Origin of the sequence: Nonomuraea basaltis, assembly GCF_005893125.1 — a bacterium.
Lineage (GTDB): Bacteria > Actinomycetota > Actinomycetes > Streptosporangiales > Streptosporangiaceae > Nonomuraea > Nonomuraea basaltis.
Genome location: NZ_VCJS01000062.1, coordinates 1 through 56,556, shown reverse-complemented (window position 1 = coordinate 56,556; position 56,556 = coordinate 1). Strand labels below are relative to the sequence as shown.

Here is a 56,556-nt window from a genome sequence, read left to right as displayed (position 1 = left end):
GTCCGTACCAGCTAGCGGACCCCGCCCTGGGGGATGGGCAACGCGCGAGGCGCGTTTGCGCCAGAGTAAGCCTGCGTTAAGGAAGCGGTCTATACCGGCTTGTCTCGATTTGGAAACAAACCTACAAGAAAGGCCTCACAACCGGTCTAGACCGGGCGTCAGAGAATCTTTCGCCGGACGTTCTCCCCGCCCTCGGGCGCGCCGATCCACGGTCCCTCGATGGACGGGTCGAGGATGCCCTCCTCGACGAAGCCGTAGCGGCCTTCGAGCACGTAGCCGGCCAGCCGCGCGTCGTGGGCGTCGCTGTTGTCCCAGAGGCGGTCGAACAGGGCGTCCACGCGGCGTCGTGCCTGCTGGCAGAACGTGTCGGCCAGCTCGTACGGCCGCCGCCCCAGGTCCTTGGCGTCCTCTTCGGCCTTGACGCAGACGGCGGTCATGGCGAACAGCTCGGCTCCGATGTCCACGATCCTGCCCAGGAAGGACTGCTTGTGCTCCAGCCTGCCCTGCCAGCGGGACATGCCGTAGAAGGTGGACCGGGCCAGTTTCCTGCTGATCCGCTCCACGAAGCGCAGGTGCGCGGAGAGCGGGCCGAAGTCGGCGTACGCGGTGGGCAGGTTGCCGGTGCCGGCCACCAGCGTGGGCAGCCACTTGGCGTAGAAGCGGCTGGCCCGCTTGAGCGCCTGGGTGCGCTCCTGGCGGGACGCCTCAGGGTTGACCAGCTCTCCGGCGGCCGACAAGTGCGCGTCCACCGCCTCCCTGGTGATCATCAGGCGCATGATCTCGGAGGAGCCCTCGAAGATGCGGTTGATCCGGGAGTCGCGCAGCATCTGCTCGGCGGGCACGCCGCGCTCGCCGCGGGCGGCCAGCGACTCGGCGGTCTCGTAGCCGCGTCCGCCCCTGATCTGGACCAGCTCGTCGAGCGCCTGGTACGACAGCTCCGTGGCGTACAGCTTGGCCAGCGCCGCCTCGATCCTGATGTCGTTGCGCTTGTCGTCGGCCAGGCGGCTGGTGAGCTCCATGACGGCCTCGAGCGCGTACGCGGTGGCCGCGATGAAGGCGATCTTCGTGGCCACGGCCTCGTGCTGCCCGACCTTGCGCCCCCACTGCACCCGGGCGTTGCCCCACTCGCGGGCGATCTTGAGTGCCCACTTGGCGTTGCCGGCGCACGTGGCCGGGAGCGACAGGCGGCCGGTGTTCAGCGTGGTGAGCGCGATCCGCAGCCCTTCCCCCTCGCGCCCGATCAGGTTCTTCGCCGGCACCCTGACCTGGGAGAACTCGGTCACGCCGTTCTCGATCCCGCGCAGCCCCATGAAGCCGTTGCGCCGCTTGACCGTGATGCCCGGCGAATCCGCCTCGACCACGAACGCGCTGATCTTCTTGCCGGTCCTCGCCATGACCACGAGCAGGTCGGCGACGACGCCGTTCGTCGTCCACAGCTTGACGCCGTCGATCACGTAGTCGTCGCCGTCGCGGACGGCGGTCGTGGCCAGCCGCGCCGGGTCCGAGCCCACGTCCGGCTCGGTCAGCAGGAACGCCGAGATCTCGCCCGCCGCGCACCGCGGCAGGAACTCCCGCTTCTGCTCCTCGGAGCCGAACAGCTTCAGCGGCTGCGGCACCCCGATCGACTGGTGCGCCGACAGCAGCGTCGCCAGCGCCGGGCAGTACGAGCCGACGAGCATCAGCGCGCGGCAGTAGTACAGGTACGGCAGGCCGAGCCCGCCGTACTCCTCGCCGATCGTGATCCCGAACGCGCCGAGCCCGGCCAGCCCCTTGACCACCTCGTCCGGTATCTGCCCGGTCCGCTCGATGAGCGCCGGGTCGACGTGCGTGTCGAGGTAGCGCCGCACCGCGCGGACGAACTCCTCCCCGCGCTTGGTCGCCTCATCGGGCAGCGCAGGCGCCGGATGCACCAGATCCAGCCGGAAGTCGCCCAGGAACAGCTGCTTGCCGAAGCTCGGCCGGGTCCACTCCTTCTCCCGTGCCTGCTCGCCGACTTCCCTGGACTCCGCGTACTTGGCGTGCTCGGTCATGGCATCTCCCGACGTTGCGCCGTCCCGTGCTACGAGTAGTGCCCGCCCGACGGCGCCCTTCGCCGTTTATATGCCCTTTTTATACGGACGGCGAGAGCCGGCCGAAAGCGCGGCCACCGCCACCAAAGCCAGCAAGGCCGGAACCACGAGGTAGACGCCGCAGAAGGCGAGCGCCGCGAACGACAGCCCGGCACCCACCAACGCCACATTCCGGTGCCGGCCCGCGGGCAGCATCCGCACCGCCGCCGCCACGCCCGCCGCCGTGACGGTGGCCAGGCACGCGGAGGTCGCCCGCATGAGCAGGTCCAGATCCACCGCCCACACCAGCACGGGCACGCACAGCACGGCCAGCAGCCCCAGGCTCCGGTACGGCGTCCGTCCGGGCTCCCCGCCCGCGGCGAACCAGCCGGGCAGAGCCCCATCCCTGGCCAGGGCCGCCCCGAGCCGCGCGGCCCCGGCGATGTAGGTGTTGACCGCCCCGAACGTCAGCAGCACGGCCACCACCCCGGTCACGGGCCGGGCGGCGCCGCCGAGGCCGATCTCCAGCATCGCGGTCAGCGGCACGCCGGTCATGTCCGCGCCGAGCACGCCGACGGAGGTGACGGACACTCCGACGTACAGGACAGAGATCACCACGAGGGTCACGATCGTGGACCTGAGCAGGCCGTTCGTCCTGTCGGCGAACTCGGCCGACAGGTGGCTGGCCGCCTCCCAGCCGACGAAGGCGAACATGAGCACGCCGGCCGCGCTCGCCACGCCCGCCAGGCCGTACGGTGCGAAGGGGGTGAAGTTGGCCGGGTCGGTGTGCGGGGCGGCGGTGACCACGGCGGCGGCCAGCAGCGCGACCAGCAGGACGACGAAGCCGATTTGCAGCCGCCCCGACGTGCGCAGGCCCGCGGCGTTGGCCGCGAAGGCGGCGATCATGATGAGCCAGGCGGCGAGGGTGCCGTCCACGCCGAGGCACGCTTCGACGTACTGGCCGCCCACGAGGGCACCGGCGACGGTGCCGATGGGGACGGCGCCGTAGAACCACCAGCCGGCCACGGCGGAGGCGTGCCGGCCGAACGCGAGCCCGACGAAGCCCGCCACTCCCCCGCCGCCCGGATAGCGGGCGCCGAGCGCGGCGAAGGTCAGCGCGACGGGGACGCTCAGCGCCAGCAGCCCCGCCCAGGCCAGTACGGAGGCGGGCCCGGCGGCGGAGGCGGCCAGGTGCGGCAGCACCAGCATCCCCGGCCCCAGCACCGCTCCGACGAGCAGCGCCGTGCCCTGTCCTGCGGTCATGCGGGCATACGTCTGTTGCGTCATGAGAGCGAAATTTACCCATATGAACGAAATTATCGATTCTCATCCGAACGTCTGGCTGGACGCATATGGAAATATCCGTACATGGATGAACTTGATTCGGCGATCGTGCGGTTGCTCCAAACGGATGCTCGGCAGTCCAACCGCGAGCTCGCACGACAGCTCGGCATCGCGCCCTCGACGTGCCTGGAGCGGGTCAGGGCGCTCACTCGCCGCGGCGTCATCCGCGGCTACCACGCCGACATCGACCCGGCCGCCCTCAACCGCACCGTCCAGGCCATGATCGCGGTCCAGGTACGGCCGCTCAGCCGGGCGGTGATCAACGCGTTCAAGTCGTCGGCCGCCGAGATGCCCGAGGTGCTCAGCGTGTTCGTGCTCGCGGGCGGGGACGACTTCCTGCTGCAGGTGGCCGTCCAGGACCTGGACCACCTGCACTCGTTCCTGCTGGACAAGCTGAGCAAGCGCAAGGAGATCGTCGGCTTCCGCACGTCGGTCGTCTACCAGCAGGTCCAGAAGGCCGTGCCGACGCGGCTGCCGGCCCCCGGCGAGACCTGACTTTCGTCAGGGGTCGTTCTGGACGGACGGCCGATCCGCGAGGGGGCCGGTTGTCTCTAGGTTTCTCGCGTGAAGCCAGTGAAGATCCTTCTGATCGGCCTTTTCGCCGCCATGACCCTCGCCGTGCCCGCCGGGGCGACGGCTCCGGCGATGACCCCCGCCGCCATCGACACCTACCTGCGCGACGCGCTGGAGTCCACCGGGTTGCCCGGCATGTCCGTGGTCGTGACGCACGGCGGCGAGGTCGTGCACGCCGCCGGGTACGGCCACGACTCCCAGGGCCGCGCGGTCACCGAGAACACGCCGATGCGGGTCGCCTCGGTCAGCAAGTCGTTCACCGCTATGGCGGTGATGACGCTCGTCGAGCGGGGCGAGATCAGGCTGGACGAGCCGGTGGCCGTCCAGCTTCCGGGCTTCAAGATGGACGACCCGCGCGCGGCCCGGATCACCGTGCGGCACCTGCTGAACCAGACCTCCGGCCTGTCGGACACCACGGTCGACGTCAGCGAGTTGGAGGGCGCCACGTCGCTCGCCGACTACACCGCCCGCCTGGCCGACGACGGCCTGCGTGCCGATCCTGGCACCCGCTGGGAGTACTGCAACGTCAACTACGACCTGGCCGCCCGGCTGGTCGAGGTGGCCGGCGGCCAGAACTTCGGCGACTACCTGCGCGACCGGGTGTTCGGGCCGCTCGGCATGAAGTCTAGCGCCGTCAGCGAAGAGGTCGTCAAACCGGCCGACGGCTACAACTCGGTCTTCGGCGCCTGGCTCGCGCGTCCCGAGTTGCCCGCCTTCCTCGACGGGAGCGGCTCGGGAGGGGTCATCACCACCGCCGCCGACATGGGCGAATGGCTGAACGCCCAGACGGGCGACGGCAGCCCGCTGATCAAGCGGCAGAGCCTGGAGACCATGCACGCGCCCACCGCGATCCGCGACTACGGCATGGGCTGGGGCGTGGACGGCGACACCGGACTGCTCACGCATTCGGGGAACCTGTTCACGTACAACGCCGTCGAGGCCATCTCCCCCAAGACCGGATACGGCTTCGCCGTCATGACCAACAGCGCGGCGCTGCAGGACGACACGTACGTCATCATGCTCGGGCTGGCGGCGATGAGCGAGGGCCGCACGCCCGAGCAGCCCGGCGGCGACCGGCAGCTGTTCGAGCTGGTGCTGGCCGTCATCGCGGTGGTCGCGGCCGTTCTGGGAGCCGTGGGCGTGCTGCGCGCCCGCCGCTGGGCCGCCAAGCGGGCGGGCAAGCCCCGGTGGCGGATCGGGCTGCGGCTGGTGCCCGTTCTCGCGCCTGCGGCGGTGCTGGCGGCGTACCCGGATCTGATCTCGTTCCTGATGAACGGGCGGACGGTCACGTGGGCGCAGCTCACCTACTTCGCCGCGCCGATGTCGATCACGCTGCTCGTGGCGGCGCTCGCGGGCGTGCTCGTGGCGGCGGTCCGGATCCTCCGGCTGTCCGGCGGACGAGTGCGAGAGCAACCGGAATCGCCACGTAGCTGATGATCGCGGCGGCCCGGATTAATTCGGTTGCGCGGGGTTTCGGGCCCCCCGTACTGTCATGGACATGCGCCTTTACCTGTAATTCACAGCCTCGGTCCGTCCATACAGACGCGGCAGCTGAGCATGTCGACCGGCCTTCGTGAGCCGCGTCGTGAGTTACGTAAAGGAGCCTCTTATGCGAGTTCGCGCAGCCAAGAAGGGCAAGAAGAACCCGGCACTCCCCGGGCGGGAGATGCCCGCGCCCAGGCAGCTGCCCAAGATGCCGCAGCGTCCGATCGCGCCGCCCAGGCGCATCCCGCCCAAGGGCCGCTGAGACAACTACCAGGATGGGTAGTTCGGAGCGCCGCCTCCCCTATTACGCCAGGAGGCGGCGCTCCACCTCTTACAGCCTCTCGATGATCGTGACGTTGGCCTGGCCGCCGCCCTCGCACATCGTCTGCAGCCCGTAGCGGCCGCCCGTGCGCTCCAGCTCGTGCAGGAGCTTGGTCATCAGGATCGCTCCCGTGCCGCCGAGCGGGTGACCGAGGGCGATGGCGCCGCCGTTGGGGTTGACCTTGGCGGGGTCGGCGCCGAGCTCCTGCATCCAGGCCAGCGGCACCGGCGCGAACGCCTCGTTGATCTCCACGACGTCGATGTCGTCCATCGACATGCCGGCCTTCTTGAGCGCCCGCTGCGTGGCGGGGATCGGCGCGGTCAGCATGTAGACGGGGTCGTCGCCCATGAGCGCGAGCTGGTGCACGCGGGCGCGCGGAGTCAGCCCGTGATCCCTGACGGCCTGCTCGGAGGCGATCAGCACCGCGCCGGAGCCGTCGGAGATCTGCGAGGACGTGGCGGCGGTGATCTGGCCGCCCTCCTTCAGGGTCTTCAGCCCGGCCATCTTCTCCAGCGTCGTGTCCGCGCGCGGCCCCTCGTCGTCCGTGACGCCGTTGATGGGCTCGATCTGGTCCTTGAAGTGGCCGTTCGCGATCGCCTTGGCGGCCCGCTGGTGGGACTCGAACGCGTACTGCTCCAGGACCTCGCGGGTGTAGCCCCACTTCTCGCACATCAGCTCCGCGCCGCGGAACTGCGAGATCTCCTGCTTGCCGTACCGCTCGACCCACTTGTCGCCGAACGGGAACGGCATGCCCTTCTCCAGGGCGGCCGTGATCGAGGAGCCCATGGGAACGACGCTCATCGACTCGACGCCGGCGGCCACGACCAGGTCCTGGGTGCCGGACAGGACGCCCTGGGCGGCGAAGTGGATGGACTGCTGGGAGGAGCCGCACTGCCGGTCGATCGTGACGCCGGCGGTGGTCTCCGGCAGTCCCGCCGACAGCCAGGCGTTGCGTGCGATGTCCATGCTCTGGGGGCCGAACTGCATGACGCACCCCATGATGACGTCCTCGACCGCCGCGGGGTCGACGCCGGTGCGGTCGATCAGCGCCTTCAGCGTGTGAGCGGCCAGGTCAGTGGGGTGGACGGTGGAAAGGCCGCCCTTCTTCTTGCCGACCGGGGACCGGACGGCCCCGACGATGTACGCCTCTGCCACAGTGCCTCCTGGAAACCGAGCATTATTCGGTTACTAGGGGCAGACTACAACAGAACGAGGTTCTGTGGCTGCTCACGGCAGGGCGTGTTCACCGGTCCACCGCAGGTAGCGGTCTGTGCACTACGCCGGGGGCAGCAGGTCCTCCGCCGCGTCCACCCTGAACCGCCATCGGTCCACGACCAGCCCGTTCAGCGCATCGGACAGCTCAAGAGCGAGCGTCCCCAGCTTGACCTGCTCGTCGCCGCGCAGCTCGATCGCGGTCAGCTCGGTGACGAAGGGCAGCAGCTCCTGTACGGCCGGGGGCTGGCCCTTCTCGGGGACCAGCGCGGCCCGGATGTCGCCGGCGGTGAAGGTGAACTCGTCGTCTTCCTGCGGCTGCAGCAGCGGCGCCAGCTCCTCGGAGGCCGGGCGTACCGGGAGGATGACCGCCGGGCCGCTGCCCTCCTCGTCGGCCGGATCGCTCACCTCGCCCCGGCAGACCGCGAGCCCCTTGAGCCGGAAGGCGATGCCCTCGGCGAGGTAGCGGTCGAAGAAGTCCAGCGGCAGCGGCCCTTCGGCGGTCACCCGGACCGCCCACACCTTCTCCAGCTCACCGCCCGTCAGCTCGGCGTCCGCCTCCACGGGCGCGCAGATCCTGACGTCGGTGGCCACGATGTCGTCGCCGTCCTGCCTGGCGCCGGGATCCGCGAGCCGGACGATGCGCAGCAGCTCGGCCGGATCAGGTTTGGCCGGCAGTGCCGCCGTCGGGCCGGTACGCAGTCTCCGCTTGGCCATCCAGCCCATGCCCGCCTCCGCGCTCAGCTTCGATAAGAGCTCGTCATCGTCGCGTAGACGATGATGTTGTCGGTGTAGTGCCCGGTACGCCGATCATAGGTCCCGCCACAGGTGATCAGGTGGAGCTGGGCGTTCTGCTGCGCACCGTACACGCGCTGCGTCGGGAACGTCTTCTTGCTCGCCTGCTCCACGCCGCCGACGGTGAAGACCGCCGTGGTGCCGTCCTGGCGCTTGACCTCGATCGTGTCGCCGTTCTTGATCTTGAACAACGGGTTGAACACGGCAGGGCGCGTCCTGGTGTCCTTGTGCCCCAGCAGCACGGCGGGACCGGCCTCGCCCGGGGTGGACATGTTCCGGTACCAGCCGACCAGGTTGGGGTCGTCCGCCGGGGGCACCTGGATGGTGCCGTCCTTGGCCAGCCCGACGGACTTGATCGGCGCGTTGATCCCCAACCGCTTGACCACGATCCGGACGGGGGTGGCCGGCAGCATCGGCGGGGCCGGGTTGATCTGCGGCAGTGGTGGCGGCACGTCGGGGGCGGCCTGGAACAGCGCCTGCTCCGGCCGGCCGGAGGCCTTGCCGTCCGGCTGCGCCTCCAGGGACAGGGCGTCCCTGTTCGACGCGAGGCCGTACTCGTCGGGGGATCTGAGCACGATCAGCAGCCCGGCCACCACCGTCACGACGCCGGCGATGGCGGCCACGATCAGCACGGTCCTGAGCGCCGTGCTCCCCTTGTCCTCGGGCGGCGGCGGTGCAGGCGGCGGGCCGCCGCCGTAGGGGTAGTACCCGGACATGGCGGTCAGCCCCGGGCGGCGTTACGTCGACGCATGACGAGCCCGCCCACGACGGCTGCGGCGATCAGCGCGCCGCCGGTGAGGATGAACATCCGCCCGTCGGGCCCCATCGTGCCGCCCGCACCCGTGTCGGCCCCGGCCTTGGGGGTCTTGGACTTCTTGGTGCTCTCGGGCGGGGTGACGGTGACCGTCGCGGTGCTGGTCGTGGTGGGCTTGGGGGTGCTCGATGTGTTGCTCGAACTGGGAGTAGGGCTAGAGCTAGGGCTGGTGCTGGCGTTGCCCACCGTGAAGGTGTACCCCTTGAGCCCGGTCGTCGGCGCCGTGCACTTGATCGCGGGCGAGGTCGAGGAGGTGCCGAAAGCGAGGTCGCCGGCGGTCAGGGTCACGGTGCCGGTGGTGGTGGGCTTGACCTTGATGGTCACGCTGGTAGGCAGCGTGATGTCCTGGCCGATCGTGACGCTGGTGAGAGCCGCTTCCCCGGTGGCGGTCGCCGGTGATCCGGCGCCGCTGGCCTTGATAGTGGCGAAGAGCTTACCGCCCGTGGTGGGGAAGCCTGTTGGAGCCTTCAGCGTGTCGCCGGTGGTCTGGATCGTGCCCGCCCACGTGATCGAGGCGTCCGCGTTGGCCGCGGCGCTGGTCGGCGGCGTCAGGACCACCTTGATGTCGACGTCCGCCGGATAGTTGGTGTCGGTGCTTGTGCTGGGCAGTGTGCAGTCGTACGCGACGATGTCGGTCCCGTCGCCGCCACCACCGGTCCCGATCGGGACGTCCAGGGCTTCGGTGGACGTTGTCGTGCAAGTCGACGTCGTGCCGCCCGCAGGCGCGGTGAGGCCCAGCTTCAGTTCGCCGGGCTTCACACTGACCTTGGTCGTCGTGCCGGCGGCAACCGCGATCTTGTATGTCACACTGCCGGCCGGCACAGCGGTCTGACCAGCTGTTACCGCCGCCCCCGCCTTCGCACCGGCATCGGAGACCGTGCCACCCGTCGGCGTCAGCGCCATGGTGGCCTGCACGGTGGTGGCCGACGTCGCAGCGGTTCCGAGCGTCAGCGCCGGGATGTTCACCGTCAAGTCGAAGCTCTGGCCCGCCGCCACGGTGTCAGGAGCGCTGAGACCGACAGTGATCGAGGTGTTGGTGAACGGTCCGCCAGTAGCACACGCGTAGGTGAACTGCTTCGTCACTGCGGCCGACGCCGCCGTCGGGGTCGAGACGATGAAGATCGAGCCAACGAAGAGGGCGAGCGTACCCACCAAACCCAAGGTGGATGTCTTATGGGCGAAGCGACGCCACGCCTGAGACATAAGCACGAGTCCATCTCCGTTTCAAAGCAGTGCCAACAGTCGTGCCAGAATTCCAGCCGTTGGTCACGGTTAGGTTGAGATCCTACGAACTGTCCCTGTCAACTTCCCGTAAACCGCCAAATCGGCCACAGCTTCCTCCTCAGCTCTTCTTCTTGGACAGCGTCGCGTACACGACGATGTTGTCCGTGTAGCTGTGCGCCGTCTTGTTGAAGACTCCACCACACGTGACGAGCCTCAACTGAGAGCTTTCCGTGTTCCCGTAGACCCGAGATGTCGGAAAGGAGGACTTGCTCACCTGCTCGATGCCACTCACCGTGAACCGGGTGACCTTGCCATCCGACCGGTACACGTAGATGTGGTCGCCCTTGGCCAGCTCTCGGAGCCGATCGAAAACGGCGGGTCCCTTGCGGGTGCTCACATGGCCGTTGATGATCGCGGGTCCGACCTCGCCCGGCAAAGGCGAGAAGCGGTACCAGCCTGTCTGGTTCGGCTTGCTCAGCGGCGGGGTGCCCAGCTTGCCCTTGATGTCGACGGTGACCGCTCCGATCGGGGAGTTGACCCTGATCTTGGGAATCTTGATCCGGATCGGCTTGGCCTTGGTCTTGGCAGCCTTGGTCTTGGTGGGCGGAATCGGCGCCACGACGGGCAGGGCTGGAAGCGGCGGCGGTGCATCCAGCCGGGCAGGCGTCAACGGCGCGTTCTTGCCGCCGGGACCGACCGTGGGAGGAAGGACAAACGCGCCCGCGTTCTCGATTTGGACCGTGGTCGGCTGATCCTGGGCCGCGGCGAGGGAGCCCGAGCCGTCGTCCACCGAGGGCGCCAGCGACAGCAGGCCCACCATGATCGCGCCGATGCTGCCCAGCGACCCGGCGATCAGCAGCCCGGGCATCGCCTTTTGCATTGGGGTCCTCTGCGTCGGGGTCTCGGCCATCACTTCACTCCTCCCGCGTGCGCGGCCCTGCGCCTACGCAGCAGCAGTCCGCTGCCGACGCTTCCCACCGTCAGTGCCATCCCGCTGGCCATGAGCCCGTACGGCTGGTCGCCGCCATCTGGCGCTTCACCACTGTCCACGCCGCCCTTGGGCGTCTTAGCCACCTGCGGCTTGTAGTACTTCGTCGCGGTCGGACCGGTGGTCTTGGGTGTGGCCGAGCTCGAATTGGACGCCTGAGGGACAACGATCACGTGGCCCTGGCCAATGGTGGTGGTATTGCCGTTCGGGGCCGTGGTGGTGGCGGTGGACGTCGAGGTCGGGTCCTCTGTCGGGTCGTCCGTCGGTGGGTCGTCCGTCGGGTCGTCCGTCGGTGTCGTGGTCGGGCCGGGAACAGTGATGTCGATGGCGCCAGGGTCGCCCTGGAGCGTGCAGACCGCCTGGTCGTGGGCCGGCGGCTCGGGCACGTCGCTAACAGTCACTCTGAACGCGTCAACGTAGGCATCTTTGGCCTCGACGCTGATGATCTCGACGGTGTGCGGTTCGTAGTCCAGTTGCGGCGACTCCCAAAGGACTTCCTGGCTCTGGGTGCCCGTCATGGCGTTACCGCTGCGGTCCTTGCTCGGCTCGATCAGACCTTCGGTGACGGTCTGCCCGTCGAGGATCACCCGGATCGGTCCGAGGTCCGGCGCGCGCCTGGCGATGTAGGCGACCTTCGTACCCTTGAATGCCAGCTTGGCGCGGGCGTCCAGCGCGCTGGACTTGTGCACGTCGTTGAGATGGTCGGCGTACTCTTCCTCGGTGTGCAGCCGGTCCCAGAGACCTGAGTAAGTGATGCTCGGCTTGTGGTTGTTGACCAACACCTCGCCTTCGGCGGGCGTGAATCTAACCGTCAACGCACTGGGCTTGAAGCGGATGGTTCCCGACCGCGTGAGAGATGCGCTGTCCGACAGTCCCTCGGGAAGCTCCAAGTAACTCCCCGGGAGCAGCTCACCCTGCTCCTCGCCGCCCCTAGGCCGGAGCTGGCCGATCCAGGCGCCGCTGATGTCCACGACGCCCTCCAGATTCAGCAAGGATCCCTCGGGGAAGAAGCCCGGCGAGCCGAACTTCTGCAAGCTCTCGTACGACATGTCCCAGCGAACGTTCATGGTGCCCGACTCGATCTGAGGGGTCATCCTCGCCTCGAGGTCCACGCCCGCGCCCGCGATGCCACCGATACACCGATAGTTGGCTACCAGCGAGGCCGCAGCCTGACCCGGGATTGAGGACGTCACGACGAACGCCGCAGACGCGGCCACGCCCACCGATGCGGCGATCAACGCCTTGCGCCACCGATTCACGGGAACTCCGATCAACACAAATAGACCGAGGGTAGATCCTAGGGTCGAAAACACCCGCAACATATGCCGAATGACGCATCTTCCGTCACTTGTGATGAAGCCGTGTCCCCAGCCGCCCGTCGCGCCAGAAAAGCGGGTATACCTGCAGGTAACAGAATCGTATTCTGTCGTGCACGACACCTGCTTGGAGGCGACCGATGGAGCGAGACCTCTTCGACGAAGAGCACCTTCTCTTCAGGGACACCGTGCGCGAGTTCATGGCACGCGAGGTCGTGCCGCACCACGCGCAGTGGGAGAAGGACGGCATCGTCCCGCGCGAGGTCTGGAAGAAGGCCGGAGAGCTGGGCATGTTCGGGTTCTCGGTCCCCGAGGAGTACGGCGGCGCGGGTGTCACGGACTTCAGGTACAACACGGTGATCGTCGAGGAGATCATCAGGCACGGCGCGTCCGGGCTCGGCTTCTCGCTGCACAACGACGTCATGGCGCCGTACATCGTGGATCTGACCAACGACGAGCAGAAGCAGCGGTGGCTGCCCGGCTTCGTCAGCGGCGAGTTGATCACCGCGATCGCGATGAGCGAGCCGGGCGCCGGGAGCGACCTGCAGGGGATCAGGACCACGGCCGTCCGCGAGGGCGACCACTACGTGGTCAACGGGCAGAAGACGTTCATCACCAACGGTATCAACGCCGACCTGGTGGTCGTGGTGGCCAAGACGGACCCGGAGGCGGGTGCCAGGGGTACGACGCTGATCGTCGTTGAGCGGGGCATGGAGGGGTTCGGCCGCGGGCGCAACCTCGAGAAGATCGGCATGAAGGCACAGGACACCGCCGAGCTGTTCTTCGAGAACGTACGCGTGCCCGTCGCCAACCGCCTCGGCCCGAACGACGGCGAGGGCTTCATCCAGCTCATGAACAACCTGCCGCAGGAACGCCTGTCGATCGCGGTGGGGGCGGTGGCCGCGGCGGAGACCGTGCTGGAGCAGACCGTCGAGTACTGCAAGACGCGCCAGGCGTTCGGGCGCAGCATCGGGTCGTTCCAGAACACCCGGTTCGTGCTGGCCGAGCTGGCCACCGAGACCGAGATCGCCCGCCACTACGTCGACAAGTGCATCCTGGCGCTCAACGCCGAGCAACTCACCGCGGTTGACGCGGCCAAGGCCAAGTGGTGGACGACCGAGCTGCAGACCAAGGTCATCGACCGCTGCCTCCAGCTCCACGGCGGGTACGGCTACATGATGGAGTACCCGGTCGCCAAGGCGTGGCTGGACAGCCGGGTCCAGACGATCTACGGCGGCACCACCGAGATCATGAAGGAGATCATCGGCCGGTCATTCGGGTTCTAACAGTACAGAGCTTGAAGGGCTGGCAATCAACCCGCTACGCATCGGTTTCGATGCGTTCGAAGATGTCGGCGTCGGTCTCTCGCTGCCATTGGGGGAGGTCGTCAAAGTCAGCTACGTACGACGGCTTGGGGTTGTCGATGTGCTTGTGGATTTGAGCGATCCAGCACAGGGCGACGAAGCGACCTTTTTGGTTGCGGGTCAGCTTGGCGGTGTTGCCTGCGCTGATCTCAACGAAGGCGCGTACCTGACTGTAGACGGCGGCAGCGGCCTGGCGTTCCCAGTCGGGGGTCTCCTCCCACGGCGTGACGTAGGACGGCTTCGGGTCGCCCGGATAGTGCTTGGTCACCCCGGCGATCCAGGCTTCACGGAAAGTACGGCCGTGCTCGTCCGTCGCAGTCTGCATCGTGGTCCTCTCAGTGTTGGGCGGTGGTCGACAGGTGGGCGATGCGGTCGTTCAACTGGACCACCCGATCGTCCGCCAGGAGGGGTTGGAGCTGCTTTTGGATGCCGTGGAGCTTCCGGCCGACGTAGCCGGCGGATTGAGTTTGCTCGGCCAGGTCCATGGCGTCGCCCGCGTAGTGCAGGAACTGGTCCACGTCGCGGCGTTGGATACCGAGGGCGGCCAGATCGGTGAGGAGGCTGCCGCGTCGCCGGAGCGAAGTGGCCTGAGTGAGTGCCGCGTTGAGTGATGCCTCGGCCAGGTCGGTCTGGCCGAGGGTGAGGTAGCAGGTGCCGCGTTCCTCAGCCAAGCGGGAGCCGTCGAAGCGAAGCCAACCTCCGGGGCTGACGGGGGCGGCGAGGTCGAGGACTTTGTCGGCGGTGTCGAGGGCTCGTTCGCATGCCTTCCTATCGCCTTCACGGGCGTGTGCCTCGGCCTGTACGGCGGCAACCCAGCACCGAGTCGAGAGCTGGCTGTCGCCCTGTGTGGCGATTCGGGCGGCCGCGGATAGGACCGAGGTGGCCTCGGGATATTCATGGTCGTACATGTTGACGAATGCCTGGCGGGTGAGGGCGCAGGCCCACCGGTCGTGGCAGCGAGCTTCGCGGCCGGCGTTCGCCGCCATGGTGTAGCAGTAGGTGGCGTCGGTGTAGCGGTCGCTGTCGAAGCAGATTTCTCCAGCGAGTTGGAAGAGATCACAGGCCAGAACGCAGAGCTGATGGCGCGCTCGTGCTGACCGGGCCTGGCCCATCTGCTTGACCAGGAGCCTGAGCTGGTCGTGGACCAGCGGGTAGACGAGGCGCTTCGACTTGGACAAGGCGAAGACCTGCCAGAGATGGCCGCTGAGCAACGCGTGCTGTTCGATGTCGTCGGCCTCGTCGAACTGGCCGGCCCAATCCTGGATCTGGGCGGAGGCCGGCTGGGGAAGCACCATGAGCGTGCCCGCGATGCTCATCAAGCGGAGGAGTTCACGACGGTACATGTCGTCTATTTCACCCGTTGGCGCGGGTTCAGGCACGATCCGGCCAGTGACGACCGGTGGCGAGGGAGAGGCGAGAGAAGTCGCGTCGGATTCGTGGCGAATGGTCAGCAGATCATCCAGTTCGTCTGCGGTGACCTGGAGCAGTTGGCAGAGCTTGGGCCGGATGTACAGGCAGGGCTCGGTCTCCCCTCGCTCCCACCGTCCTGCCGTGGTTCGGTCGATGCCGAGCTGATCAGCGAGGAACTCCTGGCTGTATCCAAGCGCCTTTCTCCGCTCGGCAAGGTGCTTCCGCTTGCCCGCCAAGGTGCACCTCCGCCCGCAGGGTTCGTCCAAGGGAAGCGTACGGGACGTGCCCGCTCAGCGGCTGTGATGCCGCAAAGGTGCCTCATAGATGCGTCGCTGACGCCGTGGCCTGGTCTTTCGCCGCGCGGTTGGCTTGGGGCGCTTGCTCGGACTTCGATCGAAGGAGATCAGGTGCTCATCGCACACGCCGAAAGTAACCGCCTGTCCCCGGACCTGTTCCCGGGATCACCGGGCATCGATTTCGAAGCGGCCGTACGAGCCGCCACCGCCCTCCTCACGGCCATCGGCGTGTCCGATGACAGCGAGGCCGCCGTGCGGACCCCGGCCCGGATGGTGGCGGGTCTGGCGGAATTGCTCAGCTGTCCGGCATGGGAGTTCACCACCTTCCCCAACCGGGAAGGGCAGCACGATCTGGTGCTGGCCCGCGATGTGCCGTTCACCTCGCTGTGTGCACACCATCTGCTTCCGTTCTCCGGGGTCGCTCACGTGGGGGTGCTTCCTGGACAGCGGATCGCCGGTCTGTCGAAGCTGGCGCGGACCGTGGAGGCGTTCGCGTCGCGGCTGCAGGTTCAAGAGGAGCTCGGGCAGCAGATCGCGAGTTTCCTGGAGGACCGACTGGAATGCCGTGGAGTCGGCGTCGTCCTGGCGGCCGAGCACCTGTGCATGACACGACGTGGCGTACGCGCACAGGGCGCCGACACGGTCACGATCGCATGCCGGGGCGAACTCCGGGATGATCCCGTCGTCCGCGCCGAGTTCCTACAGCTCGCCGCAGCTCAGGTGCGGAGAGGCGCATGAGTTTCAGGATCGGTAAGCGGTTCACCTTCGAAGCCGCTCACCAGTTGAGCGGTTTGCCCGAGGGGCACAAGTGCGGCCGTCTGCATGGCCACTCCTATGCCGTCGAGGTGGTGCTGAGCGCGACCGAGCTGTCCGAGCCCGGCTTCGTCGCCGACTTCGCCGACCTCGATCCGGTCAAGCGACATCTAGCCGAGCGCTACGACCACCAGGTGCTCAACGCAACCATCGACGTCGAGCCGACCAGCGAGAACATCGCTCGAGTCCTGTTCAAGTGGTGTGCCGAGAACGTCCCGTTGCCCGCCACCGCAGCCATCGAGGCGGTCCGGGTGAGTGAAACCCCTGCCACCTGGGCCGAATATGTCCCCGGCCCTGATTCTGCAAGGACCTGACTCAGACGCGTGATCCGTACCCCATCTTCCTGAGAGGACCTTCTATGTCCGCCAACCTGATGCTGCCGATCGCCGGCCCGACCGGACAGCGGCACGTCCCGATCGCCGAGTTGTTCTACTCCTTCCAGGGCGAGGGCGCGAATCTCGGCCGCCGTGCTCTCTTCGTACGATTCCAGGGCTGCAATCTGACCTGCGGCTACACCCAGGCGCCGACCATGGGCAACAGCTCGGCGCAGGGCCAGATGCTGTGCGACACGGAGTACACCTGGAACAGCGCCAAGTACGACCTCACCAAGGACGTACGGCATCTGACGCCGCAAGAAATCTGGGAAGAACTCATCAAACTCGACCCCACCATGGCCACCCCGTCCATCGCCCCGGTCGACCTGATCGTCGTCACCGGCGGGGAACCGTTCCTGCATAAGGACGCCGTACTCCATCTCGCCCACCAAGCCGCGCTGACCGGCCGGCGCATGGAGATTGAGACGAACGCCACCATCAAGCCGGGTCCGGAGTTGGCCTCCGCGGGCGTGGCCTTCAACGCCGGCCTAAAACTCGCCAGCTCAGCGGTGCCGCGAAAAAAGCGCATCAAACCAGAGGCCATCATGGAGATCGAGGCAAGCGGCCGGGCCAGGTGGAAGTTCGTCGTCTGCATTCCCGAAGACCTGATGGAGATCGCTCAACTTCAGGCAGAGTTCAGGCTCGCTGAGATCTGGCTGAGCCCAGAGGGCACCACCCCCACGCGCGTCCTGAACCAGATGCGCATGGCCGCGGCCCCCGCCCTTGAACACGGCTGGAACCTGACCACCCGTGAGCATGTTCTGATCTGGGGCGGCCAGCGTGCCAAATAGCATCAACGTCTCGGTCATCGCACCCGCCGCCCACCTGCGGGATTTCGCAGCCCAGATGCCTGCCACGGTCCACCATGTGGCGGCCCAGCGAGTCCTTCTCGATCCGGCCTACAAGGAGTTCTTCCTCGAAGAGGCAAGGCTGGGCGCCACGATCATCGTCGACAACGGCGTCTTCGACCTTGGCCGATCGCTCAGCCCCTGCGAACTCGTACGTGCCGCCCGGGCGGTGAACGCCGAAGAAATCATCCTTCCCGACGTCATCCATGACGCTCGCGCCACCATGCGCGCCAGCGACATCGCGGCCGCGCAGATCCTCGACATGAGCGACGAGTGCCGACTGTGCGCGGTCGTACATGCCGCCAACGATGAGGACTGGCGCCGCTGCTATGACCACTTCGCCACCTGCGACTACGTCGGCGCGATCGCGTTTCCAGCCTCCCGCGGCAAAGAGCCGAGCAAGGAGTTGTCGAAGAATCGCGTGGTCGCGACCGACTACCTCGAAGACCGCGGGTTGATCGATCCCGATCGGATCTATCGGCTCCTGGGCCTCGGCCGAATCGGCCATCTGGAGCTCTTCGATCAGCGCCAGCACGAGTGGATCAGCTCGGTCGACACCGCCGCACCGGTTCTCCTCGGTGCCATGGGCGTTCGGATACTGCCCGACGGGCCCTACGAGAAGATCCCGACCCCGCGTGTCGAGACATTGGAGCGAATCGAGCCGGAGCGGTTCTCGCTGATCAGGGACAACATCAGAGCCGTCCGGTACGCGGCCGACTGCCCCATCGAAATCCGGGTGCCGGTATGACGAGCACCCCGGTCACCGACAACGCGTTCGCGACGGAGTTGGGCCTGTTCGGGGCGTCCCCCATCGACCCCTACCGGCACACCATGAGCGTTTCGAGCCTGTTCCGCTACCTGAAGATCAAAGTTCATCACCTGATCCAGGACTACGACTGGGCACGCATCCGGGTCGTCGCCGACTACGACCGCTGCTGCGTGATCTCGGCCTATGAGAAGAACGACAAGCTGTTCAACTGGCAGCGCCCCACCGCAGAGATCCAGGGCAAGGATCTGGTCATCAAGTGCTTCCCCGGCGTGGACTACGTCCACCACTACGCGCTCATCATCGCGACGTACCTGAACATGGTCGGACGCTACCGCGGCCAGGTCGACTATGAGCTCCCCTCCGAACAGGCGTGTCAGGCGGCCGTCGATCGGCTGGACATCGACCCATCCACAGACGATCTCATTGTCCTCGGCTGGGGCCTCGGGCAGTTCACCAAGGGCATGACCTGGGCCCACGGCCCTGGCTACGCATGGCAGCGCGCCGAAGTGGAGGGACGGCGCGTGCTCTACCTGGGCTATCTGCACAGCATCTGGGGCGATGTCGCCGACCGGGTCGTGGCTCGTCTGGCCTTGCTGGGGGCGCGCCGGGTCGTCTACGTGGGCAAGGTCGGATCTCTCGACCCGCACATCGCCCCGAACACCTGCCTGGCCACCGGCAACAGCAGCGTCCTGTCCGACGGGCGGGTGACCTGGCCGGACTTCTTCGGCGACCTCGCCGCCGGTCAGCCGGACATTCGCTCCGGCATCCACGTGACATCGCCATCGATCCTGTTCGAAGACAGGAACTGGCTGGCCCGTCAGCGCGGAAACCGATTCGTCGACCCCGAGATCGGTCACATGGGACGCGCCGCCGACGCGGCCGGCATCGAGTTCGGGTTCCTCCACGTCATCTCCAACAACCTGGCCCGGCCCTATGCGGCCGACTTGTCCAACGAACGGCTCGAAACGGTTGTCGAACGGCGTGCTCAGCTACTCGACCGCATCCACGAAATCATCCGGCTCCGGTTGCGGAGCATCCCGAAGACGCAGACCAGCGGAGGAACGAACGCGTGAACATCATGGCAGGGGCACCCGGGAGGCTCATCACGGTGGCGGGCATCGACGGCGCCGGGAAGTCGACGCTGGCCACCTCTCTCCACGCCGCACTCAAGGACTCCAAGAACCGCGCGATCCTTGTGGGCAAACACACCACCGAGGTCGCGATGAGCGCAGACCTATCGGAGTACGTCGACAGCGTTAACGCGGTCGTCTACCGGCGCAAGCCGAGTGTGGGCGCCGCCTGCGGAAACCACTACTGGCTGTTCGCGCTCGCCGCCTGGTACACCCTCCAGGATCAGCTGATCATCAGGCCGGCACTGCGAGCCGGAGTGCACGTCATCCTCGACAACGCCCACCACAAGATCCTTGCCCGCTACGCCGTCTGCCCTAACATCCCCGCCGACCTGGCCCGCCACCTATTCGCTCACCTCACCACGCCTGACCTTGTCCTGTTCCTCCACGTCACCGCCGAGGAGGCCCTGCGACGTAAGGGCGGTTTCAGCGCATTGGAAGCCGGGGGCACGGGATCAACGGGCGAGGCGTTCATCTCCTACCAAACCCGAGTGACCGAGGAACTACGCCGGCAAGCGACCGGCGCGACATGGGCGTCCATCGATGTCACCAGCAAGGACGCAGCAGTCGTGCTGGCCGAAACGCTCACGCTGCTGTCCGATCGCCTCGACATCCAGATCCCTGAACACCTGGCGAAGACTGACAACGAAGGAGGGGTTGCGTGGAGCTCGTAACCGGCAGGCAGTACCTGTGGCACGGCATCACCTGGGCCACTGGCATTCCCACGCTGCTCCTGGCCGACACCACGACCGGGGTCCTTGACCAGGTCGAGGTGATAGGCCAGCGGCTCGGGCTGAAAGTGGTCGGTCCGGCCCGGTTCTGCACCGGCCGGTACGACTTCACCGAAACCTTCCGCGTTGAGCCGAGGCCGTGCCCGCAGCAGGCCGTCGCCGAACGTGGCGGCCAATGCGCAACCTGCCATGAACGGGATGAGTTTCGCTTCGCTCACCATTTCCACACGAGCGGCCACGCCTCACCAGCACTCACGGCCTACATGGCCCAACCCCACTGGCTCTACATCGCCACCTTCGCCAACGCGGCCAGCAAAGTCGGAACGGCGGCGGCATCCCGCCGCAAGTCACGGCTGGACGAGCAAGGGGCGATGCGCGCCACGTACATCGCCCAAGCACCGGACGGCCGTGCCATACGCCATCTTGAGGACGCCCTCAGCCGCGAACTCGGCCTCACCCAGGCGATCCGCGCCGCCGCGAAACTCGCTGCCCTGGTCTCTCTGGACCACGGCCACCTTGATGTCGCACACGAGGAGCTCGTCGACCAAGCGATCGCCACCTTGACCGCTCTGGGAGTACCCACCAGACGCGAGGCGTGGAAACCACCGGCCGAGGGTCATGCCCTCCGCACCCCGCAACGGCCGCAAGAACGTGCGATCTACCCGCATGACGTGCGCACCGACGAGCACGGATTCAGCATCGAATCCTGCTCCGGGACCCACGTCCTGGCCCGGCTGTCAGCCAACGTCGAGGACATCCACTACGTCCTGGACCTCAACACACTCAAAGGCCATCGCGTACTGACGGGGAACTACACCTCTCCCCCGGTGAGCCTCCAAGGATCACTCTTCTGAGGGCAGCTGCAGCTCACCGGCAACAGCAAACATCTATGGCGACCTGCGAAGACGAGGGAACAATGCAACACCCAGATGCGATCGTCGGCTGGGACGACGAACGAAACGCCGAACTCTATGACCGCTTCACCCGCGAACACCCGTTCTACGCCGACGCCAGCCGGGACCTGGCCTCTCGCGCCGACCTAGCCGACAAGCAGCTCGTCATCGATCTGTGCGGTGGGACAGGCGTCACCGCGGCCATCCTGCTGGACCACCTCCCACCACACGGCCGCGTGATATCCCTCGACAGCGCTCCCGCCATGCAGACGGTAGGGCAGCGCACTCGCGACGATCCCCGGATCACCTGGATCGTCGCCAAAGCCGAAAACATCGCCAACCACATCCCCGAGCCCGCCGACGCCGTGGTCTGCAACTCCGCGATCTGGAAGACCGACACCCCCACCGTCTTCACCGCAGTAAAACGCACGATCCGGCCGGGCGGACGGTTCGTGTTCAACATCGGCGGCGGATTCGCCGGCCTCACCAACCGCGAATCTCGAACCGCTGCCTCCCTCAACGACCTGATCATCGCCATCGCGGTAGCCGACTACGGCTACGTGCCGCACCAGGAGAGCCGCCGACCACCGCTGACACCCGCCATCGTCGAAGCACAGCTGGCAGCAGCCGGGTTCAGCACCATCACCTCGGACATCGTCACGCGCATCGGCACCGTAGACGAGAAACGTGCTTGGCTGTCGATCCCGCTCTTCGCCCGGCCACCCGGCCAGCTCACCCACACCCAGCGCATAGAAATCCTGCACAAGGCCTACGACCAGGTCGACAAGACACAAGAGACCACCACGCGCTGGCTCGTCGTCACCGCCCAAGCCTGAGAACAAGCCGTCGGGCGCGGGACTACGTCGCAGAACTCCTCTGGCCCTCGGGAGGATTCACTTCTCCCTGCACCCGGTGCTCTCGAACGAACGCCGACCTTCAAGGACCATTACTTCGCGCCGATCCTGCCCGTTGGGACAACTGTCTCGCGTACCTGCGGATCCTCGGCCGATCTTCGGGGAAGGCACCCTCCCACTCGTGCTCGAGGGGGGTCCACGCCACCGGCTGGTTGCTCTCCTCGGTCAGGTGCGGCGACCTGTTCAAGACGGTTCCGTAAGACAAGCCGAGCGTGGCGGACCAATCATGGCGGTAGGAGCGTACCGTCACCGCTGCCGGAACTTTCAGAAGATCGGCGGAAATGCCGGTCTCCTCAAGCAGTTCACGACGAGCCGCCTCCCGTGGGCTCTCGCCCGGCTCGACCCTTCCGCCAGGCGGTACCCATCCTCGCCATCGATGCTTCACCAGCAGAACATGCCCGAAGGTCTCATCGAACGCCCAAACCTCAGCCGCGAGCGGAGCCATCGGGCCCTTACTCGCCGTCTCCAGCCAAGCGCACGCGTCGTCGAACTCAGCTTCCGCCCTGCGGGCATCCGCCACGGCGGCCCGCAGGGTCGACTGGTCAGGACCGCGCTGATCCACCGGTCCAGGCTACCCGGGCGGGACCGCTCAGCGCGGAGGTACACCAACCCTCCAACTGCGGGCGCCATCCGCCAGGGCGGCATACACGCCGCCGGGGAATGGGAGGCGCGGATCCCGGGCCGCGGCGATCCGGACGCTCCGTGCTTCGTCATGGGTCAACCGCTCGATGACCTCTGCAGGGGTCTGCGGATCCAGTACGGCCAGGCGCCGCTCAGCCGGGTGAAGCAAGTCGGCCAAGCAAGCCAGGCCGGTATCGCGCGGGTAACCGCTCGACGCCGCATACTGGACAGCATGGACGGCGGCCTGATCCTCCTGGTCTTCCTGGCGCTGCTTGTCGCCTGGGGGCTCAATCGCGTGCGCCGGGCGTTCCGCCTGGGGCCCGTGGGCTATGCCGGCGTGATGATCGTGTTCATCATCGCCATGCTGCTCATCTGGGGCCAGACCAAGGTCTAGGGGCGCCGGAATCTAGGGAATCGCCTCGACGAAGCGGGTGAGCAGCCGGGCGAACTCCGCCCGCTCGGCCTCCGACCAGCCCTCCATCGCCACCGCGAACGCCGCCTGCCTGGCCTGATGGGCCTGCTCCAGCGCGGCCCGTCCAGCGTCGGTCAACACCAGGTGCGACCTGCGCCCGTCCGCCTGGTCGGCCTCGCGCCTGACCAGGCCCGCCGCCACGGCCGCGGCCACCAGCCGGCTCGCCCGCGGCTGGTCCACGCTCAGTGCCTCGGCGACGGCGGTCACGGTGACGGGCTCGTGCGCGCCCTCGATCACATCGAGCACGTCGTATTCCGGCCCGGCGCCCTGGGCCCGCGCGAGCGCGCGCCTGCTCTGCCTGCGCCTGATGGCGACCATCGCCTGCTCGATAGTGGCAATTTCCTTGTCTTTATACATATAGTTGCTACTGTACATGCATGGAGAAGAACATTGGCTACTGGCTGAAGAATCTGGACACACTACTGGAAAGCGCCATGGACGACGCGCTGCAGATGACCCGGCGAGAGTGGCAGGTCCTCAACACCACCGCGCATGACGCCCGGCCGGACGAGCTGGCGCCGTTCACCGGGATAGATGAGGCCGTGGAGCAGCTCACCGCCCGGGGGTGGCTGGCGGACGGCCGGATCACCGAGGCGGGCAGAGCCGCGCACGCGGGGATCGTCGAACGGGTCGCCGCGTTCAGGCAGCAGGTGAGCGAGGGCGTGACTCCCGAGGAGTACCGGGCGACTGTGGACGTGCTCCGCCGCATGGCCGCCAACCTCGACCCCGCCGCGGTCTAAACGGCTCCGTCCGGGCCGGAGGCCTCCAGGATGACGCGGGCCACGAGCTCCGGGTCGTCGCTCATGGGCACGTGCCCGCAGCCCTTCAGCAGTTTGACCCGCTGCCCCGACCACCGCGCCGCGCGCACTGCCTGGCGGCGCGGCAGCAGCCGGTCGTGCTCGCCCCAGGCGATCGTGATCGGCGCCTTGGGCGGCGCGGGCGGCATCACCCCGGAGAACGCCTCCAGCGTCTCGTCGAAGCCGCTCGATCCGGCCAGCGCCTGGGTGGCCGCGATCAGCGCGGTCGGCTCCAGCCTGGACGGGTGGGCGACCAGCAACCCGGCGGACACGGCGCGCAGGACCGGGTTCTCCGCGGTCCTGACGGCCTGCTCCGGCGGCAAGGACCGGGCCGTGGCCCGCAGCGCGCGCAGCACGGACTGGCAGTAGAGCAGCTCGGAGCGGGACCAGAAGCCGGCGGGCGACAGCGCGGTGGCCGTCCGTACGACGCCGCGCGAGGCCAGCTCCAGCGCTATGTAACCGCCGAGTGAGTTGCCCGCCACGTGCGGGTCGCGGATGCCGAGCAGCGCGCAGAAGGACTCGACCGCGTCCGCCAGCGACTCGGCCGTATATGGCGCGCCGACCGGCAACCCCGGCGAAACCCCGAAGCCGGGCAGATCAACCGCGATCACCGTACGGGAGACGGCAAGGCGATCCAGCACCGGCAACCAGGCCTGCCAGTGGTGGCCGATGCCGTGGATGAGGATCAGCGGCGCGCCGGTGCCCCGTCGTTCGAAGGCCAGCTCCATTGCGCCAGTGAATCATTCACCTGCCGCGGGTGGGAATCTCGAACCAGACGGCTTTGCCTTCCCTGGTGGGCCGCGAGCCCCAGCGCCTGGCCAGCTGGTCCACGAGGTAGAGGCCGCGCCCGCCCTCGTCGTTCTCCCCCGCGCTGCGGATCCGCGGCAGTCTCAGGTCCTGGTCGAACACCTCGACCCAGACCGACTCCTCGCCCCTGCGCAGCCGCAGCGTGAACTCCTTCTCGCCGACGACCTCGTCCTCCATGCCCGGTATGTCCCAGGACTCCTCGAACGGCAGCGGTGGCCCCTCCACGACCAGATCCCTGCGCGGCACGCTGGCGGCGGCGGCGTGCAGCACCACGTTCGTCACGACCTCGGAGACGAGCAGGCAGGCCAGCTCGGACCGCTCCTCCGGCACGTTCCAGCCCGCGAACGCCTCCGACGCCATGCGGCGCGCCTCGCCCACCATGATCGGCTGGGCGGGGAACGTACGCTCCTCGACGTCGAGGTCCACCTCGCTGGAGCGGACGACCAGGATCGCCATGTCGTCGTCGATCTCGCCGGGCACCGCCACCGTGGCGGCGTCGGCGACGCGCTCCACGTCGGCGTCGGACATCTTGGCGAGCTTGTCGCACAGCACGCCGAGCGTCTCTTCCTCGCTCGGCATCCTGCCGTCGCGGCCGGGGCGGCGGTCGACCAGGCCGTCGGTGTAGAGGAGCAGCGCCGCACCCGGCGGGAGGGTGCGCGTCTCCTCCTTGTAGACCAGGTCGGCGTGCATGCCCTTGGCGCGTACGCCGAGCGGCTGGCCGACCTCCTCGATGTCCATCTCGACGCACTGCCCGTCGATCAGCAGCAGCGGCGGCGCGTGGCCCGCGTTGGCGAAGGAGAGCTGGCGGGACCAGGCGTCGTAGACCAGGTATTGGCAGGTCACGATGGGCGGGATGCTGACGTCGGCGCCGTTGTCGTCCTGCTCGGGGGTGGCGATGATGCGGGTCCACTCGTCGAGCCTGGCCAGGATGTCGGCGGGCGACTTGTCGTCCTGCGCGAAGGCCCGCAGCGCGGCCCTGAGCTGGCCCATGATGGCCGCCGCCTTGGCGCCCCTGCCCTCGACGTCGCCGATCACGATGCCGACGCGGCCGGCGGACAGCGGGATCACGTCGTACCAGTCGCCGCCGACCTGGGTCTGGATGCCCTGCCCGTGGGAGGCGAGCGGGGCCGCCGGGTAGTAGCGCACCGCGATCTGCAGGCCGTCGAGCTGCGGCAACGCCCTGGGCAGCAGGTGCTTCTGGAACGACTCCGCCGTGTGCCGCTCCTCCTCGAACAGCAGCGCGTTGTCGATCGCCAGCGCGACCCTGGTGGCGATGGCACCCACGAAGTCGCGGTCGAAGGCGTCGTAGTGGGGGCTACGGCGGTCGGTGAGGTTGGACAGGGCGAGGTACATCAGCCCGAGCGTCTCGCCGCGCACCAGCAGGGGGGCGACGATGGCCGAGGTCATGCCGATCTCGCCGCACAACCGCGCGCTGTTGTCGTGGGGCGACGGGTAGCTGCTGGTGGAGAAGTCCTCGACGAGGATGGTCTCCTGGCGGCGGAGCGCCGTGTCCGCGTAGTGGCCGGAGGGATAGCGGATCTCCGCGCCCACCGGCTTCCATGTTCCCGACGGCGGTGTCCACCCCTGCACATGCTGTGAGACCCGGCGGACGAGCCGGTCGCCCTCGGTCAACTCGATGAAACAGTGGTCGGCGAACTGCGGGACCAGCATCTCGGCGACGCGCTTGAGCGTCTCCTCGACGTAGAGCGAGCCGGCCAGCCGCTCGCCGATGCGCTCGAGCAGCCCGAAACGGTCTTTCTCCCGCTCGTTGCTGCGCAGCGCCTCGCGGGCCAGGATGACGATGCCCGTCACCGAGCCCGACGAGTGGCGCAGCGGCACGGCCTGGGCGCGGACGTAGACGATGGTGCCGTCGCCGCGCCTGACGTCGAACGTGCCCTCCCAGACGCCGCCCTTGAGCACGTGCTTGGCCAACTCGATCGCGAGCGGGTGGTCCTTCTCCATGATCCCGAGGGACAGAACCGATGTTTCCCCCGTCGGGGTCAGGCCCTGACGGCCGAAGAGCTTCTCGGCGAACGGGTTCCAGTAGAGGAGGTTGCTGAAGCGGTCGGTGACGACCACCGCCATCTCTGCATGGTCCAGCACGGATTCGGCAGCAAGGTGATCAGCCGCGTCTTGTGACAGATCCCCCCAACGCGTCATCCGGAGACCACTCCTCGGGGTGGCGAGCATGCAAAGCGAACCACGAGCGCTCCTGCGACAGTCTTGGTCAGGGGAGAGTGGAGGGCCTCCCAGGAGGGATTCAACCAAGCCGCTGCGCGCGCGTCAGCGCTTGGAGACAAAAACGTGCGCAGCAACATCGCGCGGAAGCTCCGCGGGAGTGTCCTTCGCGTCACCGTCACCTGTCACCCGCACACCGTCGTCGCTCGCCGCGAGCGTGACCTCGCGTCCGGGTTGTATCCCAACTTGCTTGAGTTTAAGCATCACAGCAGGATCACTTTGCACTTGTTCGCTAATTCGTCGGACGACAACGGGTATATCCGTGGGTCCTGCCAGGTCACACATCGAGGCCAGCGCGTTGGCGCCGCCTTCGGCGGGCTCTCTGGCACCCAGCTCGGCGAGCCCGGGGATCGGGTTGCCGTGCGGGCAGACCGTGGGGTTGTCGAGCAGTGTCACCAGGCGCGACTCGACGGACTCCGACATGACGTGCTCCCAGCGGCACGCCTCGATGTGCACCTCTTCCCAGGGAAGTCCGATCACCTGGGTCAGCAGGCATTCGGCGAGCCGGTGCTTGCGCATCACGCGCGTGGCGAGCGTGCGGCCGAGCTCCGTCATCGACAGGTGCCGGTCGCCCTCGACGCGGACGAGGCCGTCGCGCTCCATGCGCGCGACCGTTTGGCTCACGGTGGGGCCGCTCTGCTGCAGGCGCTCGGCGATGCGGGCGCGAAGCGGGACGATGCCCTCCTCTTCGAGCTCGTAAATCGTGCGGAGATACATCTCCGTCGTGTCGATCAGGCCGTGTGCGGTCAAGACAGTCCTCCCAACTGAATGTTACGCCGGTCGTGGCGTGTGGGGTCCCTTCGGGACGCTGAGACTGAGCAGGTCCGCCTTGGGCACATTGGTCAGAGGAACCCTATTGGGAGAACGACCGACGATGGTTAAGGACGGCAACAACAGCGCGGCGGACTTCCTTCCCGACAAGCTCGACCTCGAGTCGCTACGCATCGCGGCGGCCTGCTGCGAGGGCTGCGGCCTCTACAGGAACGCCACGCAGACGGTGTTCGGCGAAGGTCCGGGCCACGCCAAATTCATGCTCGTGGGCGAGGTGCCCGGAGACCAGGAGGACCGCCAGGGGCATCCGTTCGTCGGCCCTGCGGGCCGCCTCCTGGATCGAGGGCTGGAGGAGGCGGGAATCCCGCGCGATGAGGTCTATGTGACGAACGCGGTCAAGCACTTCTCCTTCGTGCCGAGGGGGAAGAGGCGCATCCATCAGAAGCCGACGGCCGCCGAGATCGCCGCCTGCCGGCCGTGGCTGAATGCGGAGCTGGCCGTGGTGGAGCCGGAGGTGGTCGTGGTGCTCGGCGCGACGGCGGCCAGATCGCTGCTGGGACCCGCGTTCCGGGTGACGCGGCAGCGAGGCGTGCCGGTGCCGCTCGGGGAGCGGCTCGCCGTGGCCACCATCCACCCGTCGGCCGTGCTGCGCGCCCCCGACAGGGAGGTGATGTACGAGGGCTTCCTGGCCGACCTCCAGGTGGCGGCCCGCGCCGCCTAGAGCCTCCTCAGGAGTCCCGGGCCGGCTCATCCGCCTTCGCGGTCGCACCCGACCGGTAGTTCCTGAACCCGGCCACGGACAGGCCGACGACCAGCACCGTGACGGCGCACGCGATGCCGCCGCCCACCCACGCGCCGGTCAGCCCGAACGCCGTCGCGGTGGCCCCGGCCCGCAGGTCGCCCAGGCGCGGGCCGCCGGCCACGACGACCATGAACGTTCCCTGCAGCCGCCCCCGCATCTCGTCGGGCGCGTACAGCTGCAGGATCGACTGCCGCCACACCGACGAGACCACGTCCGCCACCCCGCCGACGGCCATGAACAGCACCACCAGCCACAGCTGGTTCGCGAGCCCGGCGGCGGCCACCGCCACGCCCCACACGGCGATGACGACGACCAGCGCCACTCCTTGCCGCGTGACTCGCCCCACCCACCCGGAGAACAGCGCGCCGGCGACGGCGCCGATGGCCATGGCCGAGGTCATCCAGCCGAGCGCGATCGGCGAGCCGCCGAACCTGTCGGCGGTGGCCTCCGGGAAGAGAGCCCGCGGCATGGCGAACACCATCGCGATGATGTCCACGACGAACGACATCAGCAGCACGGGGCTCCTGACGACGAAGCTGAGCCCCTCCAGCACGGCCGCGGCCCCCGGACGCCTCACCTCGCCCAGCGGGGGCAGTGAGGGCAGCCTGAGGGCCGCATAGAGGCCGGCGGTGAACAGCAGGGCGTCCACCGCGTACGCGGCCGCGTACCCGCCGTTCGTCAGCGCGACCGCCCCGATCATCGGCCCCGCGACGGCGCCGATGCTGTAGACCAGCGAGTTGAGCGCGTTGGCGGCGGGCACCAGCTCCGGCTCGAGGATCCTGGGGATGATCGCGCCCCGGGTCGGACCCGTGATCGCGAACCCGGTGGCGTTCAGCGCGACCGCGGCGAAGATCAGGTAGACGTTGCCCAGGCCGAGCAGCGCCTGCACGAGGATGAACAGGGTCGCCGTCCAGGCCACCAACGAGCCGGCGATCAGCAGCCTGCGCCGGTCCACGGCGTCGGCGACCGCCCCTCCCCACAGGCCGAACACGATCAGCGGGATCAGGTTGGCCAGGCCGAGCAGCCCGACGTAGAACGAGGAGTTGGTGAGCTCCCAGACCTGCTGGCCGACCGCGACGACCGTCACGCCGACGCCCACGTGCGAGACGGCCTGGCCCAGCCAGATCCGCCGGTACGCGGGCACCCCCAACGGCCGGGTGTCCACCAGATGACGTTTGACCAGCTCCCCGATTGCCACTTAAGGCAATTTAAGGTGCGAGCCTCTCCAAGACCCAGCCGGGTCGCGTCCGCCGGTAGCGAAGCCGGTCGTGCATCCGGTCGAGCTGCCCCTGCCAGAACTCCATCTCGATCGGGGCCACCCGGTAGCCGCCCCAGAAGTCGGGCACCGGCGGGTTCTCCGGCCAGCGCGCCGCCAGCTCCTCGTAGCGGTCGTCCAGCTCCTCCCTGGAGCGCACGACGGCCGACTGCCGCGAGGCCCAGGCCCCGATGCGGGAGCCGTACGGGCGGGAGTCGAAATATTCGGCCGACTCCTCATGGGGGATGCGGGTGACGGTGCCCTCGATGCGCACCTGACGGCGGATCGGATGCCAGGGGAACAGCAGCGACGCGCGGGGGTTCTCGGCCAGGTCGCGGCCCTTGCGCGACTCGTAGTTGGTGTAGAAGACGAATCCGCGTTCGTCATAGCCCTTGAGCAGGACCGTCCTGGCGCTGGGGCGGCCGCCGGCGGAGGCGGTGGCCAGGATCATGGCGTTGGGTTCTGGCAGGCCGGCTTCGAGCGCGTCCTGGAACCAGACGGTGAATTGCGCGATGGGGTCGGACGCGAGATCGGTTTCGAGCAGCGGCTCGCCCTCGTACGTACGGCGAAGCCCCGCCAGCACGGGCGGGCGCGGGGTGGCATCCACGAGACGGTATTCTTGCGCGCCCATGTGGTGATCCCATACACCGCTCCCCACCAGCGGGTTTGGCCTAACGGCGGGTCCCGAGGCCGAGCACGAGCTGGTAGGGGGTTAAATTGACCCGCCGGTATCTCGACATCAAGGCATTGCATTGCCGAAACATGGCAAGAAAGGGAGGCGGCCGAGCATGTCCGACTTCAAACCCGGCCTCGAAGGCGTCGTAGCTTTCGAGACCGAGATCGCGGAACCGGACAAAGAAGGGGGCGCCCTCCGGTATCGGGGCGTCGACATCGAAGAGCTGGTCGGCAGCGTCCCGTTCGGGGCCGTCTGGGGCTTGCTGGTCGACAACACGTTCCAGCCGGGCCTGCCCCCGGCGGAGCCGTACCCCATCCCTGTCCATTCCGGTGACATCCGCGTAGACGTGCAGAGCGCGCTGGCCATGCTGGCTCCGGCCTATGGCTTCAAGCCCCTGCACGACATCAGTGACAGCGAGGCCCGCGACCAGCTGGCGCGCGCCTCGGTGATGGCTTTGTCGTTCGTCGCGCAGTCCGCGCGCGGGCTCGGCCTGCCGATGGTGCCGCAGAGCCGGGTCGACGAGGCCAAGACCATCGTCGAACGTTTCATGATCCGCTGGCGCGGTGAGCCCGATCCCAAGCATGTCAAGGCCATCGACGCTTACTGGACCTCCGCGGCCGAGCACGGCATGAACGCCTCCACGTTCACCGCCCGCGTCATCGCCTCCACCGGCGCCGACGTGGCCGCCGCGCTCTCCGGCGCCGTCGGCGCCATGTCGGGCCCGCTGCACGGCGGCGCCCCGGCCCGCGTGCTGCACATGATCGAGGGTGTCGAGCAGCTCGGCGACGCCAAGAAGTACGTTCAGAGCGAGCTCGACAAGGGCAACCGGCTCATGGGCTTCGGGCACCGCGTCTACCGCGCCGAGGACCCGCGTGCCCGCGTGCTGCGCCGCACCGCCAAGGAGCTCGACGCGCCCCGGTACGAGGTCGCGGCGGCGCTGGAGCAGGCCGCTCTCGAGGAGCTGCACACGCGCAAGCCCGACCGGGTGCTGGCCACCAACGTGGAGTACTGGGCGGCGGTCGTGCTGGACTTCGCCGAGGTGCCCTCCCACATGTTCACCTCGATGTTCACGTGCGCCCGTACGGCCGGCTGGGCCGCGCACATCCTGGAGCAGAAGCGCACCAGCAGGCTGGTCCGCCCGAGCGCCAACTACATCGGCCCCGCCTCGCGCCCGCTCAGCGATGTGCCGGGCGCCGACGAGGTGGTCGGCAAGTACTGATCCATCACGGCTACCGCGCGGCAGGCGCCCGCGGTAGCCGTTTTCCTTTTCCCTGGAACGGTCCCTTTCCCGAGCGGCCGAACAGCACTAGGGATAGTGGTCCTTGACCGCCTCCTGGAGGGGGAACAGCGTCTGCGATTCTCTGCGTTTGCCAAAGTTTCACGGATCTCAGAATCCGGACCCAGTTCAGGCCAGTCCACGCCGCTCGGTAGGCTCGTTTACGTGGCTGACATCGTGATTCCTGCTGACATCAAGCCCGCCGACGGCCGATTCGGCTGCGGGCCCTCGAAGGTTCGCACCGAGCAACTGGCCGCGCTCGCCGCCTCCGGCGCGAGCCTCATGGGCACCTCGCACCGCCAGAAGCCGGTCAAGAGCCTGGTCGGCCGCGTCCGCTCCGGCCTCGCCGACCTGTTCTCGCTGCCCGAGGGCTATCAGGTCGTGCTGGGCAACGGCGGCACCACCGCGTTCTGGGACATCGCCGCCTTCGGGCTTGTCCGCGAGAGGTCGCAGCACCTGTCGTTCGGTGAGTTCTCCTCGAAGTTCGCCGCGGTCACCAAGAAGGCCCCGTGGCTGGCCGAGCCGAGCGTCATCAAGTCCGACCCCGGCACCCACCCCACGGCGGTGGCCGAGGACGGCGTGGACGTCTACGCGCTCACCCACAACGAGACCTCCACCGGCGTCGCCATGCCGATCAAGCGGGTCGGCTCCGACGACTCGCTGGTGCTCGTGGACGCCACCTCCGGCGCCGGCGGCCTGCCCGTCGACATCGCCGAGAGCGACGTCTACTACTTCGCGCCGCAGAAGAGCTTCGCCTCCGACGGCGGCCTGTGGATCGCGATCATGTCGCCGCGTGCCCTGGCCAGGGTCGAGGAGATCGCCGCGACCGGCCGCTACGTGCCGGAGTTCTTCAGCCTGCCGGTCGCGATCGACAACTCCGGCAAGGACCAGACGTACAACACCCCGGCAGTGGCGACGCTGTTCCTGCTGGCCGACCAGCTCGACTGGATGAACGGCAACGGCGGCCTGGCCTGGACCACCGCCCGCACGGCCGACTCCAGCACGCGCCTTTACACGTGGGCGGAGAAGACGTCGTACACCATGCCGTTCGCCGCGCCCGAGTTCCGCTCGCAGGTGGTCGGCACGATCGACTTCTCCGACGACGTGGACGCCGCGGCCGTGGCCAAGGTGCTGCGCGCCAACGGCATCGTCGACACCGAGCCCTACCGCAAGCTGGGCCGCAACCAGCTGCGCGTCGCGATGTTCCCGGCCATCGACCCGGCCGACATCGAGGCGCTGACGGTCTGCGTCGACTACGTGGTCGAGCGTCTCTGACGGCGTAACGGCTTGTCCATGAGGGCGAGCGCGTCCTCATCCCCAACGCTCCGCGCGAACCTCGCCGGGCACCGGCAGCCGGCCGGTGCCCGGCTGACAGCGCTTCCAGCATGAGGTCGCTGACGTGCTCGTCCCTTGACGTCGCCGTGGCGAATCTGAAGGCGTTGCGCTACGGCGTGCGCACGAGCAGGCCCTCAGTAGGCCGGTATTTCCTTCTTGCGGCGCAGCACCCAACCGGCCACCACGCCGCCGATGAGGCCGAACAGGTGCCCCTGCCAGGAGATGCCCTCCTGGTTGGGCAGCAGGCCGAGCAGGATCCCGTAGTAGGCGATGCCCACGCCCACGGCGATGACCATGTCGAGCAGCCGCCGGTCGAACACGCCCCTGGCCAGGATGTAGCCGAAGTAGCCGAAGACCAGGCCGCTCGCCCCGACCGTGTAGACCAGGGGGCTCGTCAGCCAGGTGCCCAGGCCGCCGATCAGGATGATGATCAGGCTGGCCCAGAGGAACTTGCGCACGTCGCGCAGGCCCGCCAGGAAGCCGAGGATGAGCAGCGGTAGCGAGTTGGCCATGAGATGGCCGAAGCCGCCGTGCAGGAAGGGCGCGAACAGGATGCCGACCAGCCCGTCGGCGTCCCAGCCATAGATGCCGAACTGGTCGAGCGCGCCGTTGAGGAAGTAGTCGACGCCCTCGACGACCCACATCACGGCGAGCATGGCGACCACGATGATGAGTGCGCTCAGCGCACCTGAGAGAAGGGCTCCGGCACCGCGCTTGGCGGACTCGAACCTGGGACCCGAATAGTCGCTCATGCGCTCTCCCGGTAGCTCGTCTTCTCTTCTTTACCGTACGCAGGAAGAGCTATGCGCGCGCAAAGGAGTCCCTCCCGTTCCGCGAGGGACGGGAGGGGACCGGTTACTCTCCCCTCCACTGGGGCGCGCGCTTCTCGGCGAAGGCGGCGGCACCTTCCATGGCGTCCTTGGAGCCGAACACCGGGTTGATGATCGCGCCTTGCTTCTCGAACATCTCCTCCAGCGGCCAGTCCTGCGACTCGATGATCACCTTCTTGGTGGCGGCGAGCGCCAGCGGGGCGTTGGCGGCGATCTTGCGGGCCAGCTCGATCGCCCCCTCCAGTGCCGCGCCCGGCTCGGTGATCCGGTTGACCAGGCCGAGCTCGTACAGGCGCGAGGCCGGGTAGTGGTCGCCGGTCAGGGCGATCTCCATGGCCACGTGGTACGGGATCCGGCGCGGCAGCCGCATGATGCCGCCCGCGCCCGCCACGAGCCCGCGCCTGGGCTCCGGCAGCCCGAACGTGGCCTCGGACGACGCCACGATGACGTCACACGCCAACGCCAGCTCGAACCCGCCCGCCAGCGCGTAGCCCTCCACGGCGGCCACCAGCGGCTTCTTGGGCGGCGCCTCGGTCAGCCCGCCGAACCCTCGCCCCTCGATCACCGGGAAGTCCCCGGACAGGAACCCCTTGAGATCCATCCCGGCGGAGAACGTGCCGCCGGCGCCGGTCAGGACATATGCCGAAATGTCGGGGCGGGCATCCAGGTCGTCCAGGACCCCGGCGATCCCCCGCGCCACCGCCCCGTTCACGGCGTTGCGCGCCTTCGGGCGGTTGATCGTGATGATCGCGACGTTGCCGGACTCCTCGACGAGCACTTCGTCAGACACGGAAACCCTCTCAGCTCGAGGCCCGCGGGGGTGTCCCCCGCGGGGCTTGATGGGGGATGCGGAGGGTTGCCCCCCGCACGGTTGCGGCCGAGGACAAGGGGCGTCCCCGCAGGCGCTTGATCGGGGAGTGCAGAGGGTCGTCCCCCGCAGGGATCGGGGGACGACCCCGCGGGTCACTTGGGCTGGAAGCGGATGCCGCCGTCGAAGCGGACGACTTCGGCGTTCATGTAGTCGTTCTCGATGAGCGAGCGCACCAGGTGCGCGAACTCGTCGGCCCGTCCCATGCGCTTGGGGAACACCACCGGCGCCACCAGCTTGGCCTTGAACTCGTCGGCGTTGTCCGAGAAGCCGTAGATCGGGGTGTCGATGATGCCGGGGCAGATCGTGTTCACCCGTACGCCGATCGCGGCAAGGTCGCGCGCCGCGGGCACCGTCATGCCCACGATGCCACCCTTGGAGGCCGAGTACGCGAGCTGCCCGGTCTGCCCTTCCAGTGCTGCCACCGAGGCCGTGTTGATTACCACGCCGCGCTGCCCGTCGGCGTCGGCCGGCTCGGTCTTGGCGATCGCGGCCGCGGCGATGCGCATGAGGTTGAACGTGCCGATCAGGTTGACCTCGATGACCTTGCGGTAGGTCGCCGGGTTGTGCGGCTGGCCGTCGCGGTTGACCGTGCGCTCGGCCCAGCCGATGCCGGCGCTGTTGACCACCACGCGCAGCGGCTTGCCGGTCGCCACGGCGGCGTCCACGGCCGCCTGCACCTGCTCGTCGTCCGACACGTCGGTCCTGGCGAAGACACCGCCGATCTCGTCGGCGACGGTCTTGCCGCGCTCCTCGTTGAGATCGGCGACCACCACGGTGGCGCCGGCGCGGGCCAACTCGCGGGCCGTGGCCTCGCCGAGTCCGCTGGCACCGCCGGAGATGATTGCTGCAGATCCGTTCACGTCCATATCCCGGACCCTAACCCGCCAACCGAATGAAGTTCTACTCAGGGGTGGTTAAATCTCGCCCACGGCGCTGTCGACGTCGGCATACACCTTGATCCGCCGGTCCAGGCCCGTGGTGCGGAGGATGCGGGCCACCGGCGCCTGCGGCGCCGCCAGCGACACGCCGCCACCCTCACCCGTCGCCAGCCGCCAGGCCTCGATCAGCACCGACAGCCCGCTGGAATCCATGAACGACAGCTGCTGCAGGTCGAGCACGAGCCTGGCGCCGTCCTGCTTGATGGCATCACGAACCTCGTCGCGGAGGAACGGTGCGGTGAACAGGTCGAGCTCTCCCTCAACGGCCACCACCACGGCGTCTCCCAGGGCATGTCGCGCAAGCCGCAGCTTCATTTGGCCCCTCCTCGATGAGCCACTGTACTTCGACATCCCCGGATAACGGGCATGCACAGACTACGAACACTCGGATAAAGCGGGCCAAGTTGGGTCTGAACGTCCTCACACCGCCGGGATGGCGAACCCGTACGGGAGCTCCAGGCGATGATCGGCCAGCAAATCGGCGTCCGCGAGCAGCTCGCGCGTGGGCCCGTCGGCGGCGATCACGCCGCCGGAGAGGATGAGCGAGCGCCCGCACAGCTCCAGCGCGTACGGGAGATCGTGCGTGACCATGAGCACGGTCACGTCCAGGGAGCGCAGGATCTCGGCCAGCTCCCTGCGGGCCGCCGGGTCCAGGTTGGACGAGGGCTCGTCGAGCACCAGGATCTCCGGCTCCATGGCCAGCACCGTCGCCACCGCCACCCTGCGCCGCTGGCCGAACGACAGGTGGTGCGGCGGCCGGTCGATGGCTTCCAGCATGCCGACCCGGCCCAGCGCGTCTTTGACCACCCGGTCCAGATCCTCGCCGCGCAGCCCCGCGTTGGCCGGGCCGAAGGCCACGTCGTCCCTGACCGTGGGCATGAAGAGCTGGTCGTCGGGGTCTTGGAAGACCAGGCCGACGCGCTGCCTGACCTCCTTGAGCGTGTCCTTGCGCACCGGGATGCCGGCGACCGTGACAGTGCCGTGCCCCGCGGTGAGTATCCCATTGAGATGCATGACGAGCGTGGTCTTGCCGGCGCCGTTCGGGCCGAGCAGGGCCACCCGCTCGCCCCTGGCGATCGACAGGTCCACGCCGAACAGCGCCTGCGTGCCGTCGGGGTAGGCGTAGGCGAGCTGCCGTACTTCGAGAGAGTTCACCACGAGAGTCCCAATACTGCGAGGGCCACGGCGGGCAGGGCGAGGGCTGTGCCCCATTGGGAGGATGATGCCGACATATCCTGAATTATTGGCATCTGGCCGGAGTAGCCGCGGCTGAGCATCGCCAGATGCACCCGCTCGCCCCGCTCGTACGAGCGGATGAACAGCGCCCCGGCGGACCGGGCGATCACGGGGATGTGCCGGAAGTTCCGGGCCTCGAACCCGCGGGACTCCCGCGCCACCCGCATCCGCCGCATCTCATCCATGATCACGTCCATGTACCTCAGCATGAACATGGCGATCTGCACCAGCAGGCCCGGCAGCCGGAGCCGCTGGGCCCCGATCAGGATGACCCGCGGCTCCGTGGTGGCCGCCAGCAGGATGGAGGCGGCCACTCCCAGCGTGGCCTTGGCCAGGATGTTCCAGGCCGCCCAGAGGCCCGGCACGCTCAGCGAGAGCCCCAGCACGGTGATCCGCTCCCCCAGCCCGATGACCGGGATGAGGAACGCGAACAGCACGAAGGGCACCTCGATCACCATCCGCCGCACGACGTACGTCGCCGGCACCCGCGCCGCCACCGCGACGCAGCCGAGCAGGACCGCGTAGGCCGCGAACGCCCAGAACCGCTCGCGCGGCGTGGCCACCACGACGATGGCGAACGCGAAGACCGCGAGCAGCTTGCACTGCGGCGGCAGCCGGTGCACGACCGAGCCGCCCGGCAGGTAGAGCTGGTGATGATGCCCGGCGCCCACGTATCACACCTTGATCTTTTTTTGGTCCATCTCGTCGCGGCTCCTGGCCGCGTAGGCAACAGCCCCGGCGATGAGCAGCACGAGCCCGACGCCGACGATCCCGGCCACACCGACCGGGATCCCGCCCACATCACCGTAGTCGGCCAGCGCCCACTCGCCGAACACGTGGTCGGTCGCCTGGCCGAGGAAGCCCTTGTTCTCGGCCACCGCCTCCAGCCCGTCGGGGTCCGAGGAGGCGAAGAACGACACGAGCCCGGCCAGCACCAGCGTCAGCCCGACCCCGCCGAACAGGAACGGCCTGACGGCCCGGCGGGCGGGGACCGGCTCGGGCTCGGGCACGGTCGTGGTCGTCCCCTCGGCGCCGCGCAGGACCAGCGGCTTGGCCAGGCCGCGGGCGCCGTACACGAGGTCGGGCCGCACGGCGAGCACCGCGCCGACGGTCATGGCCGTGATCGCGGCCTCGCCGATCCCGATCAGCAGATGCACGCCGCCCATCGCGGCCGCCACCGCGGACACCTCGATCGGCGCCGTCCCCCCGATCCAGAACAGCAGCGTGAACACCAGCGCGGAGGCCGGCACGGAGACCAGCGCGGCCAGGAACGCCGCCGGCGTGACCCCGCCCTTGCCCCTGGCCAGCCCGGTGACCAGCCGGAAGACCCCCCAGCCGACCAGCACGGTGACGAGGCCCATGATCGTGATGTTGACGCCGAGCGCGGTCAGGCCGCCGTCGGCGAAGAACACGCTCTGCACGAGGAGGACCACGGCCATGCAGAGCACCCCTGTATAGGGCCCGACGAGTATCGCCGCCAGCGCGCCGCCCAGCAGGTGACCGCTGGTGCCCGCGGCGACGGGGAAGTTGAGCATCTGGACGGCGAAGATGAAGGCCGCGACGAGCCCGGCCATGGGTGCTGTCCGGTCGTCGAGCTCGCGCCGCGCCCCGCGCAGGCAGACCGCGACCCCGGCGGCCGCCACCGCCCCGGCGGATATGGACGTCACTGCATCGAAGAAGCCATCGGGTACGTGCACGGCCAAGCCTCCCAAAACGGACGAACAACCGTCCCTACTTTAAGACATCGTCTTGCACCTGCACATAGATGGCAATTAGCGCACGATCCTCTTGAGGACCGTCCCGGGCGTCAGCCGCCGCACCACCGCGCTCAGCCGCCCCTGCCCCGACGTCGCGTACGGCCGCACGCTCCTGAACAGGGCGGCCCACCACCACCGGCGCGGCGCCACGACCGTCTCGGCGTCGGCCTCGATCCTGAAGCGCGCGGGCGGCCCGCCCAGATCGAGCTCCAGATGGGCGTCCCAGGTGCCGGGCGACAGCCTGCCCACCGCGGGACGGGCGGTGAAGCCGCCGCCGGGCAGCGCCACCACCGGATCGGTCCGCTCGCGTCCGGTGCGCCGCTCCCGCCAGACGATCTGCCTGATCGCCGTGGCGACCGGGGTGGTGCCGGCGACGGTGACCTCGCCGTCGACGAGCAGCCGCTGCCCGAGCGCCCACCTGGTCCTGATGAGCCTGGCCGTGCCGGGCACCGCGACCACGTGCCCGCCGACGTCGATGCTGAGGTTGCCGTTGTCCCTGGTGAAGTACGGCAGGACGGCCAGGTTGCCGATCAGCCTGGGCGGCGGCCGGGTGATGCCGCTGTCGCGCTCCGCGCCGAGCCGGCCGAAGCGCACCACACCCTCCAGCTCGACCGACACCCGCAGGTCCCAGATGCCGGAGTCGAGCGCGCTCGCGTCGACGCGGGCGGTGAACTCGCCGCCCTTGCGCTGCGCGGGGACGACCAGCTCGAGAGTGGGGTCGTACCGGGAGCGCAGCACCACGGCCACGCCGTCGTCCCTGCTGATGCCGTCGAGCCGGGCGGCGCCCGTCACCACCAGGCGGTCGCCGTCCCAGCGCAGCCCGGTCAGCCGGCGCCGCACGGTGGCGTTCTCGATGCGGGCCAGGCGCACCAGGCGATCGATGTCGTCGAGCGCGCCGGCCCGCTGCCGGTCGATGCTGTTGAGCCGCTCGTGCACGCCCGGCGTGTACCACTCGTCGCAGAGCGCGGCGACCTCCCGGGCGATGTCCTTGCGCCGGATGTCGCCGCTCTCCAGGAACACCGCCCCGAGCTGCGTGAACACGTCCAGCCTGAAGTGCCTGCGGAGCAGGTGGTCGCGCAGCGGGCCGGGCTCGATGTGCCGGGCCATGAGCCGGATCGGCTCGCGGATCATGGTGAGCCAGGCGATCGGGTCGCGGCTTTCCGGCTGCTGCATGATGCTGCTGCCGTCGGGCCTGGACACGAGGTGGTAGCAGTCGTGGTCGGCGACCACGGAGATCACGCGGGCGTGGCAGTAGGCGTGGACGGTGAAGATGATGTCCTCGCCGACGCGCATGCCCTCGCCGAACCTGATGCGGTGGCGTTCGAGCAGGTTCCTCCTGAACAGCTTGAAGCAGCTCAGACTGTTGTAGACGGTGCTGTCGCCGAGGGCGATCCGGTCGGCGCTGTGCTGGAACATCGACACCGGCGCCCGCCTGCCATGCCCCACGATCTTGCCCAGGACGATGTCGGAGCCGTTCCTGTCGCCCATGGCGACCATGCGCTCCAGCGCCTCGGGGCCGAGGTGGTCATCGGCGTCGCAGAAGAACACGTAGCGCCCGGTGGCGTGCTCGATGCCGACGTTGCGCGGCCGGCCGGCGCCTGCGCCGCGCTCGATGTGCACCACCCGGACGGTGTCCTTGTGGTAGGCGGCGTAGAGGTCGAGGAGGTCGGCGGTGCCGTCCGTGGAGCCGTCGTCGACCACGACGATCTCCTTCCTGACCCGCTGCACGAGCACGGACGTCAGGCAGCTGTCGAGGTAGTCGCGGCAGTTGTGTGCGGGGATGACGACGCTGACGTCCACCGCGTCGTCGTCGTTCCCTGTCGCCGGCATCGCCACCACTCCTGAACTACGTTGCGTTGTCGCTCCGTTTCAGTATGTGACCAAGGCCTGCCCCCAGGGGGCTGATCGGACGTCTTCATCCCGGGCCTTTGCTAACACCGGACATTCACCGCATTCTTCGAATAAGCCCCGTCACGCGCGCCAAATACCGCATTCGACCCACACCGAATGAGTTTCAGGAAAGAGGTTTTCCCTCCCGGAGGTAGAAACCTCTCCGGCGGGTGCACTGGGGTACTCCCAGGCTTCCCGAGTGATCCGCTCGCGGGGGTTGCGCGTCTACAGTTAGGCAACCTTGACCGGGAGGTGGCGGGAATGGGATCGGATCTCCGCAGGCGGACGGCCGACGGCTCGGCCGTGCACACTGCTGAGTTCATCGTCTCCTCGGCGCGACTGACGGAGCTGTACGAATGCTCTGCCCTGCTGCGCCGTACGAGGATGCGTGCCGAAGAGATCGTCGACGAGGCCCGCGCGCTCCTGGCCGAGGCCGAGCAGCGCGGCCACGCCGATCGCATCGCGAGCCTGCGCGTCCAGGTGGAGCAGGCGCGGCAGGCGTACTGCAAGGTGCTGAACGCGTACGTGACGATCTGCCGCAGGATCACCGAGGAGCGCCAGGCCATCCTGCAGGCGCAGATGGAGCGGGAGCGGCATTCAGGGTTGTCAGGCGTAGCCTGACGGTCTAGCGTCAGGCCATGCCTGACTGGAAGGACAAGGTCCGCTGCTCGTTCTGCCACAAGAAGAGCACGGGCGTTAACAAGCTCATCGCCGGTCCCGGTGTGCACATTTGCGACGAGTGCATTGGACTGTGCAAGGAAATCCTCGAAGAGGAGCGGCTTGTCTCCTCTACCGAACCCCGGCTGCCCCTGTGGGAGTCCATGACCGAAGAGCAGATACTCGACCATCTCCCGAAAATCGCCGCCGTGCAGGCCCAGGTGGACGACAACCTGCGCGATTGGGTGGCGCACCTGCGCGGCAGAGACGTCAGCTGGGAACGCATCGGCGCCTCGCTCGGCATGACGCGCCAGTCGGCGTGGGAACGTTTCAGGAGCGAAACGTAGGCGGTAAACCGCTGTGACCCATGGGGCGTCCTGTAGTCAGGGAGGCCCACCATGCGCGTCCTTGACCGTCTCGCGGCGCCGGACCTCGACGAGCTCCAACTGGAGCTGGTCCTCGTCCTCGCGCTGCACGAAGAGGCAGAACGGCTTGCCGCCGAATGAACGGGCTCCAGCTCCCCGGCCACGCGGCCGGGGAGCTGGAGCAGGGGGTTGGAGGCCGGCCTGGCGGCGCTGCGGCGGGCCGGACAGGACGCCGATCCGCCGCCTGGCGTGATCGGTCACTCGGCCTTGCTCCTGGCCCGGAAGGCGGCCGTCTTGACGCGGTTCTGGCAGGCCGTGGAGCAGAACCTGCGAATGCCGTTGCGGGACACGTCCACGTAGACGCGGTCGCAGTGCGGCGCCGTACAGACTCCCAGGCGGTCGCTGAACTCGCTGCCCAGCACGATCGCGAGGCCGGTCGCGCAGCCCGCCGCCCACTCGCCGCCCATGGTGCCGCCGGGGCCGTGGAAGTGCAGGTGCCATGGCTCGCCGTCGTGCTTCTGGAGCGTCGGTCTGGCGTGGCTCTCCTCCAGGAGCCGGTTGATCCGGGCGGCCGCGGCGTCGATCTCGTCCGCGGCGACGGCGGTGAAGACCGCCCGCAGGCGGGCGGCGACCTCGGCCAGCTCGGCACCCTCGGCCTCGGTGACCTCACGGTGGTCCGAGTAGACGGTACGCAGGCCCTCGGTGGCGGCGGCGCCCACGTGGGCGGGCGCGGGGAAGGCACGACCGCGCCTCTCGCCTGGGGTCAACGCGTTCACCAGAGCCACCGCGACCCTGACCACCCCATCGGTGTGACTGTTGTAGTCCAATTGACCGGTTACACCTTCGTGTTCTAAGTTGTGACTGTCCAAAGCATAAACGACAGTTACAAGGAGACGCTTGTGCTCACTCACGATGCCGCACTGGAGTGGATCGCGCGCTGGGACCGCCAGCAGGAGGGATATCTCCCCGACCGCGAGGAGCGGTTCACCGCCCTGATCGACGCCGTGGAGGCGCTGGGGCGACCCGATCCGCTGGTGATCGACCTGGGGTGCGGGCCGGGGTCGCTGTCCGCACGGCTGCTCGACCGGCTGCCGAAGGCAACCGTCGTGTCGGTGGACGCCGATCCGCTGCTGCTCGGGCTCGGGCGGGCCGCCTATCCCCAGCTCACGTTCGTGCCGGCGGACCTGCGTACCGGCGGGTGGACGGGGCTGCTCGGCCTGGACCGGCCCGCCGACGCCGCGATCAGCACGACGGCGCTGCACTGGATCTCCGGACCCGATCTGAAGCGCGTTTACGCCGAGCTGGCCACCGTGCTGCGGCCCGGCGGGCTGCTGCTCAACGGCGACCACATGGACACCGACGACACCACGCCGGCGCTGGCGCGGCTGGAGCGGGCGGTGCACGAGCGCGAGACCGAGCGGGCGTTCGGCGCGAACCGGCCCGAGAACTGGCGGGCCTGGTGGGACGCGATCGCGGCCGACCCGGCGTTCGCCGAGCTCAGCGAGGAGCGCACGACAGCCGGCGCCGATCATCACGGCTCCGAGTCGCACCTGCTGTCGCAGCACGTCGAGGCTCTCCGGGAGGCCGGTTTCTCCGAGATCGGCACGCTCTGGCAGCGCGGCAACAACCGGCTGCTGTGCGCCGTGCGGGACTGATCAGCGCATCCGGCCATCCGTGACCCGGGTCGCCCCTTCGCAGGGCTGCGCGTGCCGCGCTCACCGCACCGGCAGATCGCTGAAAGGCGGATGACAGACCAGGTGCCGACGCTGTCGTGTGATCACATCCGAACGACGGAAAGGCACGACGATGAACGTGGAGAAGGTCACGGAGTTCTTCATGAAGATCGCCGACGAGCGGGCGGGGGCCAGCGCGGTCCTGCTCACGTACCTCGGCGACAAGCTGGGCATCTGGTCGGCGATGGCGGGGGCGGGGCCGGTGGACAGCGCCGAGCTGGCGGCGCGTACCGGGCTGGCCGAGCGCTACCTGCGCGAGTGGCTGGCCGGGCAGGCCGTCGCCGGGCACGTCACCTATGACGCGGCGACCGGCCGGTTCGAGCTGCCCGCCGAGCACGCCGCGGTCCTGGCCGACGAGAGCTCCCTCGCCTTCCAGGGCGGCGGGCTGGAGGGGGCCGCCGCGCAATGGATGGCCGCCGACAAGATCGCGGACGCGTTCCGCACCGGCGCGGGCGTCGCCTGGCACGACCACGACCCCCGGATGTTCAGCGCCACGGCCCGGTTCTTCGGGCCGCTCTACCGCAGCTCGGTCGTGGACCAGTGGCTGCCCGCCCTGGACGGCGTCGTGGACCGGCTGCGCGACGGAGCACACGTGCTGGACGTCGGCTGCGGGCACGGCACGTCGACGATCCTGATGGCGCAGGCGTTCCCCCAGTGTCAATTCTTGGGCGTGGACTACCACGAGGAGTCGGTGCTGGCCGCGCGGGAGGCGGCGGCGAAGGCCGGGGTGGACGACCGGGTGGAGTTCGTGGTCGCCGAGGCGGACGCGTACCCGGCTGGGGAGTGGGACCTGATCTGCTTCTTCGACGCCCTGCACGACATGGGCGACCCCGTGGGCGCCGCGGCCGGCGCCAGGGCCTCGCTCGCCCCGGGCGGCGCGGTCATGCTGATCGAGCCGTTCGCCGCCGACCGGCTGGAGGACAGCATCGGCAGCCCGGTCGCGCTCGCGTACTACACCGCCTCGACCATGGTGTGCGTGCCCAACTCGCTCGCGCAGCACGGAACCGCGCTGGGTGCGCAGGCGGGCCCCGAGCAGCTGACCGAGGTGCTCAAGGCGGCCGGGTTCGGGACCGTCAGGCGGGCGCTCGAGACCGAGTACAACCTGGTGCTGGAGGCCCGCGCCTGAGGCAGTCCGTGGTTGGAACCGGCAAAATTCCACAGTACCGACAGGGCGGACGATGGGATCATGTCGTCATAATTCGAGCATGCCGCGGTGCGCGGTCTCGGAACGACGGCAGGACGCATCATGGCCCATCCGAAGGAACGCCCCGCGTACCGCGTCCTCGGGACCTTGGAGGTCGCGGGGACGACGGCGTCCGCGCTAGGGAGCGCCCGGCAGCGCGCGCTGCTCGCCTGCCTGCTGGCCCAGGACCGTCACTGGGCCTCGGCCGACGTGCTCGCCGACGTGCTGTGGGGGGACGCGCCGCCGCGACATCCGGCGGCCGCCCTGCACACCCAGGTGTCCCGGCTCCGGGAGGTCCTGCGCCGGGCCGGGCGTACCGACGAGGTGATGCCGGAGCAGCGGGGATACCGCCTCGTCGTGGACCGTTCCGACGTGGACGCGTGGCGGTTCGAGACGCTGCTGCGGCACGCCGGGTCGGTGCCCGTCGGGGAGCGGGCCGGGGCGTACGAGCGGGCGCTGTCTCTGTGGCGGGGCCGGGCCTTCGAAGAGATCGCCGACCATCCTGCGGTGCAATTGACGGCCACCCGCCTGGAGGAGCTCCGGCTGGCGGCGGTCGAGGACCGGGCGGCGGCGCTCATCTCCGCGGGTGACCTGGGCGGCGTGATCGCCGAGCTCACGGCGTTCGCCGCCGTGAATCCGCTGCGCGAGCGTGCGCTGGAGCTGCTGATGACGGCGCTCTATCGGTCGGGCAGGCAGAGCGACGCCCTGGCCGTCTTCGAGGACTACCGGGTCAAGATCGCCGAGGAGCTGGGGCTCGATCCCACCCCGCCCCTGCGGGCGCTGCAGCTGGACATCCTCAACCAGACGGTCCCGGCGGTACGCCAGACCGCCACGGTGTCCCGCCCTCCCGTGCCGTTGTCCAGGCTGATCGGGCGGGACAAGGACCTCCGGAGGCTGACGGAGCGCATCCGCGAGCACCGGCTGCTGACCGTCGTCGGCCCGGGCGGCGTGGGAAAGACGCGGCTGGTGACGCAGGCGCTGCCCGCCCTCGATGAGGAGTTCGCGGACGGCGTCTGGTGGTGCGACCTCTCGGTCATCACCTCGGGGGCCTTGCAGGCGGTGGCCTCGGTTCTCGGCGTCGTCGAGCGCAGCGACGTCCCGCTGGAGTGGCGGCTGCGGGAGTTCCTCGCCGGGCGCCGGTGCGTGGTGGTGCTGGACAACTGCGAGCATCTCGCCGTGGAGGCCGCGCACGTGGCCGAGCTGCTGGCCACCAGCAGCCCCGGAGTCCGTACGGTGGCCACCAGCCGGGAGGCGCTGGGGGTGGACGGGGAGCGGCTGTTCACGGTCGATCCCCTGGCGGTCGATGGCGAGTCCTCCGCGGTCGTGCTCTTCCTCGATCGGGCCCGAGCCCATGACGTGCCGCTCGCCGACGACCGGGCGACCAGGGACACCGTGGCGGCGATCTGCCGGCGGCTGGACGGCCTGCCGCTGGCCATCGAGCTGGCCGCCGCCCGTACCCGGTCGCTCAGCGTCGAGGAGATCCTCCAGCAGCTCCAGGTGGAGGGCTCGGCGTTCCTGTCCAATCCGCGCCGCACCGCCAGCGAGCGCCACCAGGACATGTTGAGCGTGGTCGACTGGTCGTACCGGCTACTGGGGCAGGGCGAGCGCACGCTGCTGCAGCGGCTGTCGGTCTTCGCCGGCTCCTTCGACCGGGTGGCGGCCAACGCCGTGGGTGCGGGCGGCGAGGTACGCCGGGAACGCCTCGACGCCGTGCTCGGCGGGCTGGTGGACAAGTCGCTGGTGGTCGTCGGGCGCGAGGCCGAGGCCACCCGCTACCGGCTGCTGGAGTCCGTACGCGAATACGGCGGCCGCCGGCTCGTCCCGTCCGGGGAGCGCCAGACGCGGGAGCGGCACGCCCGCCACTACATCGAGACCGTACGCCGGGCCGACCGGCTGCTGTGGGGGCCGGAGGAGCGGCAGGGACAGCGGGTGATCGACGGCGACCTCGCCGAGCTGCGCGCCGCGCACGGCTTCCTGCGCGACGCCGGCGACATCGAGAACCTGCTCGCCCTGAGCGCCCCTCTTATCTTTTTCCTGAGCCACCGGTCCAGATCGGAGATGTACCGCTGGGCCGAGACCGCGATCGGCTTCGACACGGCCGCGAGCCATCCGGACTTCGCGGCCGCGTGCGGGCAGGCCGCGTACGGGGCCTGGCAGCGCGGCGACCGGGCGCGGGCGGCGGAGCTGGTCGCGCGCGGCCTCCACGAGGGCTGCGGGAACGCCGGTCACCTGCACCGCCTGGCCAGCCAGCTGGCGCTGTTCGACGGGCGGATGGAGGACTGCGTACGCGACTGCGAGCTCGCCCACGACGCCTTCGCCGAGGACGGACAGCAGGGGTGGGCCGAGACGAGCCGGCTCGTGAGCGTGCTGGCCCACGCCTACCACGGCGACATGGCGGCCGAGGCGATGGCGCGGCGGCTCCGGGAGCGGATGGGGGCGTGGGGGGCGCCGTCGATGGTGGGCTGGAGCGAATTCGCGCTCGGCGAGGCGTTGCAGGCCCGTGATCTGGGTGAGGCTCTGGCGTGCTTCGACCGGGCCGTCGCCGCGGCCGCTTCCGTGGGGGCGAGCCTGATCGAGGGGGTGGCGCGGGTGGCGGCGCTGGGCGTGCACGTGCGGCATGGCTCGGCCGCGCAGGCGCTCACGATGATCCCGCCGCTCCTGGACCATTGGGCCCGTGGTGGGGTGTGGCACCAGCAGTGGCTGACGCTGCGGCTGCTCGTGGAGGCGTACGTCGCCACCGGAGAGGAGCACGCCGCGTGGCGCGCCGCGGCGCTCCTCGGCGCGCACGACGTCTCGCCGACGGCGGGGCCGGTCTATGGGGAGGACGTGGCGCGGCTGGACCGGGTGCGCGAGCGGTTACACGGCCTGCTCGGCGCCGAGCGGTACGCCAAGGCGCTCCGGCACGGGGCCGGCGTCGGCGACCAGGGCGCACTAACGCTCGCACGGTCCTTGCTGGCGACGTGAGCCGGGCGCGGAAAGATCCCTGACCAGAAGCATGCGGTACCTAGGTATGACGCGGTTTTCATACTCGAGTCGGATGGTCTTGTGGAGCAATCTGATCGACGATCGGGTACCCAACGATTGGATCCGCGATGCGAAGACCAGTCCTGATCGTCACCCTCTTGCTCGCTCTGGTCATCCCCTTAGTGCCCGTGGCTGCGGCCACCGCGGCGAGCGCGGGGGCCATCTCCTGGTCGCCCTGCCCGGAAGACCCCACGGCCGAGTGCGGCACGCTGACCGTGCCCATCGACTGGAACAAGCCGCGCGGCGAGACGTTCGACCTGGCGCTCGCCCGGCGCAAGGCCACCGATCCGGCCGCCAGGATCGGCTCGCTGGTGATCAACCCCGGCGGGCCGGGCGGATCCGGCGTGACCGCCGTGCTGCAGAACTGGCTCGGCTTCACGCCAGAGATCACGAGCCGCTTCGACGTGGTCGGCTTCGACCCGCGCGGCGTGGCCCGCAGCCACCCGATCCTGTGCTCGCTCGAACTGGCCGTGCAGGCGCCCGACCCCCTGTCGCTGAAGAGCCAGGCCGACTTCGACGCCCTGCTCGCCCACAACGAGCGCTACAGGCAGGACTGCCGGGCCCGTACCGGACCGCTGTTCGACCACGTGCACACCGGAAACGTCATCCGCGACCTCGACGCCCTGCGCGCGGCGCTCGGAGACGACAAGCTCACGTACTACGGCGTCTCCTACGGCACGCTCATCGGCCAGCTCTACGCCGAGCGCTTCCCGCGCCGGGTACGCGCCCTGGCGCTCGACAGCAACATGGACCACAGCCTCGGTACGAGAAGATTCCTGGACACCGAGTCGTGGACCTCCCAGGACTCCTTCAACGAGTTCGTCGCCTGGTGTGACCGGACCACGTCGTGCGCGCTGCACGGCAGGGACGTCCGCACCGTCTGGAGGGAGCTGCTGGCGCGGGCCGAGCGCGGCGAGTTGCACCTGCCCGGCGACCCCGAGGTCAAGCTGGGCAAGCTCGACCTCATCGGGCAGGCGTTCGGCGCGTTCTACGGCCCGCTCTACAAGGAACTGGCCGAGTTCCTGGTGGCGCTGGAGACCGGCGCCCAGCAGGCGAACGCGATCCTCACACCCCCGGCCGCGAAGAACGGCCAAGAGGTGATCAACGATGCCAGCCAGGTCTTCTGCCAGGACTACCTGCTGCCCATCCGCGACTACCGCGAATACGCGGCCCACCTGCGCCGGTCGGCGGCGATCGCGCCGGACATGCTGGTCAGCGCGGCGGCCCACCCGCTGACGGCCGCCTGCCTCGGCACGCCGGCCCCGAACCCGAACCCGCAGCACCGCCTGCGCGTCGACGGCACACCCACGCTCCTGCTGGGCAACGCCCTGCACGATCCGGCCACCGCCTACCCGTGGGCGGTCAACGCGGCGCTGCAGATCGGGCGCGAGGCCAGGCTGCTCACGTACGAGGGGTGGGGGCACGGGATCTACGGTCGCGGGGAGTGCCCGACGGTCGCGATCGACCGCTATCTGGCCTCCCTCAGCGTGCCGTCCAAGGGTGCCAGGTGCCCGGCCATTCCGCCGGCGGAGCTGACCGCCCAGCGCGCCCGTCCGCTCCCGGGTCCCGTCCCCGGTCTGCCCGGCTGGACGTACGCCGCCCCGTAGGGATCTCCCGCGACGGCTTCGCGGCCCTCCCGCGAAGCCGTCGCGCCCCGCGCCCGTGCGCGATGCGGGTCCGCTGCTCCCATGGCGATGCCCGCCTGCGTATGGAGCGAATTAGCCCCTTTCATGAGGACGAGGCCGGCAGCCGGGACCCGTCGCGTAGCGCGTCGAGGCGCGTCATGGCGGGGGTGGCGGTGACGCCGTGCAGCACCACCGAGGCCAGCACGGTGAAGGCGGTCACCGCCCACAGTTCCTCCGCCGGGACGCCGAAGTCGGCCCGGCCGAGCGCGTACGCCAGGTAGAACAGCGACCCGATGCCCCGGATGCCGAAGAACGAGATCACCAGCCGTTCCTTGGGCCCGGCCGGGCCGCGTATCTGCGACAGCCAGCCCACCAGCGGACGGATCACCAGCAGCAGCAGGACACCGACGGCGGCGCCGCGCCAGGTGAGCGCCGCCAGGCCACCCGCCGCCACGAAGCCGCCGAGCAGGAGCAGCAGCCAGGCGGTGAACAGCCGCTCGACCTGCTCCACGAAGCCGTGCAGGACGTTGTTGTAGCCGTGGCCGTGCTCGACCCGCCGGATGGTGCACGCGGTGACGAACACCGCGATGAAGCCGTAGCCGTTCGCGAGCTCCGTCACCCCGTACGCGAGGAAGGTGGCGGCGAGCGCGACGAAGCCGTCGCGGCGCTCCGACAGCCGCAGTTTCTCGGCGCGGCTGTGGAAGAAGAGCCGTCCCAGCAGTCTGCCGATCAGCAACCCGCAGCCCAGCCCCGCCACGATCCGGTAGACCACGTCAAGCAGCGCCCACTCACCCAGCCATCCCGCCCCGCCGACGGCGGCCACGGCGATGGCGGCGTACACGATGGGGAAGGCCAGCCCGTCGTTCAGCCCCGCCTCCGAGGTCAGCGCGAAGCGGACCTCGTCGTCGGCGGTCTCCGAGTCGGCGGGCTCACCCACGTTCACGTCGGAGGCGAGCACCGGGTCGGTGGGCGCGAGCACCGCGCCCAGCAGCAGCGCGGCCGCGAGGGGCCAGCCGAGCACGAGCATGGCCGCGGCGGCGACTCCGGCGACGGTCAGCGGCATCACCCAGCCCAGGAGCCGCCACGTCGTGGCCCAGCTGCGTAACCCGGCCCGCCGGTTGAGCGCCAGCCCCGCCCCCATGAGAGAGACGAGTACGCAGATCTCCGTGATGTGCTCCAGCGCCACCCGGTGGGAGATCGGATCGGGGTCGGGCAGGCGGAGCGGCGGCAGGTACAGCAGCATGCCGCCGAGCAGGTAGACCAGGGGCAGGGAGAGCGCCCGGCGGGCGAGCAGCCCGGGCAGCAGGGCGGCGAGCAACGCTGCGGCGCCGCCGAGGGCGAGGATGAGATCAGCGGTGGACATCCCCGGCCATCTGCCCCAAAGGTCACGACGCATCCCACTTGTGCCCGAGGCAACAGGGCCGCACGGGCCCGCGATGACGTCCCTCTCCCCGCCACATGGGCCGAGGCAGAGGTGATCGGCCCGGCTTGATGGCCGGGAGGACAAACGGCAGAGTGAAGATCGAATCAGCCCTAACATGGACAGGGTGCAGGAAATCGTGACATACGTCGAGATGACCGCTCCCTACCAGCTGAATCCTGGCAAGGTCGTGCCCGGCCTCGCTCTGGAGCCCTTGGCCCGCGACTCACCGCTGGTCATCGGCCTCCAGGCCAGGATCGGCGCGCCGTATGACTGGGCGAGTGCCCGGCGGAGCGGACAGGAGTGGGCCGCCTGGTTCGCCCAGCATCCCGCCCGCGTGTTCTGGCTGGTCTCCCTGAACGGCGAACCGATCGGGATGGCCGCCTACGACGTCCATCCCGGCGAGGAGGTCGAGATCGAGACCTTCGGACTGGTGCCGGAGTACACCGGCAAAGGCCTGGGTGGACACGCGCTGACGCTCGCCATCCAGCGCGCCTGGCGGTTGACCCCCTCCGTGAGACGGGTCTGGCTGCACACGTCGAGCCTGGATCACCCGCACGCGCTGCCGAACTACCATCGGCGCGGCTTCCACACGTACAAGACCGAAATCGGCGAACGCGGCTAGTCCACATGTTCTTGCTCGCCACGGCCGGGGTGGCCACGAGCGAGGCCGTCCACGTGGCCGTGGCGGCCGCCGGACTGGCCTCCCTCTTCGAGGCGCGATCCTCGGCGCCGTCACAAACCCGGCCGCTCCTGTCACAGGAACGCGCTGATCTCGACCGCGAACTCCTCCGGGCTGAGGACCCGGATCCCGAGGGTCTCGGCCTTGGCCCGTTTGGAGCCCGCCTTCTCCCCCGCCACCAGCAGGGACGTCTTGGCCGACACGCTGGAGGACGCCTTGCCGCCCGCTCGTTCGATCAGCTCGTTGACCTCGTTGCGCGACAGCTCCGCCAGCGGCCCGGTCATCGCGCCGGTGACCACCACCGACATCGAGGCCAGCGGCAGCTCGGCCACCGCGGCCGGTGCCCCCTCCTCGGGCGGAGTGGCGCCGGGCTCGATCATGTTCACCCCGGCCTTGACCAGCTTGTCGATGAGCGGAGCGAGCTCGATCAGCTCGGCCACCACGACGGGCGCCTTCTCCGGGCCGATGCCCTCCACCTGCTGGATCGCCTCGGAGTCGGCCGTCCGGATGTTGTCCATCGTGGCGAAGTGGCGGGCGATGCGGCGGCTCATGGACCGGCCGGTGCCGCGCACGCCCAGCGCGCAGAACACCCTGCTGAGCGACCGTGTCTTGGCCTGCTCGATGGCCGCCAGCAGGTTGTCGGTGCTGGTCTCGCCCATGCGCTCCAGGTCGAGCAGTTGCTCCCGGGTCAGGAAGAACAGGTCGGCGAAGTCGACGATCAGCCCGGCGTCCAGCAACTGCTGGACACGGTTTTCCGCCAGGCCCTCGATGTCGAGCTGATCGCGGCCGACCGCGTACGTGATGGACGCGATCGCCCGGCAGGCGCGGCCGCGCACGCATCGCCAGCGCTCCTGCGAGCTGTCGATCGCATCCCCGCACGATGGGCAGACCTGCGGGATCGCGATCGGCCGCTCGTCGCCGGTGCGCAGGTGCACGACCGGCGCCTCGACCCTGGGGATCACGTCGCCCGCCTTGTAGACGGTCACGCTGTCGCCGAGCATCAGGCCGCGGCGGGTGATGTCGGCGACGTTGTGCAGGGTGGCGTAGGTGACGATGCTGCCGTCGAGCTCGACCGGCTCCAGCACCGCGCGCGGGGCGATGATGCCGGTGCGGCCGGTGTTCCACTCCACGTCGATCAGCTTGGTGATCTTCTCGGTGGCGGGCAGCTTGTACGCGACGGCCCAGCGCGGCGCACGGGAGCTGAACCCGGCCTCCGCCTGGTCGGCCGCCAGGTCGCACTTGATCACGATGCCGTCGATGCCGAACGGCAGCTCGGCGCGGACCGCGGCGATCTCCCCGACGCGCTCCTGCACTCGCTCGAGGGTCTCGGCGACGATGCCGGCGACGGGTGTGGCGGCGGTGGTCTGCACGCCCTGCGCGGCGACCCAGCCCATGATCTCGCTGTGCGGCAGCTCCCGCAGGCGCACGGCCAGCTCGGAGTCGTCGCCGGGCGGCGGCAGGACACCGTAACCGAAGAACGTCAGCTCGCAGACGTAAGGACGGTCCTGCGCGCGCAGCGTGCCCGCGGCGGCGCTGCGCGGGTTGGCGAACGTGGTGCCGTCGTGCGCCTGGCGCTTGGCGCAGGCGTCCTCGAACTGCGAGGCGGTCATCATGACCTCGCCGCGCAGCTCCACCGTGACCGCGTCGGCCAGCCGGTCGGGCAGCCCCACGATGGTGCCGATGGCGTGCGAGACGTCCTCGCCCGCACTGCCGTCGCCGCGCGTGACCAGCTGGGCCAGCCGGCCGTGCCGGTAGCGGGCCGAGATCGCCAGCCCGTCGAGCTTGGGCTCCACGCTCCACTCCGTGACCGGACGGCCGAGCCTGCGCTCAAGCGAGGCCGCCCAGTCGGCGAGTTGCTCGGCGCCGAACACGTTGTCCAGGCTGAGCATGGGCACCGTGTGCGGCACGTCGCCCACCACGGCGCCACCGGCCACCTTGCCCGTGGGCGAGAGCGGCAGCACCGCCTCGGGGTGGGCCTCTTCGTACGCCTGGATGCCGCGGACCAGCCGGTCGTAGGCGTCGTCGTCGAGCGTGGAGGTGCCGTCGGCGTAGTAGGCCGCGGCGGAGTCCACGGCCAGCTGCACGGCCTCGGCGTAGGCCGTGTCGTCGGCCAGGACGGTGATCGGGGGCGCGTCGGTCATGGATTCATCATGCCGGGAACCACCGACAATTCCCGCGCCCGAACTGCGGTTCAGCCCGTGACTGAGAGGGCAGGGTCGGGGGCTTTCGTCCCCGTAATCCTCAGGCCTCAGGAATGCCGGATTCGCCACGATCGGCGTCGATCACGTCGCCGAGCAAGGTGACGGTGGCGGCGGCGAGGTCCCGCAAGGCGGCGTCGGGGTACGTCGGCACGCTCTCGAATGCCCGCCGGATGGTTTGCGCGAGCAGGTCCGCCCGCTGATCCCGGCCGTCGGCAGGGGCGTTGGCCTCAGCTCGCAGGAAGCCCTCGAAGGTCGCCTGGTAGGCGTAGCCGATCTCATCGACGTGCATGTCGTCGCGGAGCAGGCCGTGTTCGGCGAGCAGGTCGAGGTAGTCACGGGCCATGGCGCTGTGCCGATCGTCGCGGGCGGTGTCGGCTGAACCGCTCAGGTTGCCGAGCAGGTGAGGATCGGCCAGGAGGAAACCGCGCAGCAGCGGCCGGTTGGCGATGGCCAGGAAGTAGGTACGCGCGAAGCGGTGCAGCAGGCATGCCTCGGGGTCCTGCCCCAACGCCTGCCGCAACTCGTCCATCGCGGAGAGCACCTCGCGCGCGAAAACGGCGCCGAACAGTTGCTCGCGAGTCTTCCAGTGCAGGTAGACGGTGCCTTTGCCGATGCCCGCCCCGGCGGCCACATCGTCCATGGTCACTCGTCGGTAGCCGTAGCGCAGCAGCAGGTCGGCCGCCACATCGAGGATCCGCGTGGCCCGTTCGGCTCGCTGCTGTGGGTCGCGGAGCCGTTCGACGTGGGCGCTCATGCACGGAGCCTATGACTAAACGTGATTTTTAGTCAACTACTACTAGCTGTTGACGAAATTTCAAATTTCGTCATACAGTCACATCGAACCTCAGCGATCTCTGCGGCAGGAGCGAGTCATGCACACCAAGGCCAACCCGACAGTCCTGATCTCCGGAGCCGGAATCGGCGGGACCACGCTGGCGTACTGGCTGGCGCGCCACGGATTCCGGCCCACCATCGTGGAACGCGCGGCCGGCCTGCGCTCCAGCGGCAACCCGGTCGACGTCCGCGGTCCCGCCGTGCGAGTGGCCGAACGTATGGGCGTGATGCCGCGGCTGCGCCAGGCCGCCACCCAAGTGACGGCGATGAGCTTCGTCAACGGCTCCGGCCGCCAGGTGGGCCGGGTGAACATGCGGGCCCTGCAGCAGGCTTCCGGCAGCCGGGAGGTAGAGGTGACGCGCACCGACCTGGCGGCAATCCTGTACGAGGCGAGCCAAGACGCCGCCGAGATCATCTTCGGCGACACCATGACCGCGCTGAACCAGGACGACAACGGCGTGGACGTCACCTTCGAAAAGTCCCCGCCACGCCGGTTCGACCTTGTCGTCGGAGCCGATGGGCCCCACTCGACCACTCGGCGGCTGGCTTTCGGGCCAGAGTCGCGGTTCGTCCGCCACATGGGCCTCTACGTCGCGACCATGCCTCTCGACGGCCCGGCCGACAATCAGCAGGAGGTCGTCCTCCACAACGCCCCCGGCCGACTGGCCTCCATCCACCCCGTCCACGGCCGCGCCCTGGCGGCCTTCGTCTTCCGTCACCCGCCAATGGAAGGCTTCAACCCTCGCGATCTCGCCCAGCACAAGCAGATCCTGACCAACGCCTATGCCGGCGACGGATGGCGCGTGCCCGACCTGCTGGACCAGGCCCGCGCGGCCAAGGACCTCTGGTTCGACTCCGTCAGCCAGGTACGCCTCGGTTCCTGGGCCAACGACCGCGTCGCACTGGTGGGCGACGCCGCATCCTCGGTGTCGCTGTTCGGCGACGGCTCCACCCTGGCCATGGTGGGCGCCTACACCCTGGCCGAAGAACTGGCCGCCACCCCCGCCGACCCACACGCGGCCTTCGCCGATATGAGGCCGCACACCGCACCCTGGTCGAGCCCCGGCAGGGAAACGTTGCGACGGCCGCCGCACTCATGGTCCCCGCCACCCGGGCCGGCATCACCGCCCGCAACCTGGCAACCCGGCTCTGGCCGGCCGCAGCCACCGCCTCATGGATCCGCAACCGGATCACCCCGTCCCACAACCCCACACCAGCGACCGCCTGACAGCGCAGCATCTCCCACCGGCGCTGACCCGCCGCCTCACTCCGCCCCAGAACCGGCCTGCCGTCACCTACTGCTCCACGAGCTCACCAACGCATCCTGGCCGGTCAGCCACCCCTCATCTCATCGCGCGAAAGGCCGCACTCATGAGCGCCCCGATCGTCTCCCCCGCCGGCCCTCTCCCCAGGGAAGTCAACGTACGCCAATGGCTGCGTCTCCTGTCCCGCTGGTCACTGCTGACCGCCCTTTTCTACCTGGGGCTGATCGTCCTGTTCATTACCCTCGTCCTGCCCGCGAGCAGCGGTTCCCTGCCGGAGGAGTTCCTTGAGCTGGACGTCGCCGGCAGCGCACCCGCACGCTTCAGGCTGACCGTCGTGTTCGACGTCCTGGCGTGGCTGGGGATCGGCGGGCTCCTTCTCGCATGGGGAACCGTGCTGCGCCAGCGTGCCCCATTGCGAGCGACCTTCATAGTGGCATCCAGCGCCGCAACCCTCATCGGCTTCCTCGGCGCCTGCCTACGCCTGTCCGCCACCCCCGAACTGGCACACCGGTACCTGTCCACCCCGGCAGGTGATCGCGGAGCATCGCTGGAGGCGTACCGGGAACTGCTGAACCTGATCAACGTGACCTTCAGCGCCGGAGGTCTGGTAGCCAACGCGGGCCTGCTGCTGGTGGCGATCGTGACCTGGCACACCGTCCTGCCCCGCTGGGTCGGTGTCCTCCTCGGGCTCGGCAGCGGGCTGGGCATGGCCAAGGCCGCGCTCCTCCTGGTGACCGGCGTGGACCTCGGCCCGGTAGCGCTGCTCGGCGCGGCCCTGCTGACCATGGGCTTCGCCGGCACCGCGGCCTCTGTACCGAGATCGAATCTCGGCATTGCGGCGTGATCAAGGGCCACCACATCGACCTCAGCGATCCCAAGAACCGCCTCGCCCACGGCCTCGTCGCCCAAACCCTGCTCGCCGCACTCATGGTCGCCATCGCCAACGAGTTCATCCTGCTCGCCTGGCGGCAAACCCACGATCGCCCGAACCCCCGCCCGAGGACACCTCCGCATCCGATGGACAAAATCCGGACCTGGAACCGCCGGCAGGTTCGACAGGGAGGCCGTTGTAGCTGAAGATGACGGCCATCGCGGTCCCGCGGGCTGCTGACCGGCGCGCCCATCGGCGGGCTCGGCCATCACGGCGATCGCCTGGTGTGTGGGGATCACGATGATCGGCTACCTGCGGGCGCGCGACGTTCACCAAGCGAGCGTGATCTCGGCCAGCTCACGCCAATCCCGCCGCTCACCAGCACGGGTCGCCTCGGTGAACACGGTTTCACCGAGGCGACTGCGCGCGTCCGCGGCGATCCTGGAAGCATCCGGCTGTGA

General features: G+C 69.0%; 56 protein-coding genes. 27 read left to right on the top strand and 29 right to left on the bottom strand.

The features are described 5' to 3' along the window. Positions 1–158 precede the first annotated feature (158 nt). Together EJK15_RS27685 and EJK15_RS27680 are read right to left on the bottom strand one after the other, a co-directional pair. The gene (locus tag EJK15_RS27685) at positions 159–2,030 is read right to left on the bottom strand and encodes an acyl-CoA dehydrogenase family protein (RefSeq protein WP_138713395.1); all 1,872 of its coding nucleotides are present in this window, start codon (positions 2,028–2,030) and stop codon (positions 159–161) included. Positions 2,031–2,096: 66 nt separating this feature from the next. Next, positions 2,097–3,335 (bottom strand): APC family permease, encoded by a 1,239-nt coding sequence (locus EJK15_RS27680; protein ID WP_138713394.1) that lies wholly within the window; start codon positions 3,333–3,335, stop codon positions 2,097–2,099. A gap of 81 nt (positions 3,336–3,416) precedes the next feature. Here EJK15_RS27680 and EJK15_RS27675 point away from each other — a divergent pair, with 81 nt between their 5' ends. The 3 genes from EJK15_RS27675 (at position 3,417) to EJK15_RS70895 (ending at position 5,712) form a co-directional block, all read left to right on the top strand. Beyond that, complete coding sequence (locus EJK15_RS27675; protein ID WP_138713393.1) at positions 3,417–3,887, top strand: Lrp/AsnC family transcriptional regulator; 471 nt, start codon at positions 3,417–3,419, stop codon at positions 3,885–3,887. Between the two features lie 78 nt (positions 3,888–3,965). Then, a complete protein-coding gene (locus tag EJK15_RS27670) occupies positions 3,966–5,399 on the top strand; it encodes a serine hydrolase domain-containing protein (protein ID WP_240777250.1) in 1,434 nt (477 codons plus the stop codon). A 175-nt stretch (positions 5,400–5,574) separates the two neighbouring features. Then, positions 5,575–5,712 (top strand): hypothetical protein, encoded by a 138-nt coding sequence (locus tag EJK15_RS70895; protein ID WP_171074565.1) that lies wholly within the window; start codon positions 5,575–5,577, stop codon positions 5,710–5,712. A gap of 69 nt (positions 5,713–5,781) precedes the next feature. Here the strand turns inward: EJK15_RS70895 and EJK15_RS27665 are convergent, their stop codons facing one another. The 6 genes from EJK15_RS27665 to EJK15_RS27640 form a co-directional block, all read right to left on the bottom strand. Further along, positions 5,782–6,927, bottom strand: a complete 1,146-nt coding sequence (locus EJK15_RS27665) for an acetyl-CoA C-acetyltransferase (RefSeq protein WP_138713392.1) — start codon at positions 6,925–6,927, stop codon at positions 5,782–5,784. A 120-nt stretch (positions 6,928–7,047) separates the two neighbouring features. Further along, entirely contained in the window at positions 7,048–7,701 is a 654-nt protein-coding gene (locus EJK15_RS27660) for a hypothetical protein (RefSeq protein ID WP_138713391.1), read from the bottom strand. A gap of 23 nt (positions 7,702–7,724) precedes the next feature. Next, a complete protein-coding gene (locus EJK15_RS27655; RefSeq protein ID WP_138713390.1) occupies positions 7,725–8,495 on the bottom strand; it encodes a class F sortase in 771 nt (256 codons plus the stop codon). A 5-nt stretch (positions 8,496–8,500) separates the two neighbouring features. After that, positions 8,501–9,745, bottom strand: coding sequence for a hypothetical protein (locus tag EJK15_RS27650; protein ID WP_138713389.1), 1,245 nt, complete (start codon positions 9,743–9,745; stop codon positions 8,501–8,503). 190 nt (positions 9,746–9,935) lie between these two features. Next, the gene (locus EJK15_RS27645) at positions 9,936–10,727 is read right to left on the bottom strand and encodes a class F sortase (protein ID WP_138713388.1); all 792 of its coding nucleotides are present in this window, start codon (positions 10,725–10,727) and stop codon (positions 9,936–9,938) included. Further along, entirely contained in the window at positions 10,727–12,064 is a 1,338-nt protein-coding gene (locus tag EJK15_RS27640) for a hypothetical protein (protein ID WP_138713387.1), read from the bottom strand. Before EJK15_RS27640 ends, EJK15_RS27645 begins: the two co-directional genes overlap by 1 nt. A 197-nt stretch (positions 12,065–12,261) precedes the next feature. Between EJK15_RS27640 and EJK15_RS27635 the strand changes: the two genes are divergently transcribed. Further along, positions 12,262–13,407: an acyl-CoA dehydrogenase family protein gene (locus EJK15_RS27635; RefSeq protein ID WP_138713386.1), complete on the top strand. Its 1,146-nt coding sequence runs from the start codon at positions 12,262–12,264 to the stop codon at positions 13,405–13,407. Between the two features lie 34 nt (positions 13,408–13,441). On the opposite strand, the gene EJK15_RS27630 is transcribed toward EJK15_RS27635, so the two are convergent. Further along, a complete protein-coding gene (locus EJK15_RS27630; protein ID WP_138713385.1) occupies positions 13,442–13,810 on the bottom strand; it encodes a hypothetical protein in 369 nt (122 codons plus the stop codon). 10 nt (positions 13,811–13,820) lie between these two features. Beyond that, positions 13,821–15,131: a helix-turn-helix transcriptional regulator gene (locus tag EJK15_RS27625; RefSeq protein WP_138713384.1), complete on the bottom strand. Its 1,311-nt coding sequence runs from the start codon at positions 15,129–15,131 to the stop codon at positions 13,821–13,823. A 171-nt stretch (positions 15,132–15,302) separates the two neighbouring features. Between EJK15_RS27625 and folE the strand changes: the two genes are divergently transcribed. The 8 genes from folE to EJK15_RS27585 all read left to right on the top strand — a co-directional run bounded on the left by folE (position 15,303) and on the right by EJK15_RS27585 (position 21,585). Continuing rightward, a complete protein-coding gene (folE, locus tag EJK15_RS27620; RefSeq protein WP_338089893.1) occupies positions 15,303–15,929 on the top strand; it encodes a GTP cyclohydrolase I in 627 nt (208 codons plus the stop codon). Then, positions 15,926–16,318: a 6-carboxytetrahydropterin synthase QueD gene (queD, locus tag EJK15_RS27615; RefSeq protein ID WP_138713382.1), complete on the top strand. Its 393-nt coding sequence runs from the start codon at positions 15,926–15,928 to the stop codon at positions 16,316–16,318. The genes folE and queD overlap by 4 nt, the downstream gene beginning before the upstream one ends. Positions 16,319–16,362: 44 nt before the next feature. Further along, positions 16,363–17,169: a 7-carboxy-7-deazaguanine synthase QueE gene (locus tag EJK15_RS27610; RefSeq protein WP_138713381.1), complete on the top strand. Its 807-nt coding sequence runs from the start codon at positions 16,363–16,365 to the stop codon at positions 17,167–17,169. After that, positions 17,159–17,974 (top strand): hypothetical protein, encoded by an 816-nt coding sequence (locus EJK15_RS27605; protein ID WP_138713380.1) that lies wholly within the window; start codon positions 17,159–17,161, stop codon positions 17,972–17,974. The genes EJK15_RS27610 and EJK15_RS27605 overlap by 11 nt, the downstream gene beginning before the upstream one ends. Then, positions 17,971–19,068: a nucleoside phosphorylase-I family protein gene (locus EJK15_RS27600; RefSeq protein ID WP_206061135.1), complete on the top strand. Its 1,098-nt coding sequence runs from the start codon at positions 17,971–17,973 to the stop codon at positions 19,066–19,068. The genes EJK15_RS27605 and EJK15_RS27600 overlap by 4 nt, the downstream gene beginning before the upstream one ends. Positions 19,069–19,073: 5 nt before the next feature. Beyond that, positions 19,074–19,799: a dTMP kinase gene (locus tag EJK15_RS27595; protein WP_138713402.1), complete on the top strand. Its 726-nt coding sequence runs from the start codon at positions 19,074–19,076 to the stop codon at positions 19,797–19,799. Then, positions 19,787–20,710 (top strand): DUF2797 domain-containing protein, encoded by a 924-nt coding sequence (locus tag EJK15_RS27590; RefSeq protein WP_138713379.1) that lies wholly within the window; start codon positions 19,787–19,789, stop codon positions 20,708–20,710. The genes EJK15_RS27595 and EJK15_RS27590 overlap by 13 nt, the downstream gene beginning before the upstream one ends. A 62-nt stretch (positions 20,711–20,772) precedes the next feature. Then, positions 20,773–21,585, top strand: coding sequence for a class I SAM-dependent methyltransferase (locus EJK15_RS27585; RefSeq protein WP_138713378.1), 813 nt, complete (start codon positions 20,773–20,775; stop codon positions 21,583–21,585). A gap of 100 nt (positions 21,586–21,685) precedes the next feature. On the opposite strand, the gene EJK15_RS76430 is transcribed toward EJK15_RS27585, so the two are convergent. Further along, positions 21,686–22,108 (bottom strand): NUDIX domain-containing protein, encoded by a 423-nt coding sequence (locus EJK15_RS76430; RefSeq protein WP_138713401.1) that lies wholly within the window; start codon positions 22,106–22,108, stop codon positions 21,686–21,688. A 408-nt stretch (positions 22,109–22,516) separates the two neighbouring features. On the opposite strand from EJK15_RS76430, the gene EJK15_RS70890 reads away from it, so the two are divergent. Continuing rightward, positions 22,517–22,678 carry a hypothetical protein gene (locus EJK15_RS70890; protein WP_171074564.1) on the top strand — a complete coding sequence of 54 codons (162 nt, stop codon included), beginning with the start codon at positions 22,517–22,519 and terminating at the stop codon, positions 22,676–22,678. Positions 22,679–22,690: 12 nt separating this feature from the next. Here the strand turns inward: EJK15_RS70890 and EJK15_RS27575 are convergent, their stop codons facing one another. Continuing rightward, the gene (locus EJK15_RS27575; protein ID WP_138713377.1) at positions 22,691–23,113 is read right to left on the bottom strand and encodes a MarR family winged helix-turn-helix transcriptional regulator; all 423 of its coding nucleotides are present in this window, start codon (positions 23,111–23,113) and stop codon (positions 22,691–22,693) included. A gap of 20 nt (positions 23,114–23,133) precedes the next feature. Here EJK15_RS27575 and EJK15_RS27570 point away from each other — a divergent pair, with 20 nt between their 5' ends. Beyond that, on the top strand, positions 23,134–23,496 hold the full coding sequence (locus tag EJK15_RS27570; protein WP_138713376.1) for a MarR family winged helix-turn-helix transcriptional regulator: 363 nt from the start codon (positions 23,134–23,136) through the stop codon (positions 23,494–23,496). On the opposite strand, the gene EJK15_RS27565 is transcribed toward EJK15_RS27570, so the two are convergent. From EJK15_RS27565 to EJK15_RS27555, 3 genes are all read right to left on the bottom strand, one after another. Further along, positions 23,493–24,281, bottom strand: coding sequence for an alpha/beta fold hydrolase (locus tag EJK15_RS27565; protein WP_138713375.1), 789 nt, complete (start codon positions 24,279–24,281; stop codon positions 23,493–23,495). The genes EJK15_RS27570 and EJK15_RS27565 overlap by 4 nt on opposite strands. A gap of 16 nt (positions 24,282–24,297) precedes the next feature. Beyond that, the gene (locus EJK15_RS27560) at positions 24,298–26,520 is read right to left on the bottom strand and encodes an ATP-binding SpoIIE family protein phosphatase (protein ID WP_138713374.1); all 2,223 of its coding nucleotides are present in this window, start codon (positions 26,518–26,520) and stop codon (positions 24,298–24,300) included. 123 nt (positions 26,521–26,643) lie between these two features. Next, positions 26,644–27,348 (bottom strand): iron-dependent transcriptional repressor DtxR, encoded by a 705-nt coding sequence (locus tag EJK15_RS27555; protein WP_138713373.1) that lies wholly within the window; start codon positions 27,346–27,348, stop codon positions 26,644–26,646. Positions 27,349–27,472: 124 nt separating this feature from the next. On the opposite strand from EJK15_RS27555, the gene EJK15_RS27550 reads away from it, so the two are divergent. Next, complete coding sequence (locus EJK15_RS27550; RefSeq protein ID WP_138713372.1) at positions 27,473–28,090, top strand: UdgX family uracil-DNA binding protein; 618 nt, start codon at positions 27,473–27,475, stop codon at positions 28,088–28,090. Positions 28,091–28,097: 7 nt separating this feature from the next. Here the strand turns inward: EJK15_RS27550 and EJK15_RS27545 are convergent, their stop codons facing one another. Continuing rightward, complete coding sequence (locus tag EJK15_RS27545) at positions 28,098–29,369, bottom strand: MFS transporter (RefSeq protein WP_240777249.1); 1,272 nt, start codon at positions 29,367–29,369, stop codon at positions 28,098–28,100. Between the two features lie 10 nt (positions 29,370–29,379). After that, positions 29,380–30,057 carry a pyridoxamine 5'-phosphate oxidase gene (gene pdxH, locus EJK15_RS27540; RefSeq protein WP_138713371.1) on the bottom strand — a complete coding sequence of 226 codons (678 nt, stop codon included), beginning with the start codon at positions 30,055–30,057 and terminating at the stop codon, positions 29,380–29,382. Positions 30,058–30,214: 157 nt separating this feature from the next. On the opposite strand from pdxH, the gene EJK15_RS27535 reads away from it, so the two are divergent. Both EJK15_RS27535 and serC read left to right on the top strand, forming a co-directional pair. Beyond that, complete coding sequence (locus EJK15_RS27535; protein WP_138713370.1) at positions 30,215–31,321, top strand: citrate synthase 2; 1,107 nt, start codon at positions 30,215–30,217, stop codon at positions 31,319–31,321. 222 nt (positions 31,322–31,543) lie between these two features. Continuing rightward, entirely contained in the window at positions 31,544–32,653 is a 1,110-nt protein-coding gene (serC, locus tag EJK15_RS27530; RefSeq protein WP_138713369.1) for a phosphoserine transaminase, read from the top strand. A 194-nt stretch (positions 32,654–32,847) separates the two neighbouring features. Here the strand turns inward: serC and EJK15_RS27525 are convergent, their stop codons facing one another. From EJK15_RS27525 to EJK15_RS27490, 8 genes are all read right to left on the bottom strand, one after another. Continuing rightward, entirely contained in the window at positions 32,848–33,465 is a 618-nt protein-coding gene (locus EJK15_RS27525) for a rhomboid family intramembrane serine protease (RefSeq protein WP_138713368.1), read from the bottom strand. Between the two features lie 103 nt (positions 33,466–33,568). After that, positions 33,569–34,333, bottom strand: coding sequence for a crotonase/enoyl-CoA hydratase family protein (locus EJK15_RS27520; RefSeq protein ID WP_138713367.1), 765 nt, complete (start codon positions 34,331–34,333; stop codon positions 33,569–33,571). Positions 34,334–34,506: 173 nt separating this feature from the next. Next, positions 34,507–35,280 (bottom strand): SDR family NAD(P)-dependent oxidoreductase, encoded by a 774-nt coding sequence (locus tag EJK15_RS27515; RefSeq protein WP_138713366.1) that lies wholly within the window; start codon positions 35,278–35,280, stop codon positions 34,507–34,509. A 48-nt stretch (positions 35,281–35,328) separates the two neighbouring features. Then, positions 35,329–35,667 carry an STAS domain-containing protein gene (locus EJK15_RS27510; RefSeq protein WP_132512863.1) on the bottom strand — a complete coding sequence of 113 codons (339 nt, stop codon included), beginning with the start codon at positions 35,665–35,667 and terminating at the stop codon, positions 35,329–35,331. Positions 35,668–35,772: 105 nt separating this feature from the next. After that, positions 35,773–36,510: an energy-coupling factor ABC transporter ATP-binding protein gene (locus EJK15_RS27505; RefSeq protein ID WP_420847092.1), complete on the bottom strand. Its 738-nt coding sequence runs from the start codon at positions 36,508–36,510 to the stop codon at positions 35,773–35,775. Next, positions 36,504–37,259: a cobalt ECF transporter T component CbiQ gene (cbiQ, locus tag EJK15_RS27500; protein ID WP_138713364.1), complete on the bottom strand. Its 756-nt coding sequence runs from the start codon at positions 37,257–37,259 to the stop codon at positions 36,504–36,506. The genes EJK15_RS27505 and cbiQ overlap by 7 nt, the downstream gene beginning before the upstream one ends. A gap of 3 nt (positions 37,260–37,262) precedes the next feature. After that, positions 37,263–38,285 carry an energy-coupling factor ABC transporter permease gene (locus tag EJK15_RS27495; protein ID WP_138713363.1) on the bottom strand — a complete coding sequence of 341 codons (1,023 nt, stop codon included), beginning with the start codon at positions 38,283–38,285 and terminating at the stop codon, positions 37,263–37,265. A gap of 75 nt (positions 38,286–38,360) precedes the next feature. After that, positions 38,361–40,175 (bottom strand): glycosyltransferase family 2 protein, encoded by a 1,815-nt coding sequence (locus EJK15_RS27490; protein ID WP_138713362.1) that lies wholly within the window; start codon positions 40,173–40,175, stop codon positions 38,361–38,363. A gap of 321 nt (positions 40,176–40,496) precedes the next feature. Here EJK15_RS27490 and EJK15_RS27485 point away from each other — a divergent pair, with 321 nt between their 5' ends. Together EJK15_RS27485 and EJK15_RS78460 are read left to right on the top strand one after the other, a co-directional pair. Continuing rightward, positions 40,497–40,856 carry a hypothetical protein gene (locus tag EJK15_RS27485; RefSeq protein WP_138713361.1) on the top strand — a complete coding sequence of 120 codons (360 nt, stop codon included), beginning with the start codon at positions 40,497–40,499 and terminating at the stop codon, positions 40,854–40,856. 17 nt (positions 40,857–40,873) lie between these two features. Next, positions 40,874–41,239, top strand: a complete 366-nt coding sequence (locus EJK15_RS78460; RefSeq protein WP_138713360.1) for a ClpX C4-type zinc finger protein — start codon at positions 40,874–40,876, stop codon at positions 41,237–41,239. 275 nt (positions 41,240–41,514) lie between these two features. Here EJK15_RS78460 and EJK15_RS27475 read toward each other — a convergent pair whose 3' ends face one another. Continuing rightward, complete coding sequence (locus EJK15_RS27475) at positions 41,515–42,084, bottom strand: CGNR zinc finger domain-containing protein (protein WP_138713359.1); 570 nt, start codon at positions 42,082–42,084, stop codon at positions 41,515–41,517. 72 nt (positions 42,085–42,156) lie between these two features. Here EJK15_RS27475 and EJK15_RS27470 point away from each other — a divergent pair, with 72 nt between their 5' ends. From EJK15_RS27470 to EJK15_RS27455, 4 genes are all read left to right on the top strand, one after another. Then, entirely contained in the window at positions 42,157–42,912 is a 756-nt protein-coding gene (locus EJK15_RS27470; protein ID WP_138713358.1) for a class I SAM-dependent methyltransferase, read from the top strand. A gap of 151 nt (positions 42,913–43,063) precedes the next feature. Further along, positions 43,064–44,116 carry a class I SAM-dependent methyltransferase gene (locus EJK15_RS27465; RefSeq protein ID WP_138713357.1) on the top strand — a complete coding sequence of 351 codons (1,053 nt, stop codon included), beginning with the start codon at positions 43,064–43,066 and terminating at the stop codon, positions 44,114–44,116. A 120-nt stretch (positions 44,117–44,236) separates the two neighbouring features. Then, positions 44,237–47,137, top strand: a complete 2,901-nt coding sequence (locus EJK15_RS27460) for an AfsR/SARP family transcriptional regulator (RefSeq protein ID WP_138713356.1) — start codon at positions 44,237–44,239, stop codon at positions 47,135–47,137. A 128-nt stretch (positions 47,138–47,265) separates the two neighbouring features. Then, positions 47,266–48,804, top strand: a complete 1,539-nt coding sequence (locus EJK15_RS27455) for an alpha/beta fold hydrolase (protein ID WP_138713355.1) — start codon at positions 47,266–47,268, stop codon at positions 48,802–48,804. 121 nt (positions 48,805–48,925) lie between these two features. On the opposite strand, the gene EJK15_RS27450 is transcribed toward EJK15_RS27455, so the two are convergent. Then, positions 48,926–50,185 (bottom strand): cation:proton antiporter, encoded by a 1,260-nt coding sequence (locus EJK15_RS27450; protein ID WP_138713354.1) that lies wholly within the window; start codon positions 50,183–50,185, stop codon positions 48,926–48,928. 184 nt (positions 50,186–50,369) lie between these two features. Here EJK15_RS27450 and EJK15_RS27445 point away from each other — a divergent pair, with 184 nt between their 5' ends. Further along, positions 50,370–50,867, top strand: a complete 498-nt coding sequence (locus EJK15_RS27445; RefSeq protein WP_138713353.1) for a GNAT family N-acetyltransferase — start codon at positions 50,370–50,372, stop codon at positions 50,865–50,867. Between the two features lie 131 nt (positions 50,868–50,998). On the opposite strand, the gene ligA is transcribed toward EJK15_RS27445, so the two are convergent. Beyond that, positions 50,999–53,065 (bottom strand): NAD-dependent DNA ligase LigA, encoded by a 2,067-nt coding sequence (ligA, locus tag EJK15_RS27435; protein WP_138713352.1) that lies wholly within the window; start codon positions 53,063–53,065, stop codon positions 50,999–51,001. A gap of 100 nt (positions 53,066–53,165) precedes the next feature. Next, the gene (locus EJK15_RS27430) at positions 53,166–53,879 is read right to left on the bottom strand and encodes a TetR/AcrR family transcriptional regulator (protein ID WP_138713351.1); all 714 of its coding nucleotides are present in this window, start codon (positions 53,877–53,879) and stop codon (positions 53,166–53,168) included. A 118-nt stretch (positions 53,880–53,997) separates the two neighbouring features. Here EJK15_RS27430 and EJK15_RS27425 point away from each other — a divergent pair, with 118 nt between their 5' ends. Genes EJK15_RS27425 through EJK15_RS27415 form a run of 3 tightly spaced genes read left to right on the top strand, consistent with a single transcriptional unit; the run spans position 53,998 to position 56,301 of the window. Further along, entirely contained in the window at positions 53,998–55,512 is a 1,515-nt protein-coding gene (locus EJK15_RS27425; RefSeq protein ID WP_206061132.1) for an FAD-dependent monooxygenase, read from the top strand. 46 nt (positions 55,513–55,558) lie between these two features. Then, the gene (locus tag EJK15_RS70885) at positions 55,559–56,068 is read left to right on the top strand and encodes a hypothetical protein (RefSeq protein ID WP_206061131.1); all 510 of its coding nucleotides are present in this window, start codon (positions 55,559–55,561) and stop codon (positions 56,066–56,068) included. Then, on the top strand, positions 56,065–56,301 hold the full coding sequence (locus EJK15_RS27415) for a hypothetical protein (protein ID WP_138713350.1): 237 nt from the start codon (positions 56,065–56,067) through the stop codon (positions 56,299–56,301). The genes EJK15_RS70885 and EJK15_RS27415 overlap by 4 nt, the downstream gene beginning before the upstream one ends. Positions 56,302–56,556: the final 255 nt, after the last annotated feature.

Coding starts and splice junctions, on each gene's coding strand:
- EJK15_RS27685 (WP_138713395.1), bottom strand. CDS start 2,030: ATGACCGAGCACGCCAAGTACGCGGAGTCCAGGGAAGTCGGCGAGCAG.
- EJK15_RS27680 (WP_138713394.1), bottom strand. CDS start 3,335: ATGACGCAACAGACGTATGCCCGCATGACCGCAGGACAGGGCACGGCG.
- EJK15_RS27675 (WP_138713393.1), top strand. CDS start 3,417: ATGGATGAACTTGATTCGGCGATCGTGCGGTTGCTCCAAACGGATGCT.
- EJK15_RS70895 (WP_171074565.1), top strand. CDS start 5,575: ATGCGAGTTCGCGCAGCCAAGAAGGGCAAGAAGAACCCGGCACTCCCC.
- EJK15_RS27660 (WP_138713391.1), bottom strand. CDS start 7,701: ATGGCCAAGCGGAGACTGCGTACCGGCCCGACGGCGGCACTGCCGGCC.
- EJK15_RS27655 (WP_138713390.1), bottom strand. CDS start 8,495: ATGTCCGGGTACTACCCCTACGGCGGCGGCCCGCCGCCTGCACCGCCG.
- EJK15_RS27645 (WP_138713388.1), bottom strand. CDS start 10,727: ATGGCCGAGACCCCGACGCAGAGGACCCCAATGCAAAAGGCGATGCCC.
- EJK15_RS27635 (WP_138713386.1), top strand. CDS start 12,262: ATGGAGCGAGACCTCTTCGACGAAGAGCACCTTCTCTTCAGGGACACC.
- EJK15_RS27630 (WP_138713385.1), bottom strand. CDS start 13,810: ATGCAGACTGCGACGGACGAGCACGGCCGTACTTTCCGTGAAGCCTGG.
- queD (WP_138713382.1), top strand. CDS start 15,926: ATGAGTTTCAGGATCGGTAAGCGGTTCACCTTCGAAGCCGCTCACCAG.
- EJK15_RS27610 (WP_138713381.1), top strand. CDS start 16,363: ATGTCCGCCAACCTGATGCTGCCGATCGCCGGCCCGACCGGACAGCGG.
- EJK15_RS27600 (WP_206061135.1), top strand. CDS start 17,971: ATGACGAGCACCCCGGTCACCGACAACGCGTTCGCGACGGAGTTGGGC.
- EJK15_RS27595 (WP_138713402.1), top strand. CDS start 19,074: ATGGCAGGGGCACCCGGGAGGCTCATCACGGTGGCGGGCATCGACGGC.
- EJK15_RS27585 (WP_138713378.1), top strand. CDS start 20,773: ATGCAACACCCAGATGCGATCGTCGGCTGGGACGACGAACGAAACGCC.
- EJK15_RS76430 (WP_138713401.1), bottom strand. CDS start 22,108: ATGGCTCCGCTCGCGGCTGAGGTTTGGGCGTTCGATGAGACCTTCGGG.
- EJK15_RS70890 (WP_171074564.1), top strand. CDS start 22,517: ATGGACGGCGGCCTGATCCTCCTGGTCTTCCTGGCGCTGCTTGTCGCC.
- EJK15_RS27575 (WP_138713377.1), bottom strand. CDS start 23,113: ATGTATAAAGACAAGGAAATTGCCACTATCGAGCAGGCGATGGTCGCC.
- EJK15_RS27570 (WP_138713376.1), top strand. CDS start 23,134: ATGGAGAAGAACATTGGCTACTGGCTGAAGAATCTGGACACACTACTG.
- EJK15_RS27565 (WP_138713375.1), bottom strand. CDS start 24,281: ATGGAGCTGGCCTTCGAACGACGGGGCACCGGCGCGCCGCTGATCCTC.
- EJK15_RS27560 (WP_138713374.1), bottom strand. CDS start 26,520: ATGACGCGTTGGGGGGATCTGTCACAAGACGCGGCTGATCACCTTGCT.
- EJK15_RS27550 (WP_138713372.1), top strand. CDS start 27,473: ATGGTTAAGGACGGCAACAACAGCGCGGCGGACTTCCTTCCCGACAAG.
- pdxH (WP_138713371.1), bottom strand. CDS start 30,057: ATGGGCGCGCAAGAATACCGTCTCGTGGATGCCACCCCGCGCCCGCCC.
- EJK15_RS27535 (WP_138713370.1), top strand. CDS start 30,215: ATGTCCGACTTCAAACCCGGCCTCGAAGGCGTCGTAGCTTTCGAGACC.
- EJK15_RS27525 (WP_138713368.1), bottom strand. CDS start 33,465: ATGAGCGACTATTCGGGTCCCAGGTTCGAGTCCGCCAAGCGCGGTGCC.
- EJK15_RS27515 (WP_138713366.1), bottom strand. CDS start 35,280: ATGGACGTGAACGGATCTGCAGCAATCATCTCCGGCGGTGCCAGCGGA.
- EJK15_RS27510 (WP_132512863.1), bottom strand. CDS start 35,667: ATGAAGCTGCGGCTTGCGCGACATGCCCTGGGAGACGCCGTGGTGGTG.
- EJK15_RS27490 (WP_138713362.1), bottom strand. CDS start 40,175: ATGCCGGCGACAGGGAACGACGACGACGCGGTGGACGTCAGCGTCGTC.
- EJK15_RS27485 (WP_138713361.1), top strand. CDS start 40,497: ATGGGATCGGATCTCCGCAGGCGGACGGCCGACGGCTCGGCCGTGCAC.
- EJK15_RS78460 (WP_138713360.1), top strand. CDS start 40,874: ATGCCTGACTGGAAGGACAAGGTCCGCTGCTCGTTCTGCCACAAGAAG.
- EJK15_RS27465 (WP_138713357.1), top strand. CDS start 43,064: ATGAACGTGGAGAAGGTCACGGAGTTCTTCATGAAGATCGCCGACGAG.
- EJK15_RS27460 (WP_138713356.1), top strand. CDS start 44,237: ATGGCCCATCCGAAGGAACGCCCCGCGTACCGCGTCCTCGGGACCTTG.
- EJK15_RS27455 (WP_138713355.1), top strand. CDS start 47,266: ATGCGAAGACCAGTCCTGATCGTCACCCTCTTGCTCGCTCTGGTCATC.
- EJK15_RS27450 (WP_138713354.1), bottom strand. CDS start 50,185: ATGTCCACCGCTGATCTCATCCTCGCCCTCGGCGGCGCCGCAGCGTTG.
- ligA (WP_138713352.1), bottom strand. CDS start 53,065: ATGACCGACGCGCCCCCGATCACCGTCCTGGCCGACGACACGGCCTAC.
- EJK15_RS27430 (WP_138713351.1), bottom strand. CDS start 53,879: ATGAGCGCCCACGTCGAACGGCTCCGCGACCCACAGCAGCGAGCCGAA.
- EJK15_RS27425 (WP_206061132.1), top strand. CDS start 53,998: ATGCACACCAAGGCCAACCCGACAGTCCTGATCTCCGGAGCCGGAATC.